Annotated in this window: 51 protein-coding genes, 2 tRNA genes and 1 pseudogene (1 of these 54 running past the window's edge); 30 read left to right on the top strand and 24 right to left on the bottom strand. The window is 35.5% G+C overall.

The window, feature by feature from the left end:
* The 4 genes in view from H4K33_RS11990 to H4K33_RS11975 are tightly spaced (at most 43 nt apart) and all read left to right on the top strand, a layout consistent with a single transcriptional unit that may run on beyond the window.
* A protein-coding gene (locus tag H4K33_RS11990; RefSeq protein ID WP_182649264.1) for an efflux RND transporter periplasmic adaptor subunit crosses the window boundary here: on the top strand, positions 1–908 show its 3' portion. 208 nt of this gene lie to the left of the window's left edge; 908 of the gene's 1,116 nt are visible here — the last part of the coding sequence; the start codon falls outside the window, past its left edge; its stop codon occupies positions 906–908.
* A gap of 23 nt (positions 909–931) precedes the next feature.
* Positions 932–4,045: an efflux RND transporter permease subunit gene (locus H4K33_RS11985; protein ID WP_182649263.1), complete on the top strand. Its 3,114-nt coding sequence runs from the start codon at positions 932–934 to the stop codon at positions 4,043–4,045.
* A 43-nt stretch (positions 4,046–4,088) separates the two neighbouring features.
* Positions 4,089–5,351 (top strand): TolC family protein, encoded by a 1,263-nt coding sequence (locus H4K33_RS11980; protein WP_255493678.1) that lies wholly within the window; start codon positions 4,089–4,091, stop codon positions 5,349–5,351.
* 10 nt (positions 5,352–5,361) lie between these two features.
* A complete protein-coding gene (locus H4K33_RS11975) occupies positions 5,362–6,063 on the top strand; it encodes an outer membrane beta-barrel protein (RefSeq protein ID WP_182649258.1) in 702 nt (233 codons plus the stop codon).
* A 118-nt stretch (positions 6,064–6,181) separates the two neighbouring features.
* Here H4K33_RS11975 and H4K33_RS11970 read toward each other — a convergent pair whose 3' ends face one another.
* The 3 genes from H4K33_RS11970 to H4K33_RS11960 form a co-directional block, all read right to left on the bottom strand.
* On the bottom strand, positions 6,182–6,661 hold the full coding sequence (locus H4K33_RS11970; protein WP_182649256.1) for a hypothetical protein: 480 nt from the start codon (positions 6,659–6,661) through the stop codon (positions 6,182–6,184).
* Between the two features lie 36 nt (positions 6,662–6,697).
* Positions 6,698–7,384, bottom strand: coding sequence for an HAD family hydrolase (locus tag H4K33_RS11965; protein ID WP_182649254.1), 687 nt, complete (start codon positions 7,382–7,384; stop codon positions 6,698–6,700).
* Between the two features lie 97 nt (positions 7,385–7,481).
* Positions 7,482–8,042 carry a Crp/Fnr family transcriptional regulator gene (locus tag H4K33_RS11960; RefSeq protein ID WP_182649252.1) on the bottom strand — a complete coding sequence of 187 codons (561 nt, stop codon included), beginning with the start codon at positions 8,040–8,042 and terminating at the stop codon, positions 7,482–7,484.
* Positions 8,043–8,350: 308 nt separating this feature from the next.
* On the opposite strand from H4K33_RS11960, the gene pafA reads away from it, so the two are divergent.
* From pafA to H4K33_RS11945, 3 genes are all read left to right on the top strand, one after another.
* The gene (gene pafA / locus H4K33_RS11955; protein ID WP_182649251.1) at positions 8,351–10,000 is read left to right on the top strand and encodes an alkaline phosphatase PafA; all 1,650 of its coding nucleotides are present in this window, start codon (positions 8,351–8,353) and stop codon (positions 9,998–10,000) included.
* Between the two features lie 122 nt (positions 10,001–10,122).
* Entirely contained in the window at positions 10,123–13,047 is a 2,925-nt protein-coding gene (locus H4K33_RS11950; RefSeq protein WP_182649249.1) for a pitrilysin family protein, read from the top strand.
* A 387-nt stretch (positions 13,048–13,434) separates the two neighbouring features.
* Entirely contained in the window at positions 13,435–13,962 is a 528-nt protein-coding gene (locus H4K33_RS11945) for a hypothetical protein (RefSeq protein ID WP_182649247.1), read from the top strand.
* A 199-nt stretch (positions 13,963–14,161) separates the two neighbouring features.
* Here the strand turns inward: H4K33_RS11945 and mfd are convergent, their stop codons facing one another.
* Together mfd and H4K33_RS11935 are read right to left on the bottom strand one after the other, a co-directional pair.
* A complete protein-coding gene (gene mfd / locus H4K33_RS11940; RefSeq protein WP_182649245.1) occupies positions 14,162–17,518 on the bottom strand; it encodes a transcription-repair coupling factor in 3,357 nt (1,118 codons plus the stop codon).
* 3 nt (positions 17,519–17,521) lie between these two features.
* A complete protein-coding gene (locus tag H4K33_RS11935; protein WP_182649243.1) occupies positions 17,522–18,121 on the bottom strand; it encodes a hypothetical protein in 600 nt (199 codons plus the stop codon).
* Positions 18,122–18,317: 196 nt separating this feature from the next.
* Here H4K33_RS11935 and H4K33_RS11930 point away from each other — a divergent pair, with 196 nt between their 5' ends.
* Complete coding sequence (locus H4K33_RS11930; protein ID WP_182649241.1) at positions 18,318–19,271, top strand: NAD-dependent epimerase/dehydratase family protein; 954 nt, start codon at positions 18,318–18,320, stop codon at positions 19,269–19,271.
* Positions 19,272–19,429: 158 nt separating this feature from the next.
* On the opposite strand, the gene H4K33_RS11925 is transcribed toward H4K33_RS11930, so the two are convergent.
* Positions 19,430–19,606 (bottom strand): hypothetical protein, encoded by a 177-nt coding sequence (locus H4K33_RS11925; protein WP_182649239.1) that lies wholly within the window; start codon positions 19,604–19,606, stop codon positions 19,430–19,432.
* A 199-nt stretch (positions 19,607–19,805) separates the two neighbouring features.
* On the opposite strand from H4K33_RS11925, the gene H4K33_RS11920 reads away from it, so the two are divergent.
* From H4K33_RS11920 to H4K33_RS11905, 4 genes are all read left to right on the top strand, one after another.
* A complete protein-coding gene (locus H4K33_RS11920) occupies positions 19,806–21,098 on the top strand; it encodes an aldehyde dehydrogenase family protein (RefSeq protein ID WP_182649237.1) in 1,293 nt (430 codons plus the stop codon).
* Between the two features lie 24 nt (positions 21,099–21,122).
* Complete coding sequence (locus H4K33_RS11915) at positions 21,123–21,773, top strand: trimeric intracellular cation channel family protein (protein ID WP_182649234.1); 651 nt, start codon at positions 21,123–21,125, stop codon at positions 21,771–21,773.
* Between the two features lie 82 nt (positions 21,774–21,855).
* Positions 21,856–21,929 (top strand) — tRNA-Asn (locus H4K33_RS11910).
* Positions 21,930–21,978: 49 nt separating this feature from the next.
* A tRNA-Asn gene (locus H4K33_RS11905) sits at positions 21,979–22,052 on the top strand.
* A 215-nt stretch (positions 22,053–22,267) separates the two neighbouring features.
* Here H4K33_RS11905 and H4K33_RS11900 read toward each other — a convergent pair.
* The 5 genes from H4K33_RS11900 to H4K33_RS11880 all read right to left on the bottom strand — a co-directional run bounded on the left by H4K33_RS11900 (position 22,268) and on the right by H4K33_RS11880 (position 28,577).
* Positions 22,268–22,549, bottom strand: a complete 282-nt coding sequence (locus tag H4K33_RS11900) for a F0F1 ATP synthase subunit epsilon (RefSeq protein ID WP_182649232.1) — start codon at positions 22,547–22,549, stop codon at positions 22,268–22,270.
* A 23-nt stretch (positions 22,550–22,572) separates the two neighbouring features.
* Positions 22,573–24,084 (bottom strand): F0F1 ATP synthase subunit beta, encoded by a 1,512-nt coding sequence (atpD, locus tag H4K33_RS11895; RefSeq protein ID WP_182649230.1) that lies wholly within the window; start codon positions 24,082–24,084, stop codon positions 22,573–22,575.
* 153 nt (positions 24,085–24,237) lie between these two features.
* The gene (gene glmS / locus H4K33_RS11890; RefSeq protein WP_182649228.1) at positions 24,238–26,082 is read right to left on the bottom strand and encodes a glutamine--fructose-6-phosphate transaminase (isomerizing); all 1,845 of its coding nucleotides are present in this window, start codon (positions 26,080–26,082) and stop codon (positions 24,238–24,240) included.
* A 6-nt stretch (positions 26,083–26,088) separates the two neighbouring features.
* On the bottom strand, positions 26,089–27,747 hold the full coding sequence (locus H4K33_RS11885; RefSeq protein ID WP_182649226.1) for a DUF4270 domain-containing protein: 1,659 nt from the start codon (positions 27,745–27,747) through the stop codon (positions 26,089–26,091).
* 26 nt (positions 27,748–27,773) lie between these two features.
* Positions 27,774–28,577 (bottom strand): glycogen/starch synthase, encoded by an 804-nt coding sequence (locus tag H4K33_RS11880; protein ID WP_182649224.1) that lies wholly within the window; start codon positions 28,575–28,577, stop codon positions 27,774–27,776.
* A 109-nt stretch (positions 28,578–28,686) separates the two neighbouring features.
* Here H4K33_RS11880 and panC point away from each other — a divergent pair, with 109 nt between their 5' ends.
* From panC to H4K33_RS11865, 3 genes are read left to right on the top strand one after another with little or no spacing between them, the layout of a single operon-like run.
* Positions 28,687–29,535 (top strand): pantoate--beta-alanine ligase, encoded by an 849-nt coding sequence (gene panC / locus H4K33_RS11875; RefSeq protein ID WP_182649222.1) that lies wholly within the window; start codon positions 28,687–28,689, stop codon positions 29,533–29,535.
* A gap of 11 nt (positions 29,536–29,546) precedes the next feature.
* Complete coding sequence (panD, locus tag H4K33_RS11870; RefSeq protein ID WP_182649220.1) at positions 29,547–29,897, top strand: aspartate 1-decarboxylase; 351 nt, start codon at positions 29,547–29,549, stop codon at positions 29,895–29,897.
* Positions 29,898–29,906: 9 nt separating this feature from the next.
* Positions 29,907–30,872 carry a lysylphosphatidylglycerol synthase transmembrane domain-containing protein gene (locus H4K33_RS11865; protein WP_182649218.1) on the top strand — a complete coding sequence of 322 codons (966 nt, stop codon included), beginning with the start codon at positions 29,907–29,909 and terminating at the stop codon, positions 30,870–30,872.
* 2 nt (positions 30,873–30,874) lie between these two features.
* On the opposite strand, the gene H4K33_RS11860 is transcribed toward H4K33_RS11865, so the two are convergent.
* Positions 30,875–33,223: a TonB-dependent receptor domain-containing protein gene (locus H4K33_RS11860; RefSeq protein WP_182649216.1), complete on the bottom strand. Its 2,349-nt coding sequence runs from the start codon at positions 33,221–33,223 to the stop codon at positions 30,875–30,877.
* 174 nt (positions 33,224–33,397) lie between these two features.
* On the opposite strand from H4K33_RS11860, the gene H4K33_RS11855 reads away from it, so the two are divergent.
* The 5 genes from H4K33_RS11855 to H4K33_RS11835 all read left to right on the top strand — a co-directional run bounded on the left by H4K33_RS11855 (position 33,398) and on the right by H4K33_RS11835 (position 38,888).
* Positions 33,398–34,444 (top strand): sensor histidine kinase, encoded by a 1,047-nt coding sequence (locus H4K33_RS11855; RefSeq protein ID WP_182649214.1) that lies wholly within the window; start codon positions 33,398–33,400, stop codon positions 34,442–34,444.
* Positions 34,441–35,157, top strand: a complete 717-nt coding sequence (locus H4K33_RS11850; RefSeq protein ID WP_182649212.1) for a LytTR family DNA-binding domain-containing protein — start codon at positions 34,441–34,443, stop codon at positions 35,155–35,157. Before H4K33_RS11855 ends, H4K33_RS11850 begins: the two co-directional genes overlap by 4 nt.
* An 11-nt stretch (positions 35,158–35,168) precedes the next feature.
* A complete protein-coding gene (locus H4K33_RS11845) occupies positions 35,169–35,741 on the top strand; it encodes a hypothetical protein (protein WP_182649210.1) in 573 nt (190 codons plus the stop codon).
* A gap of 89 nt (positions 35,742–35,830) precedes the next feature.
* Positions 35,831–37,201 carry a DNA repair protein RadA gene (gene radA, locus H4K33_RS11840; protein WP_182649208.1) on the top strand — a complete coding sequence of 457 codons (1,371 nt, stop codon included), beginning with the start codon at positions 35,831–35,833 and terminating at the stop codon, positions 37,199–37,201.
* A gap of 19 nt (positions 37,202–37,220) precedes the next feature.
* The gene (locus H4K33_RS11835; RefSeq protein ID WP_182649206.1) at positions 37,221–38,888 is read left to right on the top strand and encodes a DUF4139 domain-containing protein; all 1,668 of its coding nucleotides are present in this window, start codon (positions 37,221–37,223) and stop codon (positions 38,886–38,888) included.
* Between the two features lie 36 nt (positions 38,889–38,924).
* Here the strand turns inward: H4K33_RS11835 and H4K33_RS11830 are convergent, their stop codons facing one another.
* From H4K33_RS11830 to H4K33_RS11820, 3 genes are all read right to left on the bottom strand, one after another.
* Positions 38,925–40,382: an oligosaccharide flippase family protein gene (locus tag H4K33_RS11830; RefSeq protein ID WP_182649204.1), complete on the bottom strand. Its 1,458-nt coding sequence runs from the start codon at positions 40,380–40,382 to the stop codon at positions 38,925–38,927.
* A 26-nt stretch (positions 40,383–40,408) separates the two neighbouring features.
* Positions 40,409–41,164, bottom strand: a complete 756-nt coding sequence (locus H4K33_RS11825; RefSeq protein ID WP_182649202.1) for a PdaC/SigV domain-containing protein — start codon at positions 41,162–41,164, stop codon at positions 40,409–40,411.
* Between the two features lie 250 nt (positions 41,165–41,414).
* On the bottom strand, positions 41,415–41,885 hold the full coding sequence (locus H4K33_RS11820; protein WP_182649200.1) for an Lrp/AsnC family transcriptional regulator: 471 nt from the start codon (positions 41,883–41,885) through the stop codon (positions 41,415–41,417).
* Between the two features lie 146 nt (positions 41,886–42,031).
* Here H4K33_RS11820 and H4K33_RS11815 point away from each other — a divergent pair, with 146 nt between their 5' ends.
* Positions 42,032–42,607 carry a Crp/Fnr family transcriptional regulator gene (locus tag H4K33_RS11815; protein WP_182649198.1) on the top strand — a complete coding sequence of 192 codons (576 nt, stop codon included), beginning with the start codon at positions 42,032–42,034 and terminating at the stop codon, positions 42,605–42,607.
* A gap of 90 nt (positions 42,608–42,697) precedes the next feature.
* On the top strand, positions 42,698–43,768 hold the full coding sequence (locus H4K33_RS11810; protein ID WP_182649196.1) for an SDR family oxidoreductase: 1,071 nt from the start codon (positions 42,698–42,700) through the stop codon (positions 43,766–43,768).
* Positions 43,769–43,796: 28 nt separating this feature from the next.
* Here H4K33_RS11810 and H4K33_RS11805 read toward each other — a convergent pair whose 3' ends face one another.
* Positions 43,797–44,708: a GNAT family N-acetyltransferase gene (locus H4K33_RS11805; RefSeq protein WP_182649194.1), complete on the bottom strand. Its 912-nt coding sequence runs from the start codon at positions 44,706–44,708 to the stop codon at positions 43,797–43,799.
* 112 nt (positions 44,709–44,820) lie between these two features.
* Between H4K33_RS11805 and H4K33_RS11800 the strand changes: the two genes are divergently transcribed.
* Positions 44,821–45,627: an AraC family transcriptional regulator gene (locus H4K33_RS11800; protein WP_182649192.1), complete on the top strand. Its 807-nt coding sequence runs from the start codon at positions 44,821–44,823 to the stop codon at positions 45,625–45,627.
* Positions 45,628–45,706: 79 nt separating this feature from the next.
* Here H4K33_RS11800 and H4K33_RS11795 read toward each other — a convergent pair whose 3' ends face one another.
* The gene (locus H4K33_RS11795) at positions 45,707–46,549 is read right to left on the bottom strand and encodes a hypothetical protein (protein WP_182649190.1); all 843 of its coding nucleotides are present in this window, start codon (positions 46,547–46,549) and stop codon (positions 45,707–45,709) included.
* Between the two features lie 204 nt (positions 46,550–46,753).
* On the opposite strand from H4K33_RS11795, the gene H4K33_RS11790 reads away from it, so the two are divergent.
* Positions 46,754–47,410 (top strand): prolyl oligopeptidase family serine peptidase, encoded by a 657-nt coding sequence (locus tag H4K33_RS11790; protein ID WP_370576678.1) that lies wholly within the window; start codon positions 46,754–46,756, stop codon positions 47,408–47,410.
* Between the two features lie 10 nt (positions 47,411–47,420).
* Here H4K33_RS11790 and H4K33_RS11785 read toward each other — a convergent pair whose 3' ends face one another.
* The 6 genes from H4K33_RS11785 to H4K33_RS11755 form a co-directional block, all read right to left on the bottom strand.
* Positions 47,421–47,732 (bottom strand): hypothetical protein, encoded by a 312-nt coding sequence (locus H4K33_RS11785; protein ID WP_182649188.1) that lies wholly within the window; start codon positions 47,730–47,732, stop codon positions 47,421–47,423.
* An 89-nt stretch (positions 47,733–47,821) separates the two neighbouring features.
* A complete protein-coding gene (locus H4K33_RS11780; protein WP_182649186.1) occupies positions 47,822–48,721 on the bottom strand; it encodes a hypothetical protein in 900 nt (299 codons plus the stop codon).
* A gap of 490 nt (positions 48,722–49,211) precedes the next feature.
* Entirely contained in the window at positions 49,212–49,691 is a 480-nt protein-coding gene (locus H4K33_RS11770) for a hypothetical protein (RefSeq protein WP_182649184.1), read from the bottom strand.
* 136 nt (positions 49,692–49,827) lie between these two features.
* Positions 49,828–50,388, bottom strand: a complete 561-nt coding sequence (locus H4K33_RS11765; protein ID WP_182649182.1) for a DUF4240 domain-containing protein — start codon at positions 50,386–50,388, stop codon at positions 49,828–49,830.
* A 39-nt stretch (positions 50,389–50,427) separates the two neighbouring features.
* Entirely contained in the window at positions 50,428–51,111 is a 684-nt protein-coding gene (locus H4K33_RS11760) for a DUF4919 domain-containing protein (protein WP_182649180.1), read from the bottom strand.
* A gap of 107 nt (positions 51,112–51,218) precedes the next feature.
* Positions 51,219–51,812 carry a hypothetical protein gene (locus tag H4K33_RS11755; RefSeq protein WP_182649179.1) on the bottom strand — a complete coding sequence of 198 codons (594 nt, stop codon included), beginning with the start codon at positions 51,810–51,812 and terminating at the stop codon, positions 51,219–51,221.
* 148 nt (positions 51,813–51,960) lie between these two features.
* On the opposite strand from H4K33_RS11755, the gene H4K33_RS11750 reads away from it, so the two are divergent.
* From H4K33_RS11750 to H4K33_RS11725, 6 genes are all read left to right on the top strand, one after another.
* Positions 51,961–52,509, top strand: a complete 549-nt coding sequence (locus tag H4K33_RS11750; protein WP_182649176.1) for a GNAT family N-acetyltransferase — start codon at positions 51,961–51,963, stop codon at positions 52,507–52,509.
* A 206-nt stretch (positions 52,510–52,715) separates the two neighbouring features.
* A complete protein-coding gene (locus H4K33_RS11745; RefSeq protein ID WP_182649174.1) occupies positions 52,716–52,886 on the top strand; it encodes a hypothetical protein in 171 nt (56 codons plus the stop codon).
* 117 nt (positions 52,887–53,003) lie between these two features.
* Positions 53,004–54,743 carry a hypothetical protein gene (locus tag H4K33_RS11740; protein ID WP_182649172.1) on the top strand — a complete coding sequence of 580 codons (1,740 nt, stop codon included), beginning with the start codon at positions 53,004–53,006 and terminating at the stop codon, positions 54,741–54,743.
* 101 nt (positions 54,744–54,844) lie between these two features.
* A complete protein-coding gene (locus H4K33_RS11735) occupies positions 54,845–55,909 on the top strand; it encodes an ImmA/IrrE family metallo-endopeptidase (protein WP_182649170.1) in 1,065 nt (354 codons plus the stop codon).
* Positions 55,906–56,331: a hypothetical protein gene (locus H4K33_RS11730; protein ID WP_182649168.1), complete on the top strand. Its 426-nt coding sequence runs from the start codon at positions 55,906–55,908 to the stop codon at positions 56,329–56,331. Before H4K33_RS11735 ends, H4K33_RS11730 begins: the two co-directional genes overlap by 4 nt.
* A 310-nt stretch (positions 56,332–56,641) precedes the next feature.
* Positions 56,642–57,550, top strand: a complete 909-nt coding sequence (locus H4K33_RS11725; RefSeq protein ID WP_182649166.1) for a hypothetical protein — start codon at positions 56,642–56,644, stop codon at positions 57,548–57,550.
* 2 nt (positions 57,551–57,552) lie between these two features.
* Here H4K33_RS11725 and H4K33_RS11720 read toward each other — a convergent pair.
* A pseudogene (locus H4K33_RS11720) lies at positions 57,553–57,671 on the bottom strand (IS30 family transposase); the annotation flags it as partial.

Here is a 57,671-nt window from a genome sequence, read left to right as displayed (position 1 = left end):
GTTTAGTTAAGGCAATACCGAACCATTATGCGGAAATTGCCTCTCCTTTTTCAGGGAGAATTATCAAATCATTTGTCAAATTAGGACAAAAAGTAGGGGTTAATCAACCGTTGTTTGAAGTTTCATCACCCGATTATTTTGAGGCACAAAAAGACTATTTTGACTCGAAACAAGAGTATAAACAAACCACATTAAACCTTAAACGACAAGCCGATTTATTGGCTAATGGGGTTGGTGTTCGTCAAGAGTATGAAGAAGCCGAAACAGAAAATTCAATTGCAAAGGCAGCTTTTGACAATGCAACAGCCGCTATCAAAATATACAATGTCCAACCTTCTTCTTTGGTTTTAGGACAGCCATTAATTGTACGATCTCCTATCGAAGGAGAAGTATTGGAAAATAACATCGTACTTGGACAATACATCAACGATGATGCAGATCCAGTGATTAAGATCGCCGCTTTGAACAAAATTTGGATTGTGGGAAAAGTCAAAGAAAAAGACATTCAACATTTAACGAAATTGAACAAAGTGCAAATTGAATTATCTGCTTATCCTGACGAGCCTATCGTGGGAACGATTTATCATGTCAATGAGATTGTCGATGAAGAAACGAGAAGTATCGATGTTTTAATTGAAGCAGATAACAACAAACGAATCCTAAAGCCGGGAATGTACGTGAATGTGCGATTTATTGATCAACCGGAAAAAGTAATTTTAGTGCCTTCAAGAGCTGTTTTACAAGGAGAGGATGACTCTTTTGTATTTGTCGAAGTAGCTCCCAATGAATACACGAGAAAAAATGTAACGATTGGCGGTGTTTCGGGTAATCAAACGGTGATTTTATCGGGTTTAGAAAAAGGCGATAAAATTGTAAGCGAAGGCGGTATTTACTTACCGCAATTGTAGTAATCCACTAAAACAGCAAAAAAATGAAAAAATCAATAATAGATACAGCTATACACAAAAGATGGCTCGTTGCTGCTTTGTTTGGCTTACTGTGTATCTTCGGTTACTATTCGTGGAAACAACTTTCTATAGAAGCCTATCCAGATATTGCAGATACAACCTCACAGGTGGTTACACAAGTACCTGGATTAGCAGCAGAAGAAATTGAATTACAAATCACAATTCCCATTGAACGCGCCCTAAATGGGATGCCGGGTATGCATGTGATGCGAAGTAATAGTACGTTCGGACTTTCGATGATTACACTTGTTTTTGAAGATGGAGTTGATGATTATTTTGCTCGTCAGCGTATTCAAGAACGCCTCAATGCAGTGGAATTGCCTTATGATGCTATTCCGGAACTCGATCCGTTAACCTCTCCTATTGGAGAAGTATATCGCTACATCATTGAAGGTGATGGTTATAGCTTGAGAGAATTAACCGATATTCAAAACTTTATTATCATTCCCAAACTAAATCAGGTTTCAGGGGTAGCGGAGGTAACGAATTTTGGAGGAATCACAACGCAATTTCAAATTGAATTAGACCCACATAAATTAGAACAATATGATTTATCCCTGAGTGATGTAACAGAAACAATTGAGGAAAACAACGTGAATTCAGGAGGAAGTGTATTAACTCGTGGGGATTTAGGGTATGTTGTTCGTGGAATAGGTTTAGTAAAAGACTTAGAAGATTTGGGAAAAATCGTTGTCAAAGCAGATAACGGAATTCCAATATTCTTGAAAGACTTAGGTCGTTTAAAATACGGAAATGTCGAACGCAAAGGGGTTTTGGGATATTCAGATAAAGAGCGAAATTATTCTGATAGTATCGAGGGAATCGTTCTGCTATTAAAAGGAGAAAATCCTTCGATTGTATTGGAGAAAATTCACCAATATGTAGATGAGTTAAACAGTGAACTTTTACCTGAAGGAGTTAAGATTCACACCTTCTTAGATCGTACAGATTTAGTAGATACAACCTTACACACCGTATCAACAACGTTAATAGAAGGAATTAGTTTAGTAATTATTGTATTAATTGTTTTCTTAGGTAGTTGGAGAGGTGCTTTACTAGTAGCAATTACGATTCCGGTTTCTCTTTTATTTGCTTTTATCTTAATGCATTTTACCGATATTCCGGCAAACTTGCTGTCATTAGGGGCAATTGATTTCGGTATTATTGTCGATGGTGCTATCGTGATGATGGAATCTATCCTCAAGAAGCGAGAAGATAGTCCGAATGAGGAATTAAAGGAAAAATCAATCGCACAACGCGCCAAAGAAGTTGCAAAACCGGTGTTCTTCGCTACAATTATCATCATCACTGCTTATTTACCTCTTTTTGCTTTTGAGCGTGTCGAAAAGAAATTGTTTACACCAATGGCTTTTACTGTAGGATTTGCTTTACTAGGAGCCTTATTGGTAGCGCTCTTTTTAATTCCAGGATTGGCTTATGCAGTGTATAAAAAACCAAGAAAAATTTATCACAATAAATGGTTGGAAAAATTAACGGGAGTATATCATAATCGCATCGAAAAGATTATGAAAAAACCAAAACAAGTGTTCTTGCCAATTCTTATTGTACTTGCGGTTACCATTGGATTAACAGTAAAAGTGGGGAAAGACTTTTTACCGCCATTGGATGAAGGATCTATTTGGTTACAAGTGACTTTACCTCCAGGAATTTCATTAGAGAAATCCAAAGAAATGAGCGATACCTTGCGCGCCAGAACCATGAAGTATGAAGAAGTGACGTATGTAATGGTGCAAGCAGGGCGAAATGATGATGGAACGGATCCATTTACACCTTCTCATTTTGAGTGTTCAATCGGAATTAAACCATACAAAGAATGGCCAAGAGGAAAGACAAAAAATGATTTAATCGAAGAATTAGCAGCAGAATACGAATCACTACCAGGATTTACCGTTGGTTTTGCTCAACCTATGATTGATGGAGTAATGGACAAAATTTCGGGAGCACATAGTGAATTGGTTGTAAAAGTATATGGAGAAGATTTTCACGAAACCAGACGTATTGCCAACGAAGTGTTAGGTACATTAAAAACAGTAGATGGGGCAGTAGATTTGGCAATCGACCAAGAACCGCCGTTACCGCAATTGCAAATTCACGCCAACCGAGATAAGATTGCACAGTATGGATTAAATGTATCCGATGTAGCAGAATTGATCGAAGTAGCTATTGGTGGAAAAGCAATTTCTCAAATCTTCATTGGAAATAAAGTGTATGATATTAGTGCGCGTTATACAGAAGAAAGTCGAAATACACCAGAAAAAATTGCCAATCTCATGTTGACATCGAGTACAGGTGCTAAAATTCCGCTTTCACAAGTGGCTGATGTAAAAACAAGTACTGGTGAAAGTACAATTACACGAGAGATGAATAGACGTCATCTAACGGTAAAGCTAAATGTTCGAAATAGAGATTTAGGCTCTTTACTCAAAGAAGCTCAACAAAAAATAGAAGAGAACATCACGTACGACCACAATAAATTTCACATCGAATGGGGTGGACAGTTTGAAAATCAACACCGTGCATATAATCGTTTGGCGATTATCGTTCCCCTTACGTTGTGTTTGATGTTTGTTTTGCTATATGGTGCTTTTGGACAGTTTAGACAAGCAGGTTTGTTAATGGTGGTTGTTCCATTGGCTTTATTTGGGGGAATGCTAGCCTTGAATGTGAGAGGAATGTCTTTAAACGTTTCTTCTGCTGTAGGATTTATTGCCCTGTTTGGAGTTGCAATTCAAAATGGAGTCATTATGATCTCGCATATCAACGATTTGCGCAAAAAAGGACATGCTTTAATAGAAGCAGTATTATTAGGTGCTGAACAGCGATTTAGACCTGTATTGATGACAGCAACGGTAGCTATCTTGGGGTTATTTCCAGCGTCTATGGCAACGGGAATCGGTTCGGATGTTCAACGTCCTTTAGCAACTGTTATCGTTTATGGGTTGTTGTTTGCAACTATTTTAACCCTTTTCGTCCTACCAGCGTTATACTATTTAGTGGAACGCAAATGGGGTAAAGACAGTGACTTTGTAAAAGTAGAAGAAACAGAAGAAAATTAACATTGAGATGAATAGGTTGAAAAAATATATAAGTATAAGTGTTATGGCTGTGTTTTGTGGAAGTGCCATGTATGCTCAAAGTGGGCATACAGAGCAGTCTACAACAAAAAGCGAACTTACCTATAAAGAGTTTCTATCCAAAATGATAGCAAACAACTTGAGCTATGCTGCGGAAAAATACAATATCAATATTGCAGAAGCAGAAGTACAGGCTGCCAAAGCATTTCCTGATCCTGAATTGAGTATTGGTTGGGCAGATAACCAACAAAAACGCATGCAAATGGGGTATGGTTTTGAGGCGGAATTATCTTGGGATTTGGAATTAGGTGGCAAGCGAAAAGCAAGAAAAAACTTGGCGAACGAACAAAAAGTACTAGCTGAATTAGAACTTCAAGAATTTTTCCATGCGTTGCGTGCCGAATCGACAATTACCTTTTTGGAAGCCATGCAAAACAAGATGTTGTACGATATTCAGAAAGATTCTTATGAATCGATGTTACAAGTGGCTCAATCGGATAGTATTCGCTACTCGTTAGGGCAAATTAGCAAAGTAGATGCCATTCAAAGTAAGCTCGAAGCAAAATCGATGTTGAATGATTTACAAGATGCAGATGATACATGGGAAAATAGTTTAATGGAGATACGCAATATCATCAGTGCGAAAAGAGTAGATTCTGTTTATTTACCAATGGGAGATTTTAGCCAATTTGTACGCTTGTTTGCTCTAGAGGATTTAATTGTTACAGCACAAAATAATCGAGCAGATTATTTGGTTGCGCAACAAAATCAAGTAGTTGCAAGAAAGCAAGTGGCGTTAGCTCGTGCAGAACGCGTGATTGATTTAGGACTAAACATCGGTGTAGAAAACAATTCTTTCGTTAAAAATGCGGTGGCTCCTACACCGGGTAATACCGTTGTAAAAGCGGGAATTTCAGTTCCTTTAAAGTTCTCCAATCGACGTGAATCGGGATTGAAAACAGCGTTGTATGAAGAACGTCAAGCAGCGTTAGAATATGATATGGTAGAACTCGAACTCGAAAAGGAAATCACACAAGCCTATCGAAACTATTTAACCAAACAAAAGCAAATACAGCGCTTTGAAAATGGAATGCTAGAAGAAGCAAAACAAGTATTCGAAGGGATAAAGTATAGTTATCAACGCGGTGCAAGTAGCTTGTTGGAAGTATTAGATGCACAACGTACCTATAATGAAACCCAACAAGCGTATGCAGAAACTTTGTTTGGCTATGCAGAGTCGTTGGTAGAGTTAGAGAAAGCAGTTGGAATTTGGGATATTGATTTTTAAGAAGGGGAGTATGAAACACATTATTTTTAGTTTATTAGTATTAACTGGGTTTTCGATGAAGGCTCAAGACTTTAATGAAGATCTAAAAGGAAAAACTTCGTTTAGTGTAAAAGCAGGATGGCTCCAATCTACACTGAAAGGAGGAGACGTGAATGTATTAGCCCTAGATGGCAAAATAGATAATAGAAATAATTTCTTTGTAGGAATTAGTGTAGATAATAGTATAGGAACGTATTTCGGATTGAAACACGAGTTGTTTTACCAAAATTACGGCGCCGATTTTAAACGCGAATTAGATAATCACACGTTTAATGCAACGCTTGAAATGCACAGCTTGCGCTTGAATCCCATTAGCCCAACTTTTAAGGTAGGCGGATTGCAAGTATATGCAGGGCCTTATATCAATATGTTGTTGTATTCCTCGATTACGTCAGTTGACGAAGAAGGAAAAACCTATAAAGACCACGGAATCTTTGGCTCAACAGAAGATGATCAAGAAGATAGTAAGTACCTCCAAAAGATGGATTATGGTATTACTGCGGGGATTGAATATCAATTCAAATTTGGTTTGATTTTAGGTGCACAATATACTCGTGGATTTGCGTCTATTTTTGATAACTCCAATACGTTTGGCGTAGAAGAAAATCAAGGCGCGAATGATTTTAAAATCTACAATCAGAATTTTGGTGTTTATGTAGGATATCGTTTTTAGTAGAGAATAAATTGCTTATGAAACAGAAAAAGGAAACCGAGAGGCTTCCTTTTTTTGTACAAGCTGTTCATCTTTATAAACGATGTAATGCCTACAGAAAATACGAGTATAAATGAATTTAGTTTGCTGTTTTATAGTTTCCAACTAAAGAACCTCCACCAGAACAATAGTAAGATAAAACCCCTCTGTCACTTTCATGAACTGTATCAATGTTTAGTTCTCCCTCTTTTAGAGAAAAGTTTACCGGAACTTCTTGTAAGATGGCTTGATACGTGTGGTCATTCAATTTGGTTGCTACTGTTTCTAAAGAACAAGTAGGTTTTTTAATATCCTCTCTTGAAGTTACGAGAATAGCAACTTGATCTTGTTCTAAACTCGTTATGTTGATTTTTATCCAATCGGATCCTTCTTCTTTTGTTGCATATCCTTCTGAAACAAAAGTTAGGTTAATAGGCTCTACCTTTGTTGCTTCCACCTGACTCGCTTCCGTTGATACTGGAACAGTTATAGGAGCTTCTTTGCTGCTTTCTTTACAGCTCGTCAAGAGGTAACCTGATGTTAAGGTTAGTGTTGCTAAGATTAAAAATCTTGTTTTCATAGCTTGTTTTTTTGTATTGATTAGTATATAAACATGTTATAATATTCCTTTAATTTCGGATAACTTTTTAATAGAGGTAAAGTTCTCGTGAATTACAGGGTGTTCAATATGCTCATGTAACCATGTGGTATGAAAAGGAACGTGAACAGCGTATCCTCCCAGTTCCAAAACAGGTAATACATCCGAACGCAGTGAATTTCCAATCATGATAAATTCATCCGGTTGTACATCGAGGCGCTTGAGTAATTTTTCATAATCAATTTTTTCCTTATCAGTCATCACTTCAATATGATGAAAGTATGGTCCTAGCCCTGATTTATGCAATTTGCGGTGTTGATCCTTTAAGTCGCCTTTTGTTGCAACAACTAAGCGATACTTTGCTTGTAATTCTTGAAGAATAATCTCTACATCGTCTAATAATTCAACAGGCTTGGTTAATAGTTCCTTTCCTATTTTGACAACTTTATCGATGATTTTAGGATTTAAGGTTCCCTTGGAAATAATCTCAGCTGATTCAATCATCGATAACGTAAACCCTTTTATGCCATAACCATATAATGGTAAATTATCTACTTGTGTTTTAAAGAGGATTTGAGAAATACTTTGATGCGTAAGATAATCTTCCAGTAAAATACAGAATTGTTGTTCTGCTTCTCTAAAAAAAGGTTCATTGATCCAGAGGGTATCATCTGCATCAAAGGCAACCACTTTAATTTTATTCATGTCGCGTTGTTATTATGAGCCTAAAGATAAGTAAAGATTAGGCGTACACCATGAAGACTAAGATAAAATTAGCAGTTCACTCCGGTTTTTCGGGTAGTTAAATATCCTTTCGAATTCGGCTCAAACTTACTTGCGTAATACCCAAATACGAAGCGATATATTTTAAGGGAACCCGCTGAATAATAGTGGGGAAATTTTCAATTAAATCTTTGTAGCGTTCCGTAGCAGAAAGCAAATCTCGTGATATAATTCGCTTTTCAACTCGCATCAATTCTTTTTCCGCTAGCTTGCGTCCAAAATTAGCGATGTGGATATCCGTTAGATAGTGCTTACTCAACTCATTGACATTGACTTGATATAGTTCACAATCAACCAATAACTCAATGCTTTCATAGCTTTTCTGATTTTCAACGTAGTTTTTCATCGAGAGAATGGTACTTCCTTCTTCGCCAAACCAAAAGGTGATTTCCCCTTCTTCATGGGTAGAAAAGGCACGGACAACCCCTTTTTTAATAAAGTAAATATGATGTTCAATTCGATCCGCTTCTAGTAGAATATGTCCTTTCGGTAGGTGCAATTCACTACACAACCCCTTTAAAGCAGTTAAAGAAGGCTCGGGTAAAGGGTAAATAGCGGTAAGAAGCTGTTCAATAATCATTGTATGCCAAATGAGTTAGATCAAATTCAAGAAAAAACAAAGATACGTTATTCTCCTCGAAAGGAAGACGGAGAATAAAAAACAAGTCGTTTGATTTCTTTTTAGAATTAAAGAAATAATTATTGATATTTAATGCTGAGGTAATATGAAATTCAGACAAAAAGGTTTTATTTGTCAAAATCATTTTTTTTAGTAGTTAGATATGCTAACAAACTTTAAGACAGGAGATGTTTTCTATGTTGAACGACTTTAATAGCTTTGTAAGACCCTATTAATTACTATAATAACACCCAAATAAATAGTTTAAAATGAATGTTAAGTCAACTGTAATTACAGCAATAAGTTGCTTGTTTTCGCTAGCCATTTTTGCCAGTGAAAAGATGGAGAAACCAAAATTGGTCGTAGGTCTTGTTGTTGATCAAATGCGATGGGATTACTTGTATCGCTATTATGACCGCTATAGTGAAAATGGATTTAAGCGTTTGTTAAATGAAGGTTTTTCCAGTGAAAATACTTTGATTGATTACGTGCCAACCTATACTGCTATCGGACATAGCACAATCTATACAGGAAGTGTACCCGCAATTCACGGTATTGCAGGAAACGATTTTATTATCCAAGCAACGGGACAAAATATGTATTGTACACAAGATGACAGCGTACAAGCGGTTGGCGGAGAAGGAAAAGTAGGACAACAATCCCCTAAAAATTTATTGGTATCTACCGTTACAGACCAATTGAAATTGGCTACTAACTTCCAGTCCAAAGTAATTGGTATTGCGATTAAAGATAGAGGAGGAATTCTGCCTGCCGGACATTTTGCCAATGCAGCGTATTGGTTAGATGGAAAAACAGGTGATTGGATTACGAGTACTTATTATATGAATGAATTGCCAAAATGGGTAAAGGGATTCAACAAAGAGAAACTAGTAGATCAATACTATAAACAAGGATGGAAAACGCTATATCCAATAAACACGTATGTATTGAGTACTGCCGATGACAATGTATACGAGGAAACATTTAAGGGAGAAAAAGCGCCAACATTTCCACGTGACTTGGTAAAACTAAAGAAAGAAAATGGGTACGAATTAATCAAAAGTACTCCACAGGGAAATACATTAACACTTGATTTTGCTAAACGAGCAATTGAAAGTGAAAAGCTAGGAAATAACCCCGCTCAGGTACCAGATTTCCTTGCTGTTAGTTTGTCTTCTACAGATTATATTGGACATCAATTTGCGATTAATTCTATTGAAATAGAAGATACCTATTTGCGTTTAGATCGCGATATTGCGGATTTCTTGACCTATTTAGATCAACATATTGGCAAGGGAAACTATACCCTATTTTTAAGTGCAGATCACGGTGCAGCACATAATCCGAAGTTCTTCGCTGACCAAAAAGGTAATTCAGGTTACTTTGATACGAAAACAATTCGCAAAGAATTGAATGAGCAGTTAAGCAGTAAGTTTGGTGTAGCAGATTTGATTAAAAGTTTGGCTAATTATCAAGTACATCTGAATTATGAGGTTATTGAGAAAAATGATGTAGAAGAAGATGAGGTTATTGCGGCGGCAATTAAATGGTTGAAAAAAGTAGAAGGAGTAGCCTTCGTTGTAGATATGAATGAAGCTGCTGAATCATCTGTACCACAAATACTAAGAGAGCGCATTATTAATGGCTACAATTATAAGAGAAGTGGTGCAATTCAAATCATTTTAGAGCCACAGTGGTTTAGTGGTTCTAAAGATGGAAAAGGAACAACACACGGAAGTTGGAATTCTTATGATGCTCACATTCCTGCAGTTTTTATGGGATGGGGTGTTAAACAAGGAAAAACAACACGTCAAACCCATATGACAGATATCGCGCCAACCATTGCGCAACTATTGAAAATTGAGTTTCCAAATGGCAACATTGGTACACCAATTCACGAAGCAATAAAAGAACAATAAAAGAACAATAAAAGAACAACGCCTTTAGTTAATAACTAAAGGCGTTTTCTTTTTTTACTATATGTAATTTTTGTGCGACAAAAGAGAATTATGTTTAGCTTTGGGCATACAAAATACTATTTATGAAAAAAAGATATTTATTGTTTGGTTTTATATTTTCGATGAGTGGAGTTTTACACGCTCAATATAAAACACTTACAAAGACAGATGCTAATGGATTTACCTATGAATATGTAGAGAATGATCCAGCAAAGGCTCGTGTTTATACACTTCAAAATGGCTTAAAAGTTTATTTGGCACAAAACCACGATGAACCGCGAATTCAAACGTATATTCCTGTACGAACAGGATCAAATAATGACCCAGAAGACAATACAGGATTAGCACACTACTTAGAACATATGTTGTTTAAAGGAACGTCTAAGTTAGGAACAGTTAATTGGGAAGTTGAGCAAGCGTTGATTAAAAAAATCTCTGACTTGTATGAACAACACAAGAATGAAACGGATCCAGAGAAGAAAAAAGCAATCTATAAAAAGATTGATGAGGTTTCAAAAGAAGCTTCTCAGTATGCAGTAGCGAATGAGTATGATAAATCAGTTGCCTCAATTGGTGCAACAGGTACAAATGCACATACTTGGTTTGACGAAACGGTGTATAAAAATGTTATTCCTTCTAATGAATTAGAAAAATTCTTAATTATTGAACAAGAGCGTTTTTCTCAATTGGTATTGCGTCTATTTCATACAGAATTAGAGGCAGTATACGAGGAATTTAACCGTGGTCAGGATAATGATTTCTGGGCATCACATGAAAAAATGATGGCGTTGTTATTTCCAACAACACACTACGGAACGCAAACGACAATTGGTACTTCTGAGCATTTGAAGAATCCTTCAATGGTAGCAATTCACAACTATTTCGATCAGTATTATGTGCCAAATAATATTGCTGTAGTATTAGTGGGAGACATCCAATTTGAAGAAACAATTCAAATGGTAAACAAGTATTTTGGTACCATGAAGAAAGGGGTTCAACCAAAAGAATATGTTGCAGTAGAAAAACCGATCCAAGGAATTAAATCAGCAGAGGTTTTCAGTCCTCAAGCAGAACGCGTGGAAATGGGATTCCGTTTGGGAGGTGCTAAAACACAAGATGCTTTATATGTGACGATGATTGACATGCTTTTAAGCAATGGTCAAGCAGGATTAATTGACTTAGATATTAATCAAAAACAAAAAGCATTGTATGCAGGAAGTTCGCCAATGATCATGAAAGATTATTCGGTTCATCAATTAACAGGGATGCCAAATGAAGGACAAACCTTAGAAGAGGTGAGAGACATCATGTTAGAGCAAATCGAAAAAATTAAAAAAGGAGAATTTGACGATTGGTTGTTGCAAGCGGTAATCAATGAATTGAGAAAGAACTCTATGATGGCTTTAGAAGACAATGATGCAATGGCTACAGAAATGTACCAAACATTTATTCAAGGTAGATCATGGGAAGAAGCGGTAAGTGAAATCGACCGTATGGAAAAAATTACCAAAGCTGATATTATCCGTTTTGCTAATGAAAACTATAAAGACAATTACGCCATTGTCTACAAACGCCAAGGAGAAAATAAAGATTTAGTTCGCGTTGAAAATCCTGGAATTACACCAATTGATTTAAACAGAGATAGTGAATCAGTGTTTTACAAAGCATTGAACCAGGTAGCTGTAAAGGATATTCAACCAGAGTTTGTTGACTTCAATAAAGCGTTGAAAAGAGAAAAAATCGGAAAGATTAATACAACTTTATATAGTATTGATAATATAACGAATGATTTAGCAACGGTTACGTATATCACACCAGTAGGATCAGATCACGATAAAAAACTAAGCTTAGCATTAGAATATTTAGATTACATCGGAACTACGAAATACTCACCAGCAGATATCCGCAAGGAGTTCTATAAATTGGGAGTAAATTATTCATTGAACACAGGAGTCGACAAATCGTATATTACGATTTCAGGTCTAAAAGAAAATATCCCAGCAGGAATTAAATTATTAGAGCACTTATTAACTGATGCGAAAGCAGAACAAGAGTCTTACGATAATTTAGTAGATCAAATCTTAAAATCTCGTTTTGATGCAAAATCGAGTAAAAATGGAATTCAACGTGCATTGAATAGCTATATCGTTTCTGGAAATCAGTTGAGCAGATTTAAAGATATCTTGAGCGAAGCAGAATTAAAAGCAATCAAACCAACAGAGTTAGTAGGGTTGTTGCACAAATTCTTCGATTATAACCAAGAGGTGTTCTACTACGGAAATGATTTACCAACCGTAAAAAAAGCCATTGTTGCAAATCACAACTTAGGGAAAGGAAAAGTAACACCAGTGAAGAAAGTATATGCAGAACCGATGACAGATGGAACAGTTTACTTTGCTCCGTATGACATGGTACAAGCAGAAATTTCATACCGCGGTAGAGAATCACAATTCAATAAAGATTTGCTAGCTACTTCAAGCGTATTCAATAGCTACTTCGGAGGAGGAATGGCATCTGTTGTTTTCCAAGAAATTAGAGAATCTAAATCATTAGCGTATTCGGCTTATGCATACTACGCAAATGCAGGTAAATTAGATAAGTACAACTACGTAATGGCTTATGTAGGAACACAAGCAAACAAATTACCACAAGCCGTTGATGCGATGATGGACTTGATGAATGATATGCCTCAAGCACAAAATCAGTTTGAAAATGCGAAAAATTCAGCGTTGAAAAATATCGCGACACAACGTTATACGAAAGCGCAAATTTTCTACTACTGGTTAAGTTTACAAGAAAGAGGAATCAATTACGATATCAACAAAGATATTTACAAACAAACACAAGACATGCAAATGTCGGATTTAGTAAATTTCTTCAACCAACATGTAAAAGGAAAAACGTTTAACGTTGGACTTTTAGGGAAGAAAGAAAACTTAGATTGGGAAGCCGTTAAAAAATTCGGAACCATCAAAGAATTAACATTAGAAGATTTATTCGGATATTAATAAAAAAAGCCAACTGAAAAGTTGGCTTTTTTTATTGGATAGAAGAAATCGGAGCGCAGCGTAGATTCATCGAATACCAAAATAAATATAAACCTAATGAGATAAAGAGGATAGAGGTGAAGATCAAACACAAAGGGCTTGCATTTGCAAGCCCTTTGTGTTTGATCTTAGAGAGAAGAAAGAGGAAAGGGGGATAAAGGTCTTTTGTTTCCATAACTATGGAAATAAAACATAAAAAATTCTGCTCAGTTTTAACCCAAGCAGAATTTTATACTTACACAGTTTTGGTATAGTGTTATTTTTTTTAAAATAAGAAAATTCACCTTTCTGCTTTCTTCTTTCTTCTCTCCAATTTTTACACTATTTTCGCAGCAATTTTTTTAATTTATGATAAATTATTCTTCATTAACATTGCGAAATCTATTCATTGCATTTTTCTTTTTCCTTGTTATCTCCCCTTCGTTTTCGCAAGAGAACCATACGGTATACGTTAATTTAGGCGGACAGGGAATTGAAGCTTCCTATAAATACAGAATAACTTATGATACTCATGTAGAGGCATTTGTAGGATTGGGGCCTGGGTATCAGTTAGAAGAAAAAAACGGATATTCTTTAGAATACGGTTTTATACCTTTCGCAAAAACCAACTTAAAATGGCACTTTGTCAATGAGGAAGAAAGAAAATTCTATCTTGGTATGCAAGCCAAGTATTCTTTTGGAAAGGTGACGGATGAAAGTTTTAATAAGATACTCCTTACGGAATTACATATAGGACATGAAGAACGTGTCACCAAACGATTACTATTCAATATACATGCTGGCGGTGGATATATGCAAGATTTTGATGTCCAACGAGGAGAGTTTATCTTTACTTGCGGAGTAACGCTTAAATACGCTATTCTCAGTAGAAAATAGGTGATACGCGTGTTTGGTATAGGAAATAAGATGGGGGATAGAGGTCTTTTGTTTTCCATAACTATGGAAATAAAACATAAAAAAATTCTGCTCAGTTTTAACCCAAGCAGAATTTTATACTTACACAGTTTTGGTATAGTGTTATTTTTTTTAAAATAAGAAAATTCACCTTTCCTCTTTCTTCTTTCCTCTTTCTATTTTACATTTTATCTATGCCAGCCAAGTACTCCAACGCTTTTTTTATCGATTTGACTTGATCAAAAGACAACATCAAACGCAATCCGTTCTTTGTTTCTTTCTCTCGCATTTTACACAAGTGTGAGCTCTGTTGTACAAAAGTCAAGACTTGTCTAAACTTAGGAGAGGTGTAAAAACCTGATTTTTGATCTCCAAGGAAGTAGCAGACCATTTTACCTTGTTTTAGAATTACTTTTTCAATACCAAGGTTACTAGCATGCCATTTGATGCGTAAACTGTCTAAAAGTGCGATAGCTTGTCTCGGTAATGGTCCGAAACGATCAATCAGACGTTGCTCATATTCCTGTAGTACATCTTCTGTCGAAATTGCGCTTAATTCATTGTATAAGTTTAAGCGTTCTGTGATGTTGTTGACATATTCATCAGGAAATAGAATTTCAAAATCTGTATCAATTTGGCAATCGCGTACGAATACCTTGTTTTCTTCTTTTTTATCTTCTAGATAAAGATCTTTGAACTCGTTTTCTTTTAATTCTTCAATGGCTTCTTGCATGATCTTTTGGTAAGTCTCAAAACCAATCTCATTGATAAAGCCGCTTTGTTCACCTCCCAAAATATCGCCTGCTCCTCGAATTTCTAAATCTTTCATTGCGATATTAAACCCACTGCCTAAATCGCTAAATTGCTCTAAAGCTTGAATTCTTTTACGTGCTTCTTCTGTCATGGCAGAATAAGGAGGACATATAAAATAGCAGAATGCTTTTTTGTTACTTCGTCCAACACGTCCACGCATTTGATGTAAATCCGACAAACCAAAGTTGTTGGCGTTGTTGATTAAAATTGTATTGGCATTGGGAACATCCAATCCACTTTCGATGATCGTGGTAGCAACGAGTACGTCAAATTCACCATCCATGAAAGCTAACATCAATTCTTCCAGTTTTTTACCGTCCATTTGTCCATGTCCAACACCAACTTTAGCATCGGGTACTAAGCGTTGAATCATCCCAGCAACCTCGCGAATATTTTCAATTCGGTTGTTGATGAAATACACTTGTCCACCGCGTTCCAATTCATAAGCAACCGCATCGCGGATGATCTCTTCATTAAATCCAACAACATTCGTTTCAATTGGATAACGGTTGGGTGGAGGAGTAGTGATAACAGATAGATCACGAGCCGCCATCAATGAAAATTGAAGCGTTCTCGGAATTGGCGTGGCTGTTAAGGTTAGCGTATCTACATTTTCTGATATTGTTTTCAGTTTGTCTTTTACGGCTACACCAAATTTCTGTTCCTCATCAATGATTAATAAGCCCAAGTCTTTGAAGACAACGTTCTTATTCACCAATTGATGTGTTCCTATGATAATGTCGATTTGCCCTGCCTCTAAATCACGTAGAATATCGCTTTTCTGTTTCGCTGTTCTAAAGCGATTGATGTAACTCACTCGAACAGGCATGTCTTTTAATCGCTCAGAGAATGTTTTGAAATGCTGAAAAGCCAAAATTGTTGTAGGCACTAAGATTGCTACTTGTTTGCCGTTGTCAACCATTTTAAAAGCAGCGCGAATGGCTACCTCTGTCTTTCCAAAACCAACGTCTCCACAAACCAATCGGTCCATCGGACGATCTAGTTCCATATCCGCTTTTACCTCTTGTGTTGCTTTTAACTGATCAGGCGTATCTTCGTAAATAAAAGAACTTTCTAATTCATGCTGTAGGTAACTGTCAGGTGCACAGGCAAATCCTTTTTGTGTTCTGCGCTTAGCATACAGTTGAATTAAATTAAACGCAATGTTTTTAACACGTGCCTTTGTTTTGGTTTTTAAGTTTTTCCAAGCAGAAGATCCTAACTTGTGAATTTTAGGAACAGCACCATCCTTGCCGTTGTACTTGGCAATTTTGTGTAAAGAGTGAATACTCACATATACAATATCATTGTCCGCATACACCAATTTGATGGCTTCTTGTGTTTTACCTTCTACCTGTATTTTCTGTAAGCCTCCAAATTTTCCAATTCCGTGGTCGATATGTGTGACATAATCACCAACACTTAGCGAATTAATTTCTTTGAGCGTGATGGTCTGTTTTTTCGTATACCCATTCTTTAACGTAAACTTGTGGTATCGTTCAAAAATTTGATGATCCGTATAACAAGCGATTTGTTTTTCTTCATCAATGAATCCTTCATAAATCGGAGTAACAATTGTTTTGTATTGTTGAACGACTTGATTTTGATCCTCGTCTCGCATGGCTTCAAATATATCTTTGAAACGGCGTGCTTGATTCTCGTTGGCGCAAAATAAGTAGTTGGTATACCCATTGTCCGAGTTGTCATTTAAATTGCGCACCAATAGATCAAACTGCTTATTGAACGAAGGTTGTGGTTTACTGTGAAAAATGAAAGTTTTACTCGGAGTTATAGCGTGACTTTCTGTAAGTTCTATGTAGTTGAATAGTTCAACTTGTCGTAAAAATACATCGCCACTTAAAAACATCTGATTTGGATCAGAATATTTGAGCTCCTTGTTTAGTTTTTCAAAAATAGCATTCGCTTTTTCAAAATTTCGGTTCAATTGATCAACAATAAAAGCTGTATTTTGAGCAAGGATTACTGTTTTTTCAGGAATGTATTCCAAAAAACTCTCTCTTGTTTCTGCAGTGAATTTGTTTTCTACATTGGGAATAATCGTGATTTTCTTTTGCTTGTCTACTGAAAGTTGCGTCTCGACATCAAAGGTTCGGATGCTATCGATCTCATCTCCAAAAAACTCAATGCGGTAAGGGTTGTCATTCGAAAAGGAAAAAACGTCGATGATTCCACCGCGTACAGAAAATTCACCAGGTTCAGCTACAAAATCTACGCGTTTGAAATTGTATTCAAACAAGGTTTCATTGACGAAATCAATGGTTAATTGATCGCCAATTTGCACCTTTAAGGTGTTTTTTTCTAGGACTTTCTTGGTTACTACTTTTTCAAAAATAGCTTCCGCATACGAAACAATAATAGAGGGCTTTTTACGTGAACTAATGCGATTGAGAACTTCAGCGCGAAGTAGTACATTGGCGTTGTCTGTTTCTTCAATTTGATAAGGACGACGATAAGAACCTGGGTAGAAGAGTACATCTTGTTTATTGATAAAATGCTCTAAATCATTTAGATAATAAGCTGCTTCTTCTTTGTCATTAAAAATTAATAGGAAGGGAAGTTCCGTTTGTCGAAAAATACTTTCCACTTGAAAGGATAGCGCTGACCCAACAAGCCCTTTGAAAAATATAGGTTGTCTACTATTTAATAAATCATGTACAACTTGTTTGGTTTGTACAGCCTCATTAAAATATTGTTTTATTTCCATAAATTACTGTTCTTCTTCGGGATTTGCATTGCGCGTTTCATTTCTCAAAGCTTCCATTTCTTGTAACATAACCTCTTCTCCCTCTTGTTTAGCATAATTTTGACGCACTAGGTTTTCTTCCATCATACGCATGATATCATCTAAACTAATTTGAATATTGTGAAGCCATTCATCCACTTTATCTAAATTGACAGGATCCAAATTGACATACATCTCCAAATTCTGAAATGAATTGAGTAATGTTGTATAGCGCGTTTGAATATCAGGCGTGTTGAGTTGAGCAGGGTACGATTGATAAGTCAAATTCTCCGCAATCTCACTCAAGGTAGCTGCTTTTTTTTGAAATGCACCAATGGTTGAAACAGGACGTAACTTTACCTCGTTGATGAGGTTTGTCCATGGTTTCCATTCCTCCAATATAGGGGTTAACTCTTTCGAAGCTTTTGGAATTTTGAATTTCCATTCCTTCATCAAATGACTGAATACACTGTCGTTATACTGTTGTATTTTTGCCTGTTCTAATTCACTGTTGTCAATTTCTTTCTTACAAGAAGTCAGACATAAACCGACAACAAGAAGTAAAATCATCCCAATATTTTTCATATGCTTGAATTTCAAAGGTCAAATTTACGAATGTTATTGAATTTATTTGACTTGCTTTGCGATAAACCATAGCGAATTATATTTGAATTAAGGTGGAATAAGCGGTTTTTTTATTTGTTAACTTATATAAATGTGGGTTTTTGCATTGATTTATTGTTTTGCAACGGCTATATTTGTGCAACTAAATACAAAATAAATGGGAACCAAAATATTGATTATTGGAGCTTGTGGGCAAATTGGCTCTGAACTTACGTTAAAGTTGCGTGGAATCTATGGAAATGAGAATGTTATCGCCTCAGACATTAGAGAAGGAAATGAAGCATTAATGAGCTCTGGGCCATTCGAAATTTTGAATGCAATGGAGTTTGAAGCGGTTGCTCAAGTCATAGAGAAACATCAAGTGGAAGAAGTTTATTTGATGGCAGCTTTATTGTCTGCAACAGCAGAGAAAAACCCTGCTTTTGCTTGGGATCTAAACATGAATTCATTGTTTCACGTTTTAAATCTTGCAAAAGAAGGAAAAATTAAAAAAATATTTTGGCCTTCTTCAATTGCTGTATTTGGCCCTACAACTCCAAGAGAAAATACTCCTCAGTACACGGTTATGGAACCAAGTACAGTATACGGTATTTCTAAACAAACAGGTGAACGTTGGTGTGAATATTACTTCAATAAATTTGGAGTAGATGTACGCAGTATTCGATACCCTGGTTTAATTTCTTGGACAACTCCTCCAGGTGGTGGAACAACGGATTATGCTGTTGATATTTTCTATAAGGCTATTGAAGATAAACATTATAACTGCTTCTTATCTGAAAAAACAGGTTTGCCTATGATGTATATGGTCGATGCATTAGATGCAACGGTAGGAATCATGCAAGCACCAAAAGAAGCAGTGAAAATTCGCTCTTCGTATAATTTAGGAGGGATTTCTTTTACACCAGAAGAAATTGCAGCTGAGATTACAAAACACATTCCTGATTTTACGATATCATATGAACCTGATTTCCGTCAAGCTATTGCAGATAGTTGGCCTGCAAGTATTGATGACAGCAGCGCACAACAAGATTGGAACTGGAAACACAAGTATGATTTAGCTGCTATGACAGAGGTAATGCTTGAAAACTTAGGAAAAGTTTTAAAGAAATAAGAGTACCTACTTTTTTAAAAGTAGTGAATTATACAGTAAAAGAACAGTGATAAGCATTCGTTTATCGCTGTTTTTTTTGTATTTATTTTTGCCAATTACCAAGCTCAATCTTCAATAATCAACTTTCAACAATCAACTTTCAACAATCGACAATCAACCTATTTCTTACGTAGTTTGGTAAAAACCAAGTGATATAAAGAAACAACAATAAAGGCAAATCCGATTAAGATGACAATGGTACTGATGGTCGTATTGATGATATGTGTTGCCTTTAAGATTAAACTTAGTGCAAACAGAATTAATCCGATGCTTAGTAGTTTTACATTTTTATCCATGAGTAGTATCTAATTTGAATACTGCAAAGATAAACCTAATATTGAAAAGACAGTTCTTTCATTTTTTTTCCATTAACAGTATATTTCTCTTTGCAAGGCAAAGATGAGCGTTGAAAAAAAGAAATTTCTCTTTTTTTTACGAAGAAGAGTAATTAGTTAGGGTGATGTTGTAATTTTATAATACAAAAAATAGTTTAGCATGAAAAAAGAAATAGAAATTACCATTGAAAAAGCACAAGAAGCCTTTGTGAAATGGCGTGCATTGTCGGTAGATACACGTATCATGTACCTTAAAAAAGTAAAGGAAAAACTTTTGGCTAATAAGGAAACTTATGGAGAGATGATTACTCGCGATATGTTTAAGCCCTTGAGTCAATCGATAGCTGAAGTAGAAAAAAGTGCGACGTTAATAGACTTTTACATCGAGGAGGGAAAGCGCATATTAGAAGGAAGAACGATCGAAACACGTTGGTCAGAAACTTATATAGTACATGATCCAATGGGGGTAATTTTGGGTGTTATGCCGTGGAATTTTCCTTTTTGGCAAGTATTTCGCTTTGCTATTCCTACTTTGTTAGCGGGAAATACTGTTTTGTTGAAACACGCAAGTAATGTTCCTTTGGCTGCACAAGCGCTAGAGTCATGTTTTTTAGTTGACGGATTTGAGCAAGTTTATTTTAACCTAACAATGCCTGGAAAAGAAGTTGAAGAGGTAATTGCCCATCCTGTAGTTAAGGGTGTTTCTTTGACTGGTAGTGAACCAGCAGGAAGTGCAGTCGCACAAAAAGCAGGTAGTTTAATTAAACCTGTTCTTTTAGAGCTAGGAGGAAGTAATGCTTTTATTGTTACAGCAGAGGTGGATCTTGAGGAAATTATTCCTGTAGCCGTACAAGCGCGTTTTCAAAATACAGGTCAAAGCTGTATTGCAGGTAAGCGATTTTTAGTTCATCATTCTCTTTTGGAAGAGTTCTCAAATCGATTGGCGGAAGAAGCTCAGAAATTGAAGCAGGGCGATCTTATGCAACGAGACACTAGAATTGGGTTAATGGCGCGCGAAGACCTCGCTATTGAGCTAGAAACGCTGTTAAATGATTCCGTCGCGATGGGAGCTCGTATAGTATGCGGAGGGAAACGCGATAAAAATTGGTTTGAACCTACTGTTGTAGTTGACGTAACGGATCAAATGCCTGTGTTTACTCAAGAAACATTCGGTCCGCTGGCTGTTGTAGTGGGATTTGATACGCTAGAAGAAGCCGTTGCAATGAGTAATGATTCTCGTTTTGGTTTGGGTGTTTCTATTTTTGGCAAAGATATTGAGAAGTTAAGGCCGTGGATTCATCAATTGGATGATGGTGCTGTTTTTATTAACGAAATGGTGATCTCTGATCCTCGTGTTCCTTTTGGAGGAAGTAAGTTCTCCGGAATAGGCAGAGAGATGTCTGAAGAAGGATTGTTAGCTTTCGTCAATAAAAAGACGGTAGTAATTAAGTAAAAAGTTTAATATACGGTTTGGTCTATGAATGAGTTGATGGACACCTTTGCGAAATTTTGGTTGGCAATTGAATTTGTTGACGTGATTGAATTTTTTGGAACCATTGCGTTTGCTATATCCGGAATTCGTTTAGCTTCGGCTAAACGTGTGGATTGGTTTGGTGCTTTTGTAGTAGGGTTTGTAACAGCTACAGGTGGAGGTACACTTCGAGATTTGTTGTTGGGGGTAACGCCGTTCTGGATGTTGACCAGTGTTTATGTTTGGTGTACGATTGTCGCTTTGATGCTCGTAATTATATTTCCTCAGAAATTAATTCGATTAAATAATACTTTTCTGTGGTTTGACAGTATTGGATTGGGATTGTTTGTTGTTGTCGGAACAGAAAAAACACTAGCCTTAGGTTATCCTTTTTGGGTAGTGGTTATCATGGCAACGATTACAGGTGTGGTTGGAGGAATGATCCGCGATATCTTGATTAATGAGATTCCCGCTATTTTTAGACAAGAATGGTACGCCTTAGCGTGTATTTTTGGGGTTGGTATCTACTATATCCTTCAGGCAATCGGATTTGATCCCGTTATTGTACAAATTTCTACAGCAACCTCTGTTTTTGTAATTCGTTTGATAGCAACTCGTTATCGTTTGGGATTGCCTACACTCCGAGGTGAGAGCTGAAAAAAGTGAGTTTTTTTGTTGAAAATATTTGCAAAAAGAAGAAAACACACTATATTTGCATCGCAATAAAGGTAACACACCTTCCTCCTTAGCTCAGTTGGTTAGAGCATCTGACTGTTAATCAGAGGGTCCTTGGTTCGAGCCCAAGAGGGGGAGCAAAGCAAAAGCTTTAAACGTGTAACCTTTAGGTAGGTATAAAATACCTTCCTCCTTAGCTCAGTTGGTTAGAGCATCTGACTGTTAATCAGAGGGTCCTTGGTTCGAGCCCAAGAGGGGGAGCAAAAAAGCCTTACAAGATTTCTTGTAAGGCTTTTTTTATGGGTAAAAGTTATGCATTCCTATTAACTGAACTAGATCTAAGGATATACTCGATTAAACTAAGCGGTTCTTGTTGGGTAGGAATCGATTTTATTTCAGCGTTATACTACTGATTTAATCCAATAAAAAAAGCCCGATTCATAGAATCGGGCTTTTTTGTATCTGTTGTTAGCTAATTAATTAGCTAAGATAATAATCTTGTTATCACTTAATTCAACAGTACCCATGTTAATAGGTAGATGGTAAGTATCGTTGCTAACTTTAACGAACTTTGAATTAAATGGCTCTTTAATAGAAATGTTAGTTCCTGTAAACTTCACGTTACCCTTTGTCAATAAAGAAACAATAGCCGCGTGATGGTTTAACATTTGAAACTCACCATTAACACCTGGAACCGATACAGAAGTAACTTCTCCAGCAAATAAGGTAGCCTCAGGTGATACAATTTCTAATCTCATAATTGTTCTGTTTTAAGTGATTATTAAACTTCAGCAAGCATTTTCTCTCCAGCTGCAATCGCTTCTTCGATTGAACCTTTCAAGTTGAAAGCCGCTTCTGGTAAATGGTCTAATTCACCATCAATAATCATATTGAAACCTTTGATCGTATCTTTAATATCTACAAGAACTCCTGGGATACCTGTAAATTGCTCTGCAACGTGGAAAGGTTGAGATAAGAAACGTTGAACACGACGTGCTCTGTGTACCGCTAATTTATCCTCTTCAGATAACTCTTCCATACCTAAGATTGCAATGATATCTTGTAATTCTTTGTATTTCTGTAAGATTTCTTTTACTCGTTGTGCACAAGCATAGTGCTCTTTACCTAAAATTTCTGGTGTTAAGATACGAGAAGTAGAATCTAATGGATCTACTGCAGGGTAAATACCTAACTCAGCAATTTTACGAGACAATACTGTAGTTGCATCTAAGTGGGCGAAAGTTGTAGCTGGCGCCGGGTCAGTTAAGTCATCCGCAGGAACGTAAACCGCCTGTACTGAAGTAATTGATCCTTTTGTTGTAGATGTAATACGCTCTTGCATTGCACCCATTTCAGTTGCTAATGTCGGTTGGTATCCTACTGCTGATGGCATACGTCCTAATAAGGCAGATACCTCAGATCCTGCTTGTGTAAAACGGAAGATGTTGTCAACGAAGAAAAGTACGTCTTTTCCTTGGTCGTCTCCAGCACCATCACGGAAGAACTCAGCAATTGTTAATCCTGATAAAGCAACACGTGCACGTGCTCCTGGTGGCTCATTCATCTGTCCGAATACGAATGTAGCTTTTGAATCTAACATTCCGCTTCTGTCAACTTTTGATAAGTCCCAACCTCCATTTTCCATAGAGTGCATAAAGTCATCACCGTATTTGATAATACCTGACTCTAACATCTCGCGAAGTAAGTCGTTTCCTTCACGTGTACGCTCTCCAACTCCTGCGAATACAGAAAGACCACCGTGACCTTTTGCGATATTGTTAATTAACTCCTGAATCAATACTGTTTTACCTACTCCAGCACCACCGAATAATCCAATTTTACCTCCTTTTGCATAAGGCTCAATTAAGTCGATTACTTTAATTCCAGTGAATAATACTTCTGTAGATGTAGATAAGTCTTCGAATTTTGGTGCAGGTCTGTGGATTGGTAATCCGCTAGTTCCTTCTTTTGGTAAATTCCCAAGCCCATCAATAGCGTCTCCAACAACATTAAACAATCTACCAAATACCTCTTTTCCGATTGGAACTTGGATAGGAGATCCTGTAGCAGCTACTGCGTAACCTCTACTTAATCCGTCTGTTGAGTCCATTGAAATTGTACGAACTGTATCTTCTCCAATGTGTGATTGTACTTCAAGTACTAATTTAGAACCATCTGGTTTAGTGATTTCTAATGAATCATAAATTTTTGGAAGTTCGGCGTTCTCAGTGTTGAAGACTACGTCAACTACTGGTCCGATAACTTGCGCAACTTTTCCTGTAACTTTAGACATTGCTTATGTATTTATTTAACAGCTATTTACGTTTAATGAAAAAAACTACTTTTTCAGAGTGCAAAGATAGTTTTTTTCTCTTAATATGAAAATGATTAAAAATTTATTTATATATAAAAAAATGCGAGCCCTAAATGGGGTCGCATTTTGTGTTTATTCAACCGTTACCGACTTCGCTAAATTACGAGGCTGGTCTACGTTACAATCTCTTAAAACTGCTATGTGGTAAGACAATAGTTGTAGTGGAATTGTCGTTAAAATCGGAGTTAACTCCTCAGAAATGCCAGGCACTTCAATTACGTGATCCGCTAATTCCCTTACTTGTTTGTCTCCTTTTGTAACAACTGCAATGATTTTTCCGCTTCTAGCTTTGATCTCTTGGATGTTACTTACTACTTTGTCGTAGTGCATTTGATCCGGTGCAATGACAATAACAGGCATGTGTTCGTCAATTAAAGCAATCGGTCCGTGTTTCATCTCTGCAGCTGGATAACCTTCTGCATGGATATACGATATTTCTTTTAGTTTTAAAGCACCTTCTAAGGCAACAGGATAGTTGTATCCTCGTCCTAAATATAGACAGTTTGTGGCGTCTTTATATACTTCGGCAATCTTCAAAACTTGTTCGTTTTGCGCTAACGCTTCTTTTACGCGTTCTGGAATTAATTCTAACTCGTGTAAGTATTTTAAATATTCCGAGTTTGAAAGCGAACCTTTGGATTTAGCCAAACGCAAGGCAATTAATGTAAGTACCGTAATTTGCGTGGTAAAAGCTTTTGTTGAAGCAACTCCGATTTCCGGACCAGCATGTGTATATGCTCCCGCATGTGTTTCTCTTGAAATTGAAGAACCAACTACGTTGCAAACACCAAATACAAACGCACCTTTCGTTTTTGCTAATTTAATTGCGGCTAAAGTATCTGCAGTTTCTCCTGATTGAGAGATTGCGATAATCACGTCATCACCATTGATGATTGGATTTCTGTATCTGAACTCAGACGCGTATTCTACTTCAACAGGTATTCTTGCAAATTCTTCGATAATGTATTCTGCTACTAAAGCAGCATGCCAAGATGTTCCACATGCAGCAATAATGATTCGTTTTGCATTGAGGAATTTATCAAGATTATCTTCGATACCTGCCATTTTGATTAACCCTTGATCTGCTAATAAGCGACCTCTAAATGTATCGCGAATTACGTCTGGTTGCTCGTAAATCTCTTTTAGCATGAAGTGATCATATCCGTTTTTTTCAATTTGCTCTAAGTTTAATTGCAACTCTTGAGCATAGTGATTTACCAAAGAATCATCTTTGATTTTGCGGATATTTAAAGGTTTGTGTAAGCGAATAATAGCCATTTCTTCATCTTCTAAATAAATGGCATTGTTTGTATACTCGATAAAAGGAGAGGCGTCAGAAGTAATAAAATATTCGTTTTCACCAATTCCTATTGCTAAAGGGCTACCTAAACGTGCAGCTACAATTTCATTGGGCTTTTTGATGTCCATTACGGCAATCGCATAAGCTCCAATAACTTGATTTAGGGCAATTTGTACTGCTTTTCCTAATTTTACCTTTTGCGTTTTTTGAACGTCTTCGATTAGGTTGATTAATACTTCTGTGTCTGTGTCTGACTGAAAAGTATACCCACGCTTAATTAGTTCTTGTTTTAGTGAATCATAGTTTTCAATGATTCCGTTGTGTATAATGACTAATTCACCTGAATTCGAAAAATGAGGGTGAGAGTTTACGTCATTTGGTACTCCATGAGTAGCCCAACGTGTGTGGCCAATTCCTATCGTACCTTTTTTGATTGCTGCCGTAGCTTTCGCTTCTAAATCAGCAACTTTCCCTTTCGTTTTGCAAAGATTGATCGTTTCTCCATCAAAAACAGCTAAGCCTGCACTGTCATACCCACGGTATTCTAAGCGAGTTAGCCCCTTGATGATTACCGGATATGCATCTCTATGACCTATGTATCCAACGATTCCACACATAAATAATTAGTTTTTAGTTTTAGTATAAAATATTTGTAGTGTCATTTTTTTGCTAGAGGTAGTATTTGTTCCGTAAATTACTGTACCTAAAGGCTGCATAGCCGATAATGAGGGTACATAAGTTACGTTTTCAGGTGTGTTTTCTATTTCTGTTTTCAATTTACTATTAATACCTTTAGCTACTGTGTTAGTAAGGGCTTCGTTGTAATTGAATGTCGCAGCGATGGCTAACTTAGGACTTTTTAATTCTTTGTTTTTTAGAATCGCACGAATGTATTCTGTTATTCTGAATTTGTAAGTGTTTCCTTTTATTTTTGACTCTTCATTCGCCGCTTGATAAATACCTCCAAATAGTAATTTACTGTAAGAAGCGTTAGCCGAATTGTCATTTAAGAAATCCGATATCGGTGTTCCGTTATCGTAATTATACAGATATAGGCGCTCCGGAATTTGATTCTTATTCATTGCTGTTTCGTCAACGTGTACTGTTAAGATAGCATCATTGATCAATACGTTCATTTCTTTTAGCTTTTTAAGCTCTTCAAAATCGTTCTTGTTGAATAAGTCAATAACCGCAACATTTCCTTCACCACCTTTCACGTACAGCATCGCATCACCATCTTTTTTATTTCCTAAAGCGGTGTGCTTATTTCCTTCTGTTGTGTTTAAACTAACATTTAGGTTCTCTCCGTAAGCATTCGTATTGTCAGAATCTGCATTCTTAGAAAACGGAAGAGTAGCCGTTAAGTGTTGTTTTTTCTTGATGGTTTGGCCTTCGTCATTTACTTCTTCTACTTCTTGGTGGTATTTAAGTACTAATTTACCTTGTCCAATATTCAATAGTCCTAAAGCTCCTGTGCTAGAATTACCAGTAGCTTTGAAGTACAATCCTCTAAAGAAGTTTTTGAACTGGGATTGGTCGTTTAGATTAAAGGTACTAGTAGCAAATTTTTGAAAATGCTCTTTGTTTAAGTCTAACCATAATCCTGGAGCCATTTTTTCTTTTTCAACGGGCTTTCCTGTAGTTTCGTCTTTCACTATATTACCTTGGTCATCGTATTTATAAATGATGATGTTTTGTTTGGTAAACTCAAAAGACTTATTTTGTTTTACGTTAGGAGAGTCATTAAGTAACTTCGGATTTTTGTATTGCTCGTATTGAGCAGAAGCATCCGAAAAATAGTCTAACGTTTTTCCTGTACCTGGATTAACATCTTGCAAGAAGTATCCATTTTCATATACTTCAAGATTGAATGTACCATCTCCCGTAACGTTTAATAATTTGTACAACGTAACTTCGTTCTCTACTTTGTCATACTGTGAATAGTACGGAATATATACATAAGCAGAATCGATCACTGCATTTGGTTTCATCATGGTAAAAGTCGTAGAAGAAGACAGTACTTGTGTTACAAAGCTGCTGTTTGTTCTTCCAAATTCGCCATTGTCAAGAGAGCCAAACGGCATGTTGGCTAAGTTTTTGGTAGCCAAAGCACCATAAGGTTGGGTATAGGCTGTAAGATCACTTACTTGATACGTGTCAATATTTAAGTTGTTATCTCCAATAATTTCACCTCCAACTTCACTAAAATCTTTGTCACATGATTGTAAACTAGCCACGCCAGCTAGGATTGCTAATGTTTTTATGATGCCTTTGTAATTCATCCACTAAATCGATATATGCGTTAGTATTATAAAAATTGATTGTAAAAAGTAGTATATGCCTCAGCAAATTCTTCTTTAGTAGCGTAAGGTAAGAAAGGTTTATTAGAAGATTCTATATATTTTGTTAAATCTGTTGGGGTGTTCTCAGACGCTAAGATCACACCATCCGAATTCTTAACCGCATTAACCATTATGTTGTGATAAGTTGCTTTTTCAAAGTCAGCAACATCCTCTTTAGGGAGATTGTCAAAAGCCACTTTGGTGTGCATTGAATCACTCAATGTTCCTTCAAAACCTTCATCAAAAATAGACGTAACGATTTTTGTATCTGCAAAAATAGCCTCGTCTTTATAGTAATTCTTTAAATACGTAGGTAGTAAAGAAGCCATCCAACCTTGTACGTGGATGATATCAGGTACCCAGTTTAATTTTTTAATCGTTTCAATTACACCTTTGGTAAAGAAAATAGCTCTTTCATCATTATCTGGGTATAGCACACCGTCTTCGTCAGAAAACGTTGACTTTCTTTTAAAGTATTCATCATTGTCAATGAAGTAAACCTGAATCCTCTCTTTGGGAATTGAAGCCACTTTGATTATTAAAGGCATATCCATATCATTCACAACGAGATTCATCCCTGATAGGCGGATTACTTCGTGTAATTGGTGTCTTCTTTCATTGATGCTACCGTATTTCGGCATAAAAATTCTTATTTGCCCTCCTTGTTCATTAATCATTTTAGGCGCATCATAAGACATTAATGAGACTTCATTTTCTGCTAAATAGGGTACCACTTCAGATGATACGTACAATATCCTCTTATCTTTCATCTTCAAAAATAGTTTCTGTTGAAATAAATAAAACTTTGCAAATTTACGAAATTTTATGGAGTTATTTCTCGAATTAACTAATTTTGCCATTATTTAAAACACGAAGTAGATGTTTCTTTTTCATACAAAAGTCGAATTACAAGCTTATTTAGAGACTTTTCACAAGACAAACCAAACTATTGGTTTAGTCCCTACAATGGGAGCAATACACAGGGGTCACCTTTCTTTGATGGAACAATCCTTAGCGGAAAATGGGTGTACTGTGGTGAGTATTTTTGTCAACCCTACGCAGTTTAATAATGCGGAAGATTTGGCTAAATATCCTCGTACTTTAGAACGAGATTTAGCTATTATCCGCTCATTATCAGATCAGATAGTTGTTTTTTCTCCTTCAGTTGAAGAAATTTATGCAGGTGAAACCGTAGCGAAAAAGTTTGATTATGACGGATTAGAATTTGAAATGGAGGGGGCTCAACGTCCTGGTCATTTTGATGGAGTAGGTACGATTGTTAAGAAGTTATTTGAATTGGTCGAACCAACCAAAGCATACTTTGGAGAGAAAGATTTTCAACAACTTCAGATCATTCGAAAATTAGTTGAAAAAGAACATTTATCGGTTACAATTGTGGGTGTTCCCATTTTTAGAGCGGCAGATGGACTGGCAATGAGTTCAAGAAATGAGCGAATTTCAGCTGATGGCTTAACACAATCAACGTTTTTATATCAAGTTTTACAACAAGCAAATGAATTGTTTAAAACACAAGAGATTGAAAAAGTTAATCAATTTGTTGAGTCTCAATTTAAAAATAATTCTACCTTTGACCTCGAATATTTTACAATTGCCGACGAGGAGACGTTAAAAACTGCAACGACCAAAGAAGCAGGACACAAGTATAGAGGTTTTCTTGTTGCGCATATTGAAGGTGTTCGATTAATTGACAATTTATCTTTTAATTAAACTATCGCAAAATGCAAGTTGAAGTAGTAAAATCAAAAATTCATCGTGTAACCGTTACGGGTGCCGATTTACATTATATTGGAAGTATTACCATAGACGAAGCTTTATTGGAGGCTGCTAATATGATTGAAGGTGAAAAAGTTTCTATTGTGAATATCAACAATGGAGAACGTTTTGAAACTTATGCGATTCCAGGTCCAAGAAACAGTGGTGAAATTACCTTAAACGGACCAGCAGCACGCAAGGTGCACAAAGGAGATATCGTTATCATTATTTCTTATGGAATACTAGATTTTGAAGAAGCGAAGTCATTTAGACCTTCTATTGTTTTTCCCAATGAAGAAAACAATAGCTTAACCTAATTCAATAGATTGAAGAAAACCGTTAATAAATTAATATCGATCATACTCCCACTTGCGTTGGGAGTTTTTTTAGTTTATTACGCTTTTGCTAAATTTACAACAGAACAGATTGAAGAAATGGTGATGCATTTTAAAGATGCTAATTACAGCTATATCATCATTGCTTCAGTCTTTTCTATTATCAGCCTTTGGGCTCGGGCATATCGCTGGAAATATGCCATAAATTACATGGGATATCCCGCTTCTACATGGACTAATTTTATGGCAATCAACATTGGTTACCTTATGAATTTAACGGTCCCTAGGTCTGGAGAAGTGTCTCGTGCTTTGGTGTTGCAAAAATATCAACAAATTCCCTTTGACAAGAGTTTTGGCAGTATAGTCTCAGAACGAGTAATCGACTTAGTTTGTTTGTTACTTTGCGTTTTTACAGCTCTTATTTTACAGTATGATGTGCTAAAGGATTTCTTGTTGCGCTATGTACCTGTAGAGCAATTGGCTTGGTTGGGTCTTTTTGCCGTGCTTGGCTTGATCGGAATGATTGTGGTTTTCCTCTATGTGACTTGGAAGCCGATCGTCTTTGTTAAGCAAAAATTGAAAGGGTTGGTAGAAGGTGTGAATAGTATCTTTAAAATGCCAGCAAAGCTTGAGTTTTTGGGCTATACCCTTGTAATTTGGTTGGGCTATATCGCTACTTTTTATTTTGGAACATTGGCCTTAGCCGAAACAAGTGAGCTGACTTTTCCTATGATTATGTCTGCTTTTGTGGCAGGGAGTTTTGCTGTTTCCTTTACCAATGGCGGCTTTGGTGCTTTTCCTCTTATTTTAGCAGAGATACTGCTGTTATACCAGGTTTCTTCTGTTGCAGGTACCGCCTTTGGTTGGATTTTGTGGACTACACAAACCGCTATTGTAGTGGTTTTAGGTGCGCTGTCTTTTTTCTTATTACCTCTCTATCACACAAGAGAACGCTAGTTTTACATTCGGTTGAGTTCTTCTTGGTTTGCACTTGAACGTTGCTTCGTTTTTAAACTGCTATTGCCAAATTTATAACTCGCACTAAAACGCAAGGTATGATTGTCCCAATCGTTTTGAAATTGCTGTTTTGCCGTTGTTGTTTCTTTGTACGTTGTATAGGTGCTATTCAAAACGTTACTCGCCTGTAAGGATAGTTCGATTTTTTTACTCCAGGCTAAATACTTTATCGCTAAACTCAAGTCGGCATAGGCTTTTGAGTGGAAATTTTCTGATACTCCGCTAAAACTGTGTGCATAATTAACTCCTAAAAATAGAGACTGATCCTTGTTTAATGTAAAGTCATTGGCAGTTGAAAAGTAGATTGCCGTTCCTTTGACGCGTTGTTCATTTTCTAAAATAGGCGTTGCTGAAGAATATGTGGCTGTCAATTCATTTGAACTCGTCCACCAAGGCACTGGTTTGAAATATATACTCTCACTAAATCCAATTGTACTCATTTGTATATAATTCATCCAAATATAGTTGTAGTGTTTGGTTTCTGAATCAAGTTGTGATACCTGCGAAATACCGTCTTTTAAATGGCTGTAAAACACTTTGCTCTCTAATTTTTTGTAGGTATAAATTAATTCTAAATTGGTAGTGTATGCCGGTTTTAAAAAGGGATTTCCTTCGTGATAGCTGTATGCATTGTACGTGGATCTCGTAGGGTTTAAACTTTCAAAACTAGGACGATTGATGCGCGTAGAATAGTTGAATCCGATGCTGTGTGTTTCATTGGGTACGTAGTTTACATAAACCGTCGGAAAGAGTTTTACCTCGTTGTTTCGGTTTGTTTGATCCACTGCCGAAGCATAGCCTTTAGTCTGAGTGGCTTCTAATCGCAACCCTACTTGTGCGGTTAATTGATCCATCCACGTTTTGTTGGCCGAAGCATAAAAGGCTTGGTTGTTTTCTTTGTAATCAAAGTTATTGTGTTGTACCGCGTGGTTTTCTCCACTGTAGATCAAAAGCTTATTTTGAGTTCTTGAGGCAGATATTTTAGCTCCGAAATTTAAGTTGATCGTCGAAAAAGGAAGATCAATATCCAGTTTACCCACATAATTGTCGATGTCATTTTGGTTGTCATTTCCTCCTTGGAGCAGGTGATCAGCTAGGGGGAAACCTTTTGGATCTAAAGTTTCTGAGGTAAACGTTCGATAACTGGGCTGATTGCTGTTGATGTAATCGAAGTCGAAAGAAATCTTTTTGCCTAAAGTGTCTAGTTTAATTTCGCTAAAATACGATAAAATGACCCGATTGGATTTTGATTGTTGTCTGTCGTCTTCTGTGATAAACGAATCAATAGTACCTTCAATCAATCGCGTGGTTTTTCCCTTCATAGGACCTCTGAAATTGTAGTTGTTTTTGGCCAATTTTATTCCCATTTCCCATCGAGAAGTCAATTGATAAGATAAGGCTAAATTGAGGTTGTAGTAGTTGTTTCTTCCATCTGTTGTACTTCTGCTCTCCCAAATTTCATTTGGATAATATAAGTCGTTACTCCATTTGCGTAAAAATCGAGCATCTCCGAAGTTGATGTTAGATTTTAGATTCCATCCGTTTTGATTCCAATTCAGGCCACCATTATAACGCATAGTGTTGCGTTGACTGCGTTGATAGGTAGTTCCGACAAGGGCATTCCAAGTGTCTATTCGATTCTTTTTGGTTACGATATTTAGAATACCGCTATTTCCCTCTGCTTCGTATTTGGCAGGGGGTGTGGTAATAACTTCAATGCTCTTGATGTCTGAACTACTCATACTTTCTAAGTAACGCATTAGCTCATCTCCTGACAAGTACGTAGGACGATCATCGATGAGGACCAACACCTGATTCTTTCCGACGATTTGAATTCCCGTCGGAGATACGCGGACGCTAGGTGTCGCTTTCAAGGCATCTAGCACATTCCCACCTGTGCCTATAACCGTGCGGTCTAGGTTAAAGACTAGTCGGTCGATCTTACGCTCAATGACCTTTTGAGCTGCGATAATTTGAACCTCACCTAAGAGCTGAGTGGTTGCAATGGAAATTTTACCTACGTGCATGTCTTGTTGTACATCTAATGTAGTCTGATATACTTCTTGGTTGAATTGATACACCGTAAATTGATAAGAACCAAGGGGAAGAGCAAGGGTAAAGGTACCTTGATCTTGGGTGTAGGTGATGTAACTTTGATTGTTATCCGTTTGAATTAAGCGTATTTCCGCAAATTCAGTCGGATGCTCTCCTTCGTAAATCATTCCAGATAACTGAGCAGTTTGACTTGTCGCTAATAGCGAAAAAAAGAAAAATAAAAGGGTGTATTTCATGTTGGTTTTGTTTGAAACAAAGATGGTGAAAGGCCGATAGTTCTATTTTTATTTTAGACCAACGACTTTTTTTTTCCGACCAACAGTTGATCGATGTTTTTGATTCGTTGGTCGAATTTTAGTTCTATCTATTGCTTTTACTCCTACCTTTAGGGTAGATTTTATCCTATCATCATGACAAAGAAGCAAATTATTATTATTCACATCCTTTTTTGGGTGGTCTTCATCATCCGCAGTTCCATGTATTTTAATTACGATAATTTACAATTTGAATTGACGTTTTGGGGAGAAGCAGCAGAAAAAAAGGTGTTCCGCTTCTATACCTTTGTGTTTGCAGGACTAAGTATGGTTGTGTTTTACCTCAATTACTTTTATGTCATTCCTACGTTTATTGGCTCAAAAAAGTTCGGTCGAATTCTCTTCGGGGTACTCTTGATTTTTGCTATTTTTATAGGATTGCGTTACTTCGTAGAGGAGTATTTGTTGAATGTGTTGTATGGCTTTACTAATTATAATCCCATTTTGCCTACCTCGTTTTACATTTTTGACAATTTGTATTTTGCTAGTTTGAGCATAATTCCCTCTATAACCATTTGGTTTATTGTACATTTTGTTCAATCACAAAAGGAAAAAACAGAAGTCATAGCCTTGAAGACAGAAGCGGAGATAAACTTTTTGAAGTCACAAGTTAATCCGCATTTTATCTTTAATACCATGAACAATATCTATTATTTGGTCTATCAGAAATCGGATTTAGCTCTTCCTGCTATTGAGAAATTGAGTCAGTTGATGCGTTATGTGACCTATGATAGCCAGGAGAAAACAGTTGCTTTATCAGCAGAAATTGCGTACATTGAGAGTTATATTGAATTGGAGTGTATGCGTATTGAAGGGCAAAAACATATCGTGTTCAACAAGGATGTAGAACAACCTTTGACTCAAATTCCACCGCTCTTACTGTTGCCCTTTGTTGAAAATGCCTTCAAGCATGGCAAAGTCACAGACGTTAATCAACCTTATATACTGTCTATTGTACAAAAGAAAAATACATTAGTTTTTGAGTCTACAAATGCGGTGAATACCTACCAAAAAGACCAACAAAAAGGTATCGGGGTCGCCAACATAGAAAAGCGATTAGCGTTGTATTTCCCCAATCGTCATCAAATAACTATTCAACAAACAGAATCTACTTATTTTTGTAAACTAACGATTGAACTATGAATCCCATCCGCTGTTTTATTTTAGATGATGAACCTATGGCTATTTCCCTATTGACGGAATATACCAAGAACATTCCGCAATTGGAATTGGTTGGAGCTTCTACTTCTGCTGTTGAAGCCTTGCAAATACTGACAGTAGAAGCAATTGATTTGTTGTTTATCGATATTCAAATGCCCCAACTTACAGGTTTGCAAATTATGGATATTCTAGGAGATAGAACCAAGTATATCATTACATCTGCTTATAGTGAATATGCACTCAAAGGTTATGAATATCAAGTGTTGGATTATTTATTAAAGCCGATATCGTTTGATCGTTTTTACAAGAGTGTTCAAAAAGCTAAAACACAATTTCAACCTCAATCTCCAGTGACTTTTGATCAAAAAGAAAGTGGAGAATCAGACTTTTTATTTGTCAAAACGGATGGGAAGTTGATTAAAATATTCTTGAAAGAATTGCAGTTTATCGAAGGATTAAAAGATTATTTGTGTTTACATTTAAAGAATGAACGCCTTATTATACTTGATACATTTGCTGAAATAGAAAAGAAATTACCCGCCGCTGATTTTATGCGAGTGCACAAGTCATATGCAGTTCGCTTAGATCAAATTGACACTGTTGAACGCAATCGATTATTTATTGGCAAGCAAATTATTCCCGTTGGCAAAACCTATGTAGAGCAATTTCAAGGTTGGATTAAAAATCATCAATAAGTATAAAGAATATGAAAGAAGTTTTTGATTTTGAAATACAACCTCAAGGTGCTATTTCACAAGCGTTTTTAGCAAGAGCTATTTTTACATTTTTTGAAGCAGCAGCTTTTATTCAGCATCTTCCTTATGGTAGAAATACAAATAAAAACGACTTGCTTTCTGTTTTTGATGAGGGTAAAGGCACTTGTAGTACAAAGCATGCTGTGCTAAAACAGCTGGCTATTGAACAAAATTTTGACCAACTTAAGTTAATTATGGGAATATTTAAAATGAATAGTATAAATACCCCTTTAATTGCTTCAACATTAACTCAATATAAATTGTCTTATATTCCTGAAGCTCATATGTATTTAAGTTATAAGGGAGAACGCTTAGATTTTACGAGGGTAAATTCATCAGCAGCTGATTTTCAAGATGATTTGTTGGAGGAGTGTGAAATTCAACCGGATGAAATAACAGAAGTTAAAGTTGGGAAACACCAATTGTTTATTGAGAATTGGTTAGTAGAAACTCATCAAATTCCTTATAGTCTTAAGGAATTATGGTCCATTAGGGAGCAGTGTATTCTAGACTTATCAGTTTAACTAAAACAAGGATATACCTAAAAACAGGACGTCTATATGTAAGCTTTTAGTTGTAAATTTGAAGTTTAGAACTAAAAGTATAGGCAAGCATGGCAAAAGTAAAAACAGCTTTTTTCTGTCAAAGTTGTGGATCTCAAACTCCCAAATGGATGGGACAATGTCCGACGTGTAAGGAGTGGAATACCTTGGTAGAAGAAGTGATTCAGAAAGAAGAAAAAACGGCATGGAAGGCTGTTAGTTCGAGTGCTTCAACTTCCAAGCGCGTAGCAAAACCGCTAAAAGTAAAAGAAATCGACAGTGCGGAAGAAATCCGAATGAATACTTTGGATGGAGAGTTGAACCGCGTGTTAGGAGGGGGATTAGTTCCAGGCTCTATGGTTTTACTAGGAGGAGAACCCGGAATAGGAAAGAGTACCTTGTTGTTGCAAATATCGTTGCGTTTACCTTTTAAAGTTTTATATGTTTCTGGAGAAGAAAGTCAGAAGCAAATCAAAATGCGTGCAGAACGCATCAATCCCAACAATGAAAATTGTTATATCTTAACGGAAACCAATACCCAAAATATTTTTCGTCAGATTGAAGAAATTCAACCTGATGTGTTGATTATTGATTCCATTCAAACCCTCCATACCGATTACATCGAATCTTCTGCCGGTACGGTTTCACAGATTAAAGAGTGTACGGCAGAGCTGACGAAATTTGCCAAAGAAACGGGAACCCCCGTATTAATTATCGGACACATCACGAAGGATGGAAGCATCGCTGGTCCGAAAATGTTAGAGCATATGGTAGATACAGTTTTGCAATTTGAAGGCGATCGCAATCACGTATATCGTATTCTACGCGCCAATAAAAACCGCTTTGGATCTACCGCAGAATTGGGGATTTACGAGATGCAAGGCAGTGGGTTGCGCGAAGTTTCCAATCCATCTGAGATTTTGATTTCCCATAAAGATGAAGAATTGTCAGGAACGGCTATTGCCGCAACTTTAGAGGGAATGCGTCCGTTAATGGTAGAAGTGCAATCCTTAGTTAGCACTGCTGTCTATGGAACACCGCAGCGTAGTGCTACCGGTTATAATTTGAAGCGATTGAATATGTTGTTGGCCGTATTGGAGAAGAGAGCCGGTTTTCGATTAGGACAAAAAGACGTCTTCTTAAATATTACGGGCGGAATTACCGTTGATGATCCTGCCATTGATTTGGGAGTAGTGGCTGCCATTCTTTCTTCAGATCAAGATATCTCCATCCAAAAAGGAGTAACTTTTGCTGGTGAAGTAGGTCTCTCTGGAGAAATTAGACCCATTAATCGCGTAGATCAACGCATACAAGAAGCAGAGAAGTTGGGCTTTTCAGAAATTCTCGTTTCCAAATACAATAAAATATCATATACAGGAATGGGAATTAAAGTCATTCTAGTTACAAAAATAGAAGATGTAGTAGAACATCTCTTTGGATAAAAATTGAAAAAAAAGTAGCATGAAAAAAGGAATTGTTTTAGCTATGGCCTTGAGTGCTGTAGCTGTGTGGGCACAAAAACCGGTCTATACAAAAGCGAATTTAGAAAGTGCACGGGTGTATTACGATGGAGCCGAATTGACTCAGAATACACAAGTGACCTTGCCGAAAGGATTGTCAGAAGTTGTAATTACGAATGTTTCAGATCAATTGATGGAAAATACGATTAAAGTCGGCTCCATTAATGACGTAACCGTAATGTCGGTGCAGTTTTCTAATGCGTATATTGAAGAGTACGACAATGTGAATAACTCTCCCTTGATGAAACCCTTGCGCGATAGTATTGCTGTAGCAGAGTTGAAGTTGGAAAAAATTACCAACGCGATTAATGCCGATACACAAACGATTAATCTGTTGGATCGCACGAGTACTAGTCAGACCTTTCAGACTTTTGGCTTTACAGATGTAACCAAATGGGTGGAGTATTATGGAAAAAAACGCCAGGAAGTACAAAATGCCATGTATCTAAAAAAGAAAGAAAAAGAAGTGATTGAAGCTAAATGGAATGCGTTAAAGGGGCAACTAACATTAGGTGGAGATAAGTCAGAACGAAGCAGTCGAGGCAAGTTGATAGTACAAGTGATGAGTGCTAAAGAAGGGAATATTCCTTTTCGAATCAACTATGCAACCAATCGCGCACAATGGATACCCTCTTATGATTTGCGCATTGATAAAATAAACGCACCAATTAAAATGATGTACAAAGCACAGGTGGTTCAAACCTCTGGAATTGATTGGCGCAATGTGCGCTTGAGCTTAACTTCAGGTAAATTAAACCAAAACTACAGCCTTCCTACTTGGAATACGTGGTTTGTTCAGTATGAAGCGCCTCAAGAAGTGATTGTCAATACGGGATATAGTACAAATTCAAGACGTAAAATGACAGGAGCTGTTGCTCGAATTGCAGAAAAAGATTTGGCAGTAGAATCTAATGCATATGATATGGTTGCCTTTGAAGAGGTTTCATACGAAGACAGACAAACCCTAGCTGAATATACTACGGTGAATCAAAGTGAATTAAATGTAACTTTTGATATTGCCATTCCGTATTCGATTTTGAGCAATGGAAAACGCCATAGTGTAGATCTGAATACCTTTGATATCAATGGAGATTATAAGTTTTATTCTGCTCCAAAATTAGATGCTAATGCGTATTTAGTAGCAGAAATTAAGGATTATGGTAAACACAATTTATTATCTGGGCAAGCTAATGTGATTTACGATGGAATGAACATCGGTCAAACGTATTTGTCAACAGAAAATACAGAAGAAAAATTGCGTTTGAACATAGGTAAAGATCCTAATATTTCAATCAGCCGTACCTTAATTGCGGATAAATCGGGAACGAAAACGCTATCGTCTAAAAAAGAACAGACGTTTACGTACGAAATTAGCATCAAAAACAACAAAAAAGAAACGGTAGCAGTACAAGTCGAAGATCAATATCCTGTGAGTACAGATAATTCGATTGAGGTTATACTAAACGAAGTTTCTAAAGGAACAACAGAAGCAGAGAAAGGGTTAATTACTTGGAATGTCTCTTTGCAGCCGAACGAAGTGAAAAAGATACGCGTAAGTTATACCTTGAAGTACAGCAAAGACAAAAATATAGAGAATATTCACTATTAAGTATAAACGAAAAGCCCTGCATTGAGCAGGGCTTTTTTATTTTCTAAGCATTCGTTTGAATGTTTTTTTTTCTTGGCTGTAAACAACGACTCCAAATAGGAGAAGCGCAGCAAAACCAACGAGATAGTTTTCTCTGAAGTGATAAAAATAGACATAGGATAAGAGAATGGATAATCCTAAGTATATACCAATGGCTTTTTTGTCATACGGAATAGGATAATATCTTTGTCCTAATACATAAGATACCAACATCATCGAAGCATAAGCGAGTAACGTTGCTATTGCTGATCCCATATACCCCCAAATTGGAATTAACGCATAGTTGAAGATTAGGGTTAATACAGCTCCAAAAATAGAGATATAAGCGCCCATACTCGTTTTGTCTCGCAGTTTATACCAAACGGATAAATTGGTGTAAATACCCATACATAAATTCGCTAAAATGATTAAGGGAACGACAATCATCGCATCCCAATAGCTTTCATTTCGGATAAATAAAACCTTTAAAATATCAGCAAATACAACAACACCCAACATAATCATACTTCCCATTAAGATGAAGTATTTGGTTACGGTTGCATATTTGGTCGTGGCGTCGTCATTTTTGGCATAATTAAAAAAGAAAGGTTCAATCCCCAAGGTATAGGCTTGTCTAAACAACACCATGAAGAGACCTAGTTTATAACAAGCTGCATATTTTCCAACTTCGGCCGAAGCAATGTCCGCAGGCAATAAACGTTGTAGTAAGATTTTATCAAAGCTTTCGTTAATGGCAAAAGCCAGTCCCGCAATCATTACAGGAAAACTGTAACGCAGCATGTGCTGTAAAAGCTCCTTGTTGATCTTGAAATTTAGCTGGACATAGTTCTTGGTAAAAACCAGAAATGTAGCCGCACTTGCAATTAAGTTAGCAATGAAAATATATTCTACCTGAAAATTGTCTCTATAGATAGAGGCAATGAAAGAAGAAGGTGCTTGCTTTGTCCATAAAGGCAAGAAGTATAAGAATAAAACATTGAGTACCGAATAAATACAAACATTTGTGATTCGAATTGCACTGTAATACATCGGGCGTTGATCGGCTCTCAATTTTGCAAAAGGCACAATAACCAAAGCATCCAAAATCAAGATCCACAATACATAGTAAAGAATATTGGTTGGAATGTGTAGTACCGTAGACCAAAAATCAACAAAAGCAAAACCAAGAACACCAAAGACAAGTGTTGTTCCAGTTAAAAACAACATGCTGTTAGTGATTACCTCTTGTTTGTTTTCGCGAGCGTTGTAAAAACGAAAGAACGCTGTTTCCATTCCGAAGGATAAAATGACGTTTAATAACATCATAATGGAAAAAATTACGCTATACTCTCCATAAGCATCATTTTTCATCAGATCCGTGTGAAACGGAACTAAAAAGAAACCAATTACTTTTGGGAAAACAGCAGCTAAACCATAGATTGCTGTTTGTTGAAAAATTTTTTTATAGATACTCACAGTGTCGAGCGTTAAAGGTCAATGCGTTATTCTTCTGTTGTTGTAGGTTCAAGGTTTATTTTTAAGAAAGGGAGAATACTCGCTTTTGGAAAATCAATTTTAGTAGGACCGTTGTATTGCGCTGTATCATCAACGGCATTGTACAAAAATCCGACCGTATCTTCATAAAAGAAAATACTTTCTGGATACTCCAATTGATTATTGTTCTTCCAAATATCCATTTTATCTTTGAGTTGTAGAGCCATTAATTTTTGCAACTCTTCCCAGTTGCCAATTAAATCTTCCATCTTATACAGTTCACCTGTTTTGGGATTGAAGTTTAAGGCTACTTCACTTTTAAAGCCATATGCTCCGCCAGCAAAAGTATAGTATTCGAGCGCAACTGAAAGCAATTCAGAAGAATAGAATGTGATATCTCCCTCTACTTCAGCCTTCCAAGGTAGTGTTTCGTCGGGGTATTTCGTCTTAAAAGCATTGTAATTAGCAATGTAATTTTTAGTTAATTCCTCCGGAGATTTACTCGTTGCTGTTACCTCATCCACCGCGACAATTTCGTCAATTGTACCCAAGATGCGTTGGTTGATCTTCGTTGCAATTTCATGTTCTTTATTGGTAATGAGGGGAATACTCAGTCGAATTGACGTGCATTCATCTTCAATACAGTTGTCTGTTGTTTGTACAAATTCTCTTTGTTCAAATTGCAAGACTTCTTTTGACTTGTCCTTTGTACCACAACTAATTGCGATAATTACTAGGATAAATACATTAATATAGTTTTTCATAGACTTACTTTTCTTACAAAACTAAGAATTAATGTGCTGAAAACGAATAAAATTTGTAAAATACACATTGAACATACCAAGTATCTTAGCAGCACCTTTGCCCTATAGGCAATAGCTAAATAAGTCAATATAGGTATAGCTAGTTTCTAGTCAGAAGTTAATAAAAGAAGTAGTTGGATCAGCATCTACTAAAAGGCTGCATTTTTTTCTATTTCTATTAGGTTAATACTCTATTGGTTTATAGAGGAAACTATAGCAAACTTATTTTTATGTTGTGTTCATTTTTAATTTCGCGCATAACGAATGAACTATGTGTACTTCCAATACTATCAACCATAGCTAATTTGTTGAAGACAAAATCTTGGTAATGGCGCATATCATTGGCATATACTTTAAGTAAGAAGTCGTATTCTCCAGAAATATTATAGCATTCTACAACCTCTTCAATGTTTAAGATATCTTCGATAAATTTATTGTTGATTACGCGTTCGTGTTGTTTGAGTTTGATGTTACAGAATACAACAAAACCGCGATTTAATTTTTCAGCATCAATTAAGGCAATATATCCTTTGATGAAACCTTCTTGTTCTAATCGCTTTACGCGTTCAAAAACAGGAGTAGATGATAAATTCACCTGTTGTGCGAGTTCTTTGGTAGTTACATTCGAGTTCTCTGATAGTAAGTTGAGTAACTTTAAATCGATTTCGTCCAAGTTATGCATGCTTTCCTGTTTTTAAGTATTGTTATACAAAGGTATACGAAAACCAATAGGATTGGTAAAAAGTACAACAGGATTTACAGCAATTGGGATAAAAATATGTAATAAAGCACTAAGGTTTAGTATATTTGGGATTCACTCTTTGAATTATGCCTTATAAAAATTTGTTTAAACACATCGACCAAAAAGTAACGTTAACCACTGAAGAAAAGGAAGTTGTGTTTTCTTTTTTCCGCGTGAAGAAATTGCGTAGACGTCAATTCTTATTACAAGAAGAAGACATTTGTGTAGATTTTGCCTTTGTGAGTGAAGGTCTTTTAAAATCTTACGTTTTAGATGAAAAAGGCAATGAAAATGTTAATCTCTTTGGTTGGGAAGGGTGGTGGATTGCCGATTTTCAAAGTTTTCTTTTTCAAACACCTGCTACATTAGCTATCGAAGCGATGGAAGATTGTGAACTTTTGTTGTTGTCTAAAGAAAATTACGAACGCATGTTGGATGAAGTTCCCGCCATGGAACGCTATTTTCGCTTGGTATATGAAAGAAGTTTAGCAACAAAAGATCAGCGTTTGGTTCATGCTCAGACGTATTCAGCAGAAGAAAAATACATAAGCCTTATTGCTATGTATCCCGAGTTATTACAGCGTATTCCGCAGAGTTTACTCGCTTCTTTTTTAGGTTTAACACCTGAGACATTTAGTCGTATCAAATACAAAAAGAAATAAAACCCTTGATCTAGATCAAGGGTCGTTCTTATTATAGATCAAAGGTTTGTAGTTCATGCCTTTTTACCTTTGACTGTAAAATAAGAACAGATGAAAAACAGTGCATTAGTTGTTGGAGTAAGTGGAATTGCAGGAAGCAATTTAGCTGAAGAATTGATCGCGCAAGGTTGGACTACCTACGGTTTGGCGCGTAATCCTTTGGTGGGTATTGAAGGTTTAATTCCCGTAAAAGCAGATATTTTACAAGTTAGTGAACTCGAAAAGGCTTTAGCTTCGGTAGCGCCTACTCACGTTTTCTTTACTACTTGGATGCGCGGTGCAAATGAAGACGAGAATATTCAGTTGAACAGCGCTTTAGTTCGACATGTTTTAGCGGCTTTATCGCCTAAGAATACAGTGAAACACGTGGCATTAGTCACGGGATTAAAGCACTATCTCGGACCTTTTGACTCTTATGTAAAGAGCGGAAAACTACCTCTAACACCCGTAAGGGAAGAACACCCTAGATTGCCATTGCCGAATTTTTATTACAATCAAGAGGATGAAGTGTATCAAGCAGCTGCTCGTGATGGATTTACGTGGAGTATCCACCGACCGCATACAATTGTGGGATGTGCAAAAGGAACCAATCTAATGAACATGGGAACAACATTGGCTGTTTATGCTAGTATCTGTAAGGCAGAGGGGAAACCTATGATTTGGCCTGGTTCTGAAGCACAATGGAACGGGTTGTCTGATGTAACTGATGCCAAACAATTAGCTAAGCAGTTGGTATGGGCTGCACAAGAAGAGAAAGCCGCCAATCAAGCGTTTAATATTGTCAATGGCGATGTTTTTAGATGGAATCAACTTTGGTTTGAACTAGCCGCTTGGTTTGAAATTGAAGCATTGGGATTTGATAAAGAGATTCGACCACTTCAAAAACAACTAGAAGGAAAAGAAAGCCTTTGGAAAGAACTAGGACTAGCACATGGATTAAAAATAACCGATTTGAATCAGCTTGCTTCCCCTTGGCATACAGATCTAGACTTAGGTCGACCGCTTGAAGTTGTAACAGAAATGTCTAAAAGTAGACAATTGGGTTTTTCTGCCTATCAAACAACGCGTGATTCCTTTTTTGATCTATTTGAAAAATTGAGAACAGAACGATTTATACCGTAATAGAAAAGGAGAGCAGAGGCTCTCCTTTTTAGGTATGTGATAATAGCGGAATCATTGTTTGCTGTTCTGTGAAGTATGGAACTAGCGAAGGCGTCACAAATAAAGTTAAATCTTCTTCTTTGTAAGGGGTGAAGGTATAATCGTTTGATACAGGAGTAAAGCCTAACGTAATACGGGTTGTGTATTCTGTAGCTAATGCATGGAAGGCGTCCTCTAGTTGATTTTGATCGAGATAATAGGCCTGAAAAATTAATAAATTATCTTCTTCTTGTTGAGCGATAAGTAGCGTTTCCAATTCGGGAATGACATAAATCGAATCTGCAAATCCAAATTCAGGATTAGCATAGCAGTAAAAATGAGCTAAACCATAACTCTGAGTATCAAAACGACAAGCTGTTTTTCCGTAGTTGAGATAATGTTGAAACAGTTGTAAATCTTGATTATCGGTGAGATTTAATCGTTGAATTTCGCAACTACTTGGTTGTTTATTAAACTTCTTTGACGCTTGAAATTCGGGCGCTGCAACAAATCCAAATTTGGGATAGAAATCCAAAACCGTTTCATTGGCAAATAAAAAGTACCCGTCCAATTGATCGCGATATGCCTCAAAGACATATTCCATTAAAAATCGTGATAACCCCCGTTTGGTATAGTCAGGATGTGTCATTACCGTGCCGAGTTGACCCAAGCGAAGTTGTTGATCTGTTGTTGGTACAGTAAATAAACTCAAGGTAGTATGAGAAACAATAGTCTCACCCTCAAAGAGAGAAAAAATAAGACAAGTGTCGTCCCAAAATCCCGACTGATAGTAAGATTCAAATGTAAATTCCCAAAAATCATAGGTCATGGAATTGAAGGCCTTGCGCAGGGTATCGTTTTCTTGATAAGCAATGTGCAAAGTGTATGTTTTATTTTTAATAGTGACTGGAATAGATTGCATAGTCATCGTTATTTTGTGCAAAGTACTTGTTTTAAAGTGAGGTAGTTATCGATGATTCGAAACTATTAATGTGCAAAAGGTTATATTTGTAGTTGAAGTAAACCAAGTCGAAATGCCTATTCAAGTATTACTATCCAACGATTGCTATACGTTGTCGAATCCAATTGCAAACCATCAGGACGGACAGATTGTCCTGTCGTATTGTTGTGCCGGAACAGCAAGTGTAACAATAAACGATACAGCATATGTCTTAGCGACAGGGACACTTCTAACGTTGCTACCTCAAAGTTTGGTGTTGAATCAAGAACCTAGTCAAGATTTTCAATGTGTTCATTTGGTCTTTAGTTTCCGAGATATAGACGAGATGATTTTGCCGACGAATTACAATTTTTTAAATGTATTGATTGAGCAGCCCGTGGTAACTTTACAACAAGCGGATCAAGCTATTTTTGATCAGTATATCCTCCTCTTTCAACAACAGAAAGATAAGGTGTCTATTTTTCAAACAGACGCCTTGCGTTATCTTTTGTATTCGTTTATTGCACAAGTCAATCGCGTGTATCAACAAGAAGAGCAGGCCATGCAACCGAGTTCGCGCAAAGACGTTATTGTATTTCAATTTTACAATTTGTTGCATCAGCATTATCTTGTAGAGAAATCTGTGCGTTTTTATGCCGATCAGCTTAAGTTGACTCCGAAGTATTTAACCACACTGATTCGCCAACGCACTGGAAAATCTATCTCGAAAGTGATAACTGAATTAGTGCTTATTAAAGCCAAAACGTATTTAACAGCCACCGATTGGCCCATTTATCAAATAGCAGAACAATTGCACTTTGCGGATTCAACGACGTTTTGCCGTTATTTTAAGACGTATATCGGCCAAAGTCCTATGCGATATCGCGAGAGGAATCGTTAATCGTGTAAATAACAAAGCCGATGAGTTTTAGCGTTCATCGGCTTTCGTTTTTTTTAATAAGTGATTCGTATATATTAACCTATTTTGTATTCTTTATTTGGTGATAACTATATTTTATTTCGCTAGAAAGGTGCTTTGGGGTGTTATTAGATTTATAGTATCTTTTTGCCTGAACAGGAAGATTAACGTCATTATAGGTGTATTCTATAGTAGTTAAATCGGTATTAGATTCTATTGAAGTTATATTATTGGGGAAAGTATAGCTGTACGGAAAAGCATAGTCATACCCAATAAGGAAACTAGTTAGGTCTAAAGGAAGATTAGTAAATGGGGTTGTATGGTTATCGTATGTGATTTTATTATTTTGTCCATTTAGTTTGATTGTGTTTATTTGATTTTTGCTATTGTAACTGTAAAGGACAAGAAGATTTGCTTCGGATGTGTCGTTCTTGGTCATTTGACCTTTTCCATTATGGGTAAATGTACTGTTAAAAGTAGCTCTCTGACTTACTAACTGATAGTTAGCGTTAGATAATAAGTTGTCGATATAACTATAATTATATTTATGACTGTACTCATTGTTGATTTTGATTCCAAAAAACTGTAGTTTGTCTTCTTTGTTTAACACGTATTCCATGAGGAAATTGTAAGTCATGGCTATTTCATCGTTTTTATAATGATCCTCTTTATATAAGATGTGTTTTAGTTTATTTTCTTCATCATATACCATCTCTAGTGTATTCACTACCAATAGGGATGATGATTGTTCGCGGTATGTTTTTCTTTCAATAGTATTGATCAAGTATTGATTTTCAGTGTTATCTGGGTTATCTGGTCCAGAATTACTACTGTCATCTGAACTACAACTAACGAAGAGAAAAAGTGTGCTTACTAGTGTTAATGATTTTAAAATTTGTTTCATTTTTATATTATTTTAATTAAAAAAAAACATAATTAACAATAATAGCCAAATTGGTGTTAACAAAATAAATGAGTATTTTTTATTTGTATATGAGGTAGCATTTAAAACCAACGCATGAAAAAAGAAAAGAGTTGTATTTTAATGATTTTAGTGAGAATACAACTATATTTAGTTAAAAAATCTATGCGTTTAGTTGTTTTACTTATGGGGTTGATTTCCTTTACGTTATCAGCGCAACCCCAAGCTATTTTAGATCAAACGGCGTATCAGTTTTGGGTCAATGCCCCTACTGAAGTGCAAGAAAAGAATCCATTAGTCATCTTTTTGCATGGAAGAAGTTTGTCAGGAACCAATATTGAGCGTGTTAAACGCTATGGTCCCTTAAGAGGAATAGAGAAAAAGGGATTGCAGATTCCTGCTTATTTGGTTGCTCCACAGTTGCCCTCTGGACCTTGGAATCCAGATAAAGTAGATGAGGTTGTGCAATATATGATCGAACATTATGCGATCGATGAAAGTCGAATTTACGTTACAGGAATGAGTTTGGGTGGTTACGGAACCATGAAATATGCGAGTAAATACGCCAACCGTTTAGCAGCGGCTATTGCTATCTGTGGGGGTGGTGAAAATAAGGATGCCTGTAATTTGACAAGTCTTCCTATTAAATTAATTCACGGAGATAAAGATTTTATTGTTCCGCTAAAAGAATCAAAAAGCATACTAAAGGCCATTAAGAATTGTAATGCGAAAGCGCCTGTAGAATTGCAAGTGGTAAAAGGTGGAAATCACGGGAGTGTTGAAGATTTATACCGCCATATTGATTTGTACAATTGGTTGTTTCAACATACAAAAAAGGAATAATGCGTAAGCATTATTCCTTTTCTTGTTTATATTGTTCTAGGCTTCTTTTACAAGCTCTTTTTTGTTCATCCGAAATAGAGAAATAATATTGTTGTTTGGCGGTTTGTACGTGTAAAAATGATCCGTCATTAAATATAAAAGCCTCTCCATTTTTGTTTTTTCGATGGCCCCAACCTCCGAATTTGGTGGTGTAATCTAAGGAAACAACATCTATGTTTATAATTTCAGAAAAAGGAATTTGTCCCTTTTTTGTTGAGAATGATTGTAGGGTATAAGACACCCCTTTAGATGTTAGTTCAACCGTTAGTTGTGTTTTATACATATAGTGTCCTCCTATAGCTAAGAGGATAAAAACAAAAGCTAAAAGCAGTTTAAAAACTCTGTGTGAACTATAAAAAACCGATTAATTTGCTAATCGGTTTTTGGAGTATCTTCTGGTTTAATTGCTGTTTCTTTCACTATGTAAGTATAAGTGACGTCAAAGGCTATTATATTGTCTTCTCTTTTTCCATCATAATAGATCGCTTTTGTAGGTAAATTACCTTCATTATATGTGAAATCAACATCTGCCACTTCGCTTCCAATAGCAAAGGAAGTTATATTATTAGGAAACTTATACGTATAGGGAAATACATAATTGAAATTAATAATTAAACTAGTCAAGTCATAGGGAAGATTGTAAAAAGGCGATACTTTATCGTCATACGTTAATTTAATTCCTTGACCATTTACCTTAAATCGATCGATTTGATTGATTTGGTTATAAGAGTAATCAACGAGTAGGTTGGCTCCCAATGCGTTATTGGTCATCATCTGTTTGTTTTCGTTATATTGAAAATTAGCTATGAATGTCCCACCTTGAGCCACTAAATCATATTTTGTTGATTGCAATAAATCATTCGTATAGGTGTACGTGTACTCTTCAACAATAGCAGAATCAGAAGCATCTTTCAGAGTGAATGTTTCTAATCTTCCTTGAGTATCTAACGTATGATGCATTTCAAGGAACTGCTCTCTTATAACTTCATTATCCGTAGTGCCTTTATCTGTGTATAAAATTCTATGTAATTTAAAATCAGGATTATATTCTAGTTTGTAATTGACCTGAAGTAGAAATTTTTTATTGGACTCCTCATCCTCATTATAATAATTTTGCTCGATAGTACTAAGATAGTATGTTTTTTCCATCTCAATAGGCTCTGGTCCAGGGCAAGGTCCTTCTATAGTAGGAATTGCACTATCATCCGAACTACAATTGAACAGAAATAAGCTAAGACTCGCTACTAATGAGGCCTTAAGTAGTTTTTTCATTTATTTTTGAATTTATTTTTTGATATAGCTCTAAAAATAGAACATATTATTACTTTGTTAAATTATTTATATAATTATTAACATAATATATGTAATGGTTTTCCAGAATGTTGTGCTGTTTATACTAATAACCTTGTATATTAATCTATTATTTTGTTAATGTACAGACAGAGAAATTACAATAATTGTAAATTTTTTACTGTTTGAATACAACTATATTTAGTTAAAAAAATATATGCGTTTAGTTGTTTTACTTATGGGGTTGATTTCCTTTACGTTATCAGCACAATCCCAAGCTATTTTAGATCAAACGGCGTATCAGTTTTGGATCATTGCCCCTACTAAAGGCCATTGAATTGTAATGCAAAAGCGCCTGTAGAATTGCAAGTGGTAAAAGGAGGAAATCACGGGAGTGTTGAAGATTTATACCGCCATATTGATTTGTACAATTGGTTGTTTCAACATACAAAAAAGGAATAATGCGTAAGCATTATTCCTTTTCTTGTTTATATTGTTCTAGGCTTCTTTTACAAGCTCTTTTTTGTTCATCCGAAATAGAGAAATAATATTGTTGTTTGGCGGTTTGTACGTGTAAAAATGATCCGTCATTAAATATAAAAGCCTCTCCATTTTTGTTTTTTCGATGGCCCCAACCTCCGAATTTGGTGGTGTAATCTAAGGAAACAACATCTATGTTTATAATTTCAGAAAAAGGAATTTGTCCCTTTTTTGTTGAGAATGATTGTAGGGTATAAGACACCCCTTTAGATGTTAGTTCAACCGTTAGTTGTGTTTTATACATATAGTAACCTCCTATAGCTAAGAGGATAAAAACAAAAGCGAGAAGCAGAACGAATACTGTTTCTAAGGCATAGACATAAGTGAATATTGGAATTGCGAATAAAGGCACTGTGATAGCTTGTAGTGCTATTTTTGGATATTTTGTTTGATCGTAGAAAATGGAATTCATGTTGTGTTGGTTAAACCGATTTAAAGTGTTTTATTTTTGTCCTTATTTTGGAAAAAAGAAATAAAAAGCGAGCCCTAAATGATAACATTGTATTGCTGTTGTGCCTTGAATGTAAGATGTATTTGTATAATAGGGTTTATCTCCAAAAATACTCAAATAGTTGAGGACAAAGTCTCTGCATGCTTTCGGGTTCTTCATCGCTCCAATTAAATTCAAAAGATGGATAATTTCCTTCATTGAATTCAACCTGATCATCATCGATATAGTCATAGAGTTCTTCGCCTGTTTTATTTTCAAAGGCTTCTAATGCTACGTACCAAAAACTTTCAAAATCAAACAGCTCATCTTCCGCTTGATCTTTTAACTGAATTAAGCTATCTGGGTTTTCTTTCGCCTGATAATACACGTCTTTTCCCTTTGAAATTACCCAATTTCTAAAATACTCGAATCCATCATCCGAACAACCTCCATTCATTAAATAACCCGCACACCACATCCTACTGTTGTAGGTATCATAAAGCAATTGATCTGTGCGCAAGCGAAAACCAATCATTTCTTTTGGTGTTAATTGTTCTAATGCTTGGATGAGGTAGGCTTCTTGTGAGTTTTGATCCGTCGAATATTGTAGGGAAGCATTAACAAGATTCCAAAATTGAGTTTCATCGAGAAGTTCAGCGGTTTTTTCTAGTTTATTCATGCTGTTTTTGTTTAGGTTAGACTTGTAAAGAAGTCTCTATTAGTTGGATTTGATTAACGTTAGATTCTTTTTCTGTATTTGACTTACATTAAAGTAAAGTCCTGGAATAGTATACTGCTCTTGATCGAGTTGCAAGAGATCACAGGTACCGTCAAAACTTTGACCGATAGATTCTATATCAAACAGTTGAAGCATATGATACTCGTGAGAAACAGAAATAACGTGCATAGCCGTTTCACAGGTTAATCCATCACCTGAGTTTCTGATAGCTATAGCAAATCCCTCAAAGTGTTTAGATAGCAGTGCTGATTTTTCTTCATCTCCTTCGAGGTGATATATGTAAGAAAGAAACATCATCGCTGTAAAATCAAAAGGAAATTCGTCTAGTGCTTCTTGGAGTAAGATTTTTAACGCTGGAATGTCCTCCATATCGGGATCCTTTTGATAATAAACTTGAAGCTCCTTATCTTTTGAAAAAATACCATAAGGTTTGTAAGTAGGCTGAAATACATAACCAAAATACAGGTGTTCATACTCACTAGTGCTTAGGGAATTACTTCCTGTTTTGAGTTTTTTTAGTAGTTCAGGATAATAAAACTTCGAAGAAGTATCTTGGACGTTTTTTTCAATCGCTGCATAAGATGGAGCTTTGAATTCAGTTTGTTGACTGAAGCTGACAGTAGTTAACAGCAATACGCAGATAAAAGTTAATTTTTGTAGCATTTTTTTGTTTAAAGATAGAAAAGAATTGGAACTATTCTTTTAAAAAAGAAATGGGTAACTGATTTTTAATGATTAAAGAACCACTTTTATCCCGTGAAATGTAACCTTTATTTCTTTATTTCAAGACTTTCAAGTATCGTTTCAAAAATTTCCATTTCCTCTTTGTAAAATTGCAATTTAGAAGGAGCCAATACAATATTCCACAGATCGTCATCAACAAAAACAACCATGCGTTTTACTCGTTTCGAAATGGTATCATCAATGCGATTGACATATTCATGCACGTCAAAAGTGGCTTCTGCTGCGGGACGCCCTTTAAAGGTAATAGCTTTGGGTGCCTCCATTATTTTGAAGTTCTTCCAAGGAAAATCGGGTTCATGCGATTCCCTTTCTATGGAACGCAAGCGACGAGCTAAAACTTCAACGGGTGTATCTTCTAAAATTGTCTGACTGTTGGGTTGAATGAGTAAGTCTTGGATATTGTCAATGGCAAAGATACTTTCTAAGCCATCGAACTTGAGATAATCCAGGTAGAGAACATCATTTTGAACGCGATCGGTTAGATCCTGATATGCAGAAGGAGCTGTTGCGGTTACATACGGATTGTCGATTTTGTATGATTTTGAACAGCTCACTAAAAATATAGAAAAGCAAAGAATGAAAGTCCAAAAGCCTATTTTTTTCTGAAGTTGTAACATCATAATTTTGAAAGGATAAGTAGCAATTTAATCGGTTAAAGATAAGGATTTTGGTATTGAAGGAGAATAAAGTAAAAATTAGAAGTATTCATTTTTAGGTGAGAACCAGAGTTTTTCCTTACTTTTAAGCCTCATTCAAGAGCTTATCACGATGTTAGAAATACACCTACCTGAATTTCCTCAATTAGAAACAGAACGCTTAATCTTGAGACAAACAGAATTAAGTGACGCCAATGTAATATTTGAAATGCGCGCATGTGCAGAAGTGATGAAATACATTCCAGTTCCCTTGGCAACGAAAGTGAGTGAGACGGAAGATTATATTCAATCTCTTCAAGAACGCATGGAGAACAAAGAGTGTATCAATTGGACTATTACCTTAAAAGAAACGGGAGAAATGATCGGCACCATTGGATTTTATCGAATGAAATTACAGCATTACCGAACAGAAATCGGCTATATGTTTCTGCCTCAATTTTATGGAAAGGGATATGCGTCAGAAGCTGTTCTTCGCTTGCTCGATTTCGGATTTTCTACTTTGAGGTTTCACTCCATCGAAGCGGTTATTTACCCAGACAATATAGGATCAATTCGAGTAGTGGAAAAATGTGGTTTTGTACGAGAAGCGTATTTTAAAGAAAGTGAATTTCACGGTGAACAGTTTGTTGATGTGGCTGTTTATTCTATTTTAAATAAGTAAAAAGCCATTCATACTAATTGGAGTAATCACAACCAAGAAAAAGCGTTGATAGGAACAAAAGAGATTTTAATACGCTACAAACAATAAAACAAGAAGGAGAAAGACAGGTACAAGCTCGTAAAAAACGAAAAGAAGAATTCGAGAGTAAATGTATTAGCTCATGGGACGGAGCTCATTCAGAGCTTCTAGTTTACGTCAAAAGGCATATGAATGATAGGAAGAGCTTTGAGCACGTTGAAACGAAATATACGCTTTATGATGATTATGTTCTCGTTATGATGGAATTCAGAGGTAAGAACGCATACGAGGCAATGGTACTGAATCAGGTAAGAGCTAAGGTTGGTTATAATTGTGAGGTTTTGGAGATTGTGAAATAATTTGAGATATAAATAATGCAGACAACTATGTCTGCATTATTTATATCTACTAAAATGTTAATTTTACTTCTGTTAATATAGCTTGCGAATTGTGAGTTTTTTATTAAATAAGTAGATATGAGAATAGCAGTAGATCCTAATGATTTTTTTGATGAATTAGTTAAAGATAATTTATCTAAGGGAAAGGAATATAAAGTAGATGCTCCATTACTTTTGGCAGGAAAAAATTTTACTTGGCAGGTGAAGTCTATTTGCAATGTTATTTTTAATGAATTAGTTACATTTAGTAATATTGATATCAAATTTGGGATACACTTTGTGAATTGTCAGTTTAAAAAGGGGATTCATTTTATCAATGTTACAAATACTACTGAGAATTCTAGTTCATTAAATTTGGATGATAATGAGGGCGGAATTATTTTAAGTAACTGTGAATCGGATGGGGATATATTTGTACATGGTTGTAAGGTTCAAAGAGGAATATTAATTCAATCAGATTCTGTATTAAAAACAATAACAATTGTTAAATCAAAAATTGGCTATGCTGGATTAAAAATAAAAAACTGCACTATATCTTCTATTGATATTGATAATTGTTTATTAGAATTAGATCTAAAAAACTCAACTATTGGTTCTTTGTTAGTAGAATCTAATAAAGGAAATATATCTTTAGTTAAATCAAAATTTGGTAATTGGGCTAAATTTTGGAATATCGAATGTACAGAAAGTATCACATTAAATGATAATATTTTTGAAGATTCTTTCAGTATTGAGGGAAGTCGAATTAATAAATTCAATATTCACGGAGATGTGTTTCATCGTATGGGAAATTTAGAAAATAGAGATATTTCAGATAATGCTTATGAGTCTTGGTTGAATGAAATTTATATTACAGACGCAAGTTTTATAGAAGGTTTTGAATTTGACGGTATGGGAGAAAAATTAAATAAGGTTACATTACCTATTACAACTAGCTCAAAGGGGATATTGAAGATTCGTAATTGGAAAATTGAAGAAACTCGACTTCAAGGAATTAATCAAAATTTGAATTTAATTTTTGATAACAACAGTTTTAGGCGTATCATTTTTAATGATTTTTCAAATTTGGGAAGTGTTAGATTTAATCGTGGTCAAGCATATAATGAAAATTCTCGAATAAATGAAGATAAGAATAGCTCATTAATAATTTACAATACTAGTTTTGGAGATACAAAATTTTATGAATTTGATTTTAAAAGTTTCGATTTCATAAATGCAGGGAATGCTTCTTTTGAAGGTATTGAAGCTTCTAATGTAATATGGTTTCTGGATGATAATCTTCAAATAAATAGTAGCTCACCCTCTGATGAATTAGGTTTTAGAAAAAAAAGAGAATTATATCGCCAAATCAAACAAGCGTTAAAATCCAAAGGGAATCAAATAGATAGTTTAGAATTTCAAGCTAGAGAAATGAGAGCTTATAGAGACGAATTAAGAGCGTCAAAAAAGTATTCCGTAGGAGATAAAGTAATAATGATTGTACAACAAACAAATAATTATGGTTTAAGTTGGTTGAGGGCTTTGAAATTGATAATTATTATAACATTTATTACTTATAGTTTCTGTTTGCCTTTTTTTTCAGTAAAGATACATTATGATATAGATTCAGAATTTATTTCTTGTAAAGTGCTGTTATATGAATTTATAGATAACCTACCTACATTCATTCAAATGTTGAATCCTGCAAGAAGTTTTTCTAGTACGTATGGGGATAGTACATCAACAATATTATATTTTATAGACTTGTTACATAGAGTTCTTTTAGGGATTTTAATTTTTCAGTTAATTACCTCGTTCAGAAGGTTATCTAATAAGTAGTTTGATTAATAAATTTCACCAAACACACAGAATGTTTGAAAATTGTTGTTTTTTGTTGTTTTTGTGTGCTTTTTTTATTTATCTTTGAAAAAAACAAAGAGATGAACATTGGTAAGAAAATTAGGGAGTTGAGAATTAGTCAGGGTCTTTCTCAGGAAGACTTAGCTATTAGATCCAATTTCTCAAAATCATATATTCAAAAATTTGAAGAAGGAGAAAGAGAGATTAAATCTTCACAATTGGTTCAATTATCGAATGGGTTAAACATTAGTATTTCTGAATTATTACTTGGGACTACTTATACTTCTGAAGAATTTGGTTTAAGAAATATTGAGTTTAGAGAAGGGTATAAGATTAATTTTACTCAAGAAGTTTTTGAAAAGCAAATTTTATCCGAATTACATGGCAAATATGATGCCTACAATCGATTAGAGAAGATATTAAAAGCAACAATTCTATTTCAAAATCCTTTGAAAAACTTTGATGTAATTGAATGTAATAAGGATGTGGAAGAAGTCGCTAAATATTTAAGAAAAAAGTGGAAGTTTGAGACCACTCCTATTTATGATTTGGTGAGCTTTCTTGAGGATTTAGGTGTGAAAATTTTTGAAGTGGATTATGATGAAAGCTTTGCTGGATTTTCGTGTTGGGAAAAGAATACACCAATAATAGTTATTAATATAAGAAATGCGGATATACCAAGAAGAAGATTTACAGTTTTACATGAATTGGCGCATTTGATTTTGAAATTTGAAGTATCTGAGAAATCTGAAAACATTGAACGTTTTTGTGACTATTTTGCTGGTGCAATGTTGTTGCCATATGATTCTCTTATGACTTATATTGAGAATAAAAACAGTATTTCATTAGAGGAGTTGAAACGAATTAAAAGCAAATATGGAATATCAATTTTTGCTATTCTTGTTAGGATTGTAAATGTTGGTGTAGTAGGGTGGGATAAATATAAAGAATGGAAAGAACTATACATGTCTTGGAAAGATAAAGATAGTCCTTATGAAGGCGTGGAGAGAGTTAGTCGATTTAATTATTTGTTAGCAAAAGGTTTAAATGAAGAGCTTCTTAGTAAGAGTGTTGCTAGTCAATTATCGGGATTGCCTGTTAAGGTATTAAGTAATAATTCATTTAGTAAAGAGTTTGTTTTATGATAGAGATAGTACTAAATGATATTGAGTTAATTGGATTTATGCGTCCTTTGAATTTAATTAAAGATGGAGTCTTTAAAGTATCATCACTTTATTTGACTAATAATTATTTAGACATGCATGAAAAATTGAGTTTAAAAAATTTAGCCGATAATGGTGATCTTAGTTTATTTAATGTAGATAATGATTTTTATAGATTTTACTATAAAGTTGGTGGAGATAATCTTGAAATTGATATTACTGATATTTCTTCAGTCTATTATGCGATGATTAAGGATATTCCTCTAGTAACTAATGAGAGTACAGTAAAAGATTTTGCTTTAAAACATAGTGTAATTGTTTATACTCCTAGTGAAGCATTAACTAAGATTAGTGTTAGTAAAGAACAAATACAATATTTAGATTATATTTTAAAAATAGTATAGGAACATGCGGTAATAACAAAAAAAGCCTAATCTGAGCTAGAGTTAGACTTTGTAATGAAGAATTGTTTTATTCTTGAGTTGGAAGCACAAATTTAAAACAAAAATACTTTGTTACAAATATTTTTCTCTAATTAACATAGATACAGACGTTTTTGAATTACTGTTTTGAAATAATTAATAATTTTTTTAACAGTTAGATTATGGTTGTAAAACAACTTGAAAAGAAGTATCAGGTAAAGATGTTAAATGAACATCCTGATGATGTATGTGTATTGTTTAATAGTATTAAAAAAGTAACAAAGATTTAGAAATGGAGGAAAATTTTATCCAAAAAACAATGTTTCTTGATCCAGAAGTAAGTGGAGGAAAGTTAAAGGTAGAAACATTATGCGAGTTAATTGTAGATCATCCTTATAAGGAAATGATTTTTAAAGAATTTGAAATAGAGTCTATAAAGGAAGAATATATTTCTATTGATTATATAGATGTAGTTTATAAACGGATTTTGACTTATAGTAGAGATTACCATCGTTATCCGATCTTAGCTCAAGTTAAGGATATTAATGTATACGAAGATGTGGTTAAAGAGAAAGGGTTTGAGACAAAAAATATTGTTTTTGATTTTGAAGAATATGTTGATGTTGATGAAGTAAAAAAGGATCTAAAAGCTATTGCAATTTACGATGCTAAAAACACATTTTTAGATGAATATGATATGACAAAGTATGCAAATTATTTATTTAAAAGTGGACAAGCTCAGCTAGCTAATGCAAATATTGAATTCTTTAAAAAGTTAGCGTTAACTAATGAGGAGTATAACAAACATAGAAGTTATAGATTAGTCGAACATAAAGGGAAGGTTTATTTAAGAGGCATAACATCTTTTAATAAATATTATGAATATGGAGTTGATTTTACTTTTGTTATCGCGATGTTGCTTTTACATAATAATATGAAAAAGAATAAGGGAACAGAATATAAAATTAAGAGTGTTGCAGTAAACGAATCTAAATTAGATATGATTGTGTCTGAAAAATATTTGAAAGATGCTAAGACATTTGGAGAGGTTGCGACTGCAATAAAAATTTCTACTAACGATTTAGGGCAAGGAGCTCTTAGTCTGACAAGTATTATTAGTGTAGGTAAAGTTGATGAAAATGGATTCTTTTTATTTCCGAAAGAAACAGAGGCTAATAAGAATAAATTAAGTTTGTGCTGAATTCAACTTGCAAATGCAACAGAATTCTGATTAATAATTTGTTTAAATTTTTCGTTTGGCGTGAGGTATCCAAGTCTTTTACGAGGTCGATTATTGAGTTTATTTTCAATCCACTTAATCT

Origin of the sequence: Myroides sp. WP-1, from assembly GCF_014145635.1 — a bacterium.
GTDB lineage: Bacteria > Bacteroidota > Bacteroidia > Flavobacteriales > Flavobacteriaceae > Flavobacterium.
This window is presented reverse-complemented; position numbering and strand designations above follow the sequence as displayed.

Coding starts and splice junctions, on each gene's coding strand:
- H4K33_RS11985 (WP_182649263.1), top strand. CDS start 932: ATGAAAAAATCAATAATAGATACAGCTATACACAAAAGATGGCTCGTT.
- H4K33_RS11980 (WP_255493678.1), top strand. CDS start 4,089: ATGGCTGTGTTTTGTGGAAGTGCCATGTATGCTCAAAGTGGGCATACA.
- H4K33_RS11975 (WP_182649258.1), top strand. CDS start 5,362: ATGAAACACATTATTTTTAGTTTATTAGTATTAACTGGGTTTTCGATG.
- H4K33_RS11970 (WP_182649256.1), bottom strand. CDS start 6,661: ATGAAAACAAGATTTTTAATCTTAGCAACACTAACCTTAACATCAGGT.
- H4K33_RS11965 (WP_182649254.1), bottom strand. CDS start 7,384: ATGAATAAAATTAAAGTGGTTGCCTTTGATGCAGATGATACCCTCTGG.
- H4K33_RS11960 (WP_182649252.1), bottom strand. CDS start 8,042: ATGATTATTGAACAGCTTCTTACCGCTATTTACCCTTTACCCGAGCCT.
- pafA (WP_182649251.1), top strand. CDS start 8,351: ATGAATGTTAAGTCAACTGTAATTACAGCAATAAGTTGCTTGTTTTCG.
- H4K33_RS11950 (WP_182649249.1), top strand. CDS start 10,123: ATGAAAAAAAGATATTTATTGTTTGGTTTTATATTTTCGATGAGTGGA.
- H4K33_RS11945 (WP_182649247.1), top strand. CDS start 13,435: ATGATAAATTATTCTTCATTAACATTGCGAAATCTATTCATTGCATTT.
- mfd (WP_182649245.1), bottom strand. CDS start 17,518: ATGGAAATAAAACAATATTTTAATGAGGCTGTACAAACCAAACAAGTT.
- H4K33_RS11935 (WP_182649243.1), bottom strand. CDS start 18,121: ATGAAAAATATTGGGATGATTTTACTTCTTGTTGTCGGTTTATGTCTG.
- H4K33_RS11930 (WP_182649241.1), top strand. CDS start 18,318: ATGGGAACCAAAATATTGATTATTGGAGCTTGTGGGCAAATTGGCTCT.
- H4K33_RS11925 (WP_182649239.1), bottom strand. CDS start 19,606: ATGGATAAAAATGTAAAACTACTAAGCATCGGATTAATTCTGTTTGCA.
- H4K33_RS11920 (WP_182649237.1), top strand. CDS start 19,806: ATGAAAAAAGAAATAGAAATTACCATTGAAAAAGCACAAGAAGCCTTT.
- H4K33_RS11915 (WP_182649234.1), top strand. CDS start 21,123: ATGAATGAGTTGATGGACACCTTTGCGAAATTTTGGTTGGCAATTGAA.
- H4K33_RS11900 (WP_182649232.1), bottom strand. CDS start 22,549: ATGAGATTAGAAATTGTATCACCTGAGGCTACCTTATTTGCTGGAGAA.
- atpD (WP_182649230.1), bottom strand. CDS start 24,084: ATGTCTAAAGTTACAGGAAAAGTTGCGCAAGTTATCGGACCAGTAGTT.
- glmS (WP_182649228.1), bottom strand. CDS start 26,082: ATGTGTGGAATCGTTGGATACATAGGTCATAGAGATGCATATCCGGTA.
- H4K33_RS11885 (WP_182649226.1), bottom strand. CDS start 27,747: ATGAATTACAAAGGCATCATAAAAACATTAGCAATCCTAGCTGGCGTG.
- H4K33_RS11880 (WP_182649224.1), bottom strand. CDS start 28,577: ATGAAAGATAAGAGGATATTGTACGTATCATCTGAAGTGGTACCCTAT.
- panC (WP_182649222.1), top strand. CDS start 28,687: ATGTTTCTTTTTCATACAAAAGTCGAATTACAAGCTTATTTAGAGACT.
- panD (WP_182649220.1), top strand. CDS start 29,547: ATGCAAGTTGAAGTAGTAAAATCAAAAATTCATCGTGTAACCGTTACG.
- H4K33_RS11860 (WP_182649216.1), bottom strand. CDS start 33,223: ATGAAATACACCCTTTTATTTTTCTTTTTTTCGCTATTAGCGACAAGT.
- H4K33_RS11855 (WP_182649214.1), top strand. CDS start 33,398: ATGACAAAGAAGCAAATTATTATTATTCACATCCTTTTTTGGGTGGTC.
- H4K33_RS11850 (WP_182649212.1), top strand. CDS start 34,441: ATGAATCCCATCCGCTGTTTTATTTTAGATGATGAACCTATGGCTATT.
- H4K33_RS11845 (WP_182649210.1), top strand. CDS start 35,169: ATGAAAGAAGTTTTTGATTTTGAAATACAACCTCAAGGTGCTATTTCA.
- radA (WP_182649208.1), top strand. CDS start 35,831: ATGGCAAAAGTAAAAACAGCTTTTTTCTGTCAAAGTTGTGGATCTCAA.
- H4K33_RS11835 (WP_182649206.1), top strand. CDS start 37,221: ATGAAAAAAGGAATTGTTTTAGCTATGGCCTTGAGTGCTGTAGCTGTG.
- H4K33_RS11825 (WP_182649202.1), bottom strand. CDS start 41,164: ATGAAAAACTATATTAATGTATTTATCCTAGTAATTATCGCAATTAGT.
- H4K33_RS11820 (WP_182649200.1), bottom strand. CDS start 41,885: ATGCATAACTTGGACGAAATCGATTTAAAGTTACTCAACTTACTATCA.
- H4K33_RS11815 (WP_182649198.1), top strand. CDS start 42,032: ATGCCTTATAAAAATTTGTTTAAACACATCGACCAAAAAGTAACGTTA.
- H4K33_RS11810 (WP_182649196.1), top strand. CDS start 42,698: ATGAAAAACAGTGCATTAGTTGTTGGAGTAAGTGGAATTGCAGGAAGC.
- H4K33_RS11805 (WP_182649194.1), bottom strand. CDS start 44,708: ATGCAATCTATTCCAGTCACTATTAAAAATAAAACATACACTTTGCAC.
- H4K33_RS11800 (WP_182649192.1), top strand. CDS start 44,821: ATGCCTATTCAAGTATTACTATCCAACGATTGCTATACGTTGTCGAAT.
- H4K33_RS11795 (WP_182649190.1), bottom strand. CDS start 46,549: ATGAAACAAATTTTAAAATCATTAACACTAGTAAGCACACTTTTTCTC.
- H4K33_RS11790 (WP_370576678.1), top strand. CDS start 46,754: ATGGGGTTGATTTCCTTTACGTTATCAGCGCAACCCCAAGCTATTTTA.
- H4K33_RS11785 (WP_182649188.1), bottom strand. CDS start 47,732: ATGTATAAAACACAACTAACGGTTGAACTAACATCTAAAGGGGTGTCT.
- H4K33_RS11780 (WP_182649186.1), bottom strand. CDS start 48,721: ATGAAAAAACTACTTAAGGCCTCATTAGTAGCGAGTCTTAGCTTATTT.
- H4K33_RS11770 (WP_182649184.1), bottom strand. CDS start 49,691: ATGAATTCCATTTTCTACGATCAAACAAAATATCCAAAAATAGCACTA.
- H4K33_RS11765 (WP_182649182.1), bottom strand. CDS start 50,388: ATGAATAAACTAGAAAAAACCGCTGAACTTCTCGATGAAACTCAATTT.
- H4K33_RS11760 (WP_182649180.1), bottom strand. CDS start 51,111: ATGCTACAAAAATTAACTTTTATCTGCGTATTGCTGTTAACTACTGTC.
- H4K33_RS11755 (WP_182649179.1), bottom strand. CDS start 51,812: ATGATGTTACAACTTCAGAAAAAAATAGGCTTTTGGACTTTCATTCTT.
- H4K33_RS11750 (WP_182649176.1), top strand. CDS start 51,961: ATGTTAGAAATACACCTACCTGAATTTCCTCAATTAGAAACAGAACGC.
- H4K33_RS11745 (WP_182649174.1), top strand. CDS start 52,716: ATGAATGATAGGAAGAGCTTTGAGCACGTTGAAACGAAATATACGCTT.
- H4K33_RS11740 (WP_182649172.1), top strand. CDS start 53,004: ATGAGAATAGCAGTAGATCCTAATGATTTTTTTGATGAATTAGTTAAA.
- H4K33_RS11735 (WP_182649170.1), top strand. CDS start 54,845: ATGAACATTGGTAAGAAAATTAGGGAGTTGAGAATTAGTCAGGGTCTT.
- H4K33_RS11730 (WP_182649168.1), top strand. CDS start 55,906: ATGATAGAGATAGTACTAAATGATATTGAGTTAATTGGATTTATGCGT.
- H4K33_RS11725 (WP_182649166.1), top strand. CDS start 56,642: ATGGAGGAAAATTTTATCCAAAAAACAATGTTTCTTGATCCAGAAGTA.